General features: G+C 73.6%; 53 protein-coding genes, 3 tRNA genes and 3 pseudogenes (2 of these 59 only partly in view). 40 read left to right on the top strand and 19 right to left on the bottom strand.

Annotation, left to right across the window (positions count from 1 at the left end; genetic code table 11):
• The 6 genes in view from ACY34I_RS07150 to ACY34I_RS07125 are tightly spaced (at most 24 nt apart) and all read left to right on the top strand, a layout consistent with a single transcriptional unit that may run on beyond the window.
• On the top strand, positions 1-368 hold the end of the coding sequence (locus ACY34I_RS07150; RefSeq protein ID WP_462753853.1) for a type II secretion system F family protein. The gene continues 493 nt to the left of window position 1, outside the view; the window shows 368 of its 861 coding nt (coding positions 494-861); its start codon lies off the left edge, out of view; it ends in the stop codon at positions 366-368.
• A gap of 24 nt (positions 369-392) precedes the next feature.
• Positions 393-587: a DUF2970 domain-containing protein gene (locus tag ACY34I_RS07145; RefSeq protein WP_148793978.1), complete on the top strand. Its 195-nt coding sequence runs from the start codon at positions 393-395 to the stop codon at positions 585-587.
• An 8-nt stretch (positions 588-595) separates the two neighbouring features.
• Positions 596-1,138 (top strand): TadE/TadG family type IV pilus assembly protein, encoded by a 543-nt coding sequence (locus tag ACY34I_RS07140; protein WP_462753631.1) that lies wholly within the window; start codon positions 596-598, stop codon positions 1,136-1,138.
• 5 nt (positions 1,139-1,143) lie between these two features.
• Positions 1,144-1,602: a TadE/TadG family type IV pilus assembly protein gene (locus ACY34I_RS07135; RefSeq protein ID WP_462753629.1), complete on the top strand. Its 459-nt coding sequence runs from the start codon at positions 1,144-1,146 to the stop codon at positions 1,600-1,602.
• Entirely contained in the window at positions 1,599-2,030 is a 432-nt protein-coding gene (locus tag ACY34I_RS07130; protein WP_462753627.1) for a hypothetical protein, read from the top strand. The genes ACY34I_RS07135 and ACY34I_RS07130 overlap by 4 nt, the downstream gene beginning before the upstream one ends.
• Before the next feature lie 19 nt (positions 2,031-2,049).
• Positions 2,050-3,300, top strand: coding sequence for a LysM peptidoglycan-binding domain-containing protein (locus tag ACY34I_RS07125; protein WP_462753625.1), 1,251 nt, complete (start codon positions 2,050-2,052; stop codon positions 3,298-3,300).
• Between the two features lie 114 nt (positions 3,301-3,414).
• Here ACY34I_RS07125 and ACY34I_RS07120 read toward each other — a convergent pair whose 3' ends face one another.
• Positions 3,415-4,266 carry a Rieske (2Fe-2S) protein gene (locus ACY34I_RS07120; protein WP_462753623.1) on the bottom strand — a complete coding sequence of 284 codons (852 nt, stop codon included), beginning with the start codon at positions 4,264-4,266 and terminating at the stop codon, positions 3,415-3,417.
• 232 nt (positions 4,267-4,498) lie between these two features.
• On the opposite strand from ACY34I_RS07120, the gene ACY34I_RS07115 reads away from it, so the two are divergent.
• From ACY34I_RS07115 to ACY34I_RS07105, 3 genes are read left to right on the top strand one after another with little or no spacing between them, the layout of a single operon-like run.
• Entirely contained in the window at positions 4,499-5,398 is a 900-nt protein-coding gene (locus ACY34I_RS07115; RefSeq protein ID WP_462753621.1) for an EamA family transporter, read from the top strand.
• A 32-nt stretch (positions 5,399-5,430) separates the two neighbouring features.
• A complete protein-coding gene (locus ACY34I_RS07110) occupies positions 5,431-5,568 on the top strand; it encodes a hypothetical protein (protein ID WP_462753619.1) in 138 nt (45 codons plus the stop codon).
• On the top strand, positions 5,535-6,347 hold the full coding sequence (locus ACY34I_RS07105) for a crotonase/enoyl-CoA hydratase family protein (protein WP_462753617.1): 813 nt from the start codon (positions 5,535-5,537) through the stop codon (positions 6,345-6,347). Before ACY34I_RS07110 ends, ACY34I_RS07105 begins: the two co-directional genes overlap by 34 nt.
• On the opposite strand, the gene ACY34I_RS07100 is transcribed toward ACY34I_RS07105, so the two are convergent.
• Genes ACY34I_RS07100 through ACY34I_RS07090 form a run of 3 tightly spaced genes read right to left on the bottom strand, consistent with a single transcriptional unit; the run spans position 6,340 to position 9,286 of the window.
• Positions 6,340-7,233, bottom strand: a complete 894-nt coding sequence (locus ACY34I_RS07100) for a hypothetical protein (RefSeq protein ID WP_462753615.1) — start codon at positions 7,231-7,233, stop codon at positions 6,340-6,342. The genes ACY34I_RS07105 and ACY34I_RS07100 overlap by 8 nt on opposite strands.
• Positions 7,234-7,239: 6 nt before the next feature.
• Complete coding sequence (locus tag ACY34I_RS07095; protein WP_462753613.1) at positions 7,240-7,758, bottom strand: SigE family RNA polymerase sigma factor; 519 nt, start codon at positions 7,756-7,758, stop codon at positions 7,240-7,242.
• 52 nt (positions 7,759-7,810) lie between these two features.
• The gene (locus ACY34I_RS07090; RefSeq protein WP_148793969.1) at positions 7,811-9,286 is read right to left on the bottom strand and encodes a dihydrolipoyl dehydrogenase family protein; all 1,476 of its coding nucleotides are present in this window, start codon (positions 9,284-9,286) and stop codon (positions 7,811-7,813) included.
• 91 nt (positions 9,287-9,377) lie between these two features.
• On the opposite strand from ACY34I_RS07090, the gene ACY34I_RS07085 reads away from it, so the two are divergent.
• Entirely contained in the window at positions 9,378-10,481 is a 1,104-nt protein-coding gene (locus ACY34I_RS07085) for a serine hydrolase domain-containing protein (RefSeq protein WP_462753611.1), read from the top strand.
• Between the two features lies 1 nt (position 10,482).
• Here ACY34I_RS07085 and ACY34I_RS07080 read toward each other — a convergent pair whose 3' ends face one another.
• Positions 10,483-11,409 (bottom strand): phytoene/squalene synthase family protein, encoded by a 927-nt coding sequence (locus ACY34I_RS07080; protein ID WP_462753609.1) that lies wholly within the window; start codon positions 11,407-11,409, stop codon positions 10,483-10,485.
• A 151-nt stretch (positions 11,410-11,560) separates the two neighbouring features.
• On the opposite strand from ACY34I_RS07080, the gene crtI reads away from it, so the two are divergent.
• From crtI to ACY34I_RS06985, 19 genes are all read left to right on the top strand, one after another.
• Positions 11,561-13,042, top strand: coding sequence for a phytoene desaturase family protein (crtI, locus tag ACY34I_RS07075; protein ID WP_462753607.1), 1,482 nt, complete (start codon positions 11,561-11,563; stop codon positions 13,040-13,042).
• Between the two features lie 27 nt (positions 13,043-13,069).
• Positions 13,070-13,684 carry an isopentenyl-diphosphate Delta-isomerase gene (gene idi / locus ACY34I_RS07070; RefSeq protein ID WP_462753605.1) on the top strand — a complete coding sequence of 205 codons (615 nt, stop codon included), beginning with the start codon at positions 13,070-13,072 and terminating at the stop codon, positions 13,682-13,684.
• Positions 13,674-14,672: a MerR family transcriptional regulator gene (locus ACY34I_RS07065; RefSeq protein WP_462753603.1), complete on the top strand. Its 999-nt coding sequence runs from the start codon at positions 13,674-13,676 to the stop codon at positions 14,670-14,672. Before idi ends, ACY34I_RS07065 begins: the two co-directional genes overlap by 11 nt.
• A gap of 77 nt (positions 14,673-14,749) precedes the next feature.
• Positions 14,750-15,550 (top strand): polysaccharide deacetylase family protein, encoded by an 801-nt coding sequence (locus ACY34I_RS07060; protein ID WP_462753601.1) that lies wholly within the window; start codon positions 14,750-14,752, stop codon positions 15,548-15,550.
• 143 nt (positions 15,551-15,693) lie between these two features.
• Positions 15,694-15,766, top strand: a tRNA-Glu gene (locus ACY34I_RS07055).
• A gap of 33 nt (positions 15,767-15,799) precedes the next feature.
• Positions 15,800-15,873, top strand: a tRNA-Asp gene (locus tag ACY34I_RS07050).
• A 74-nt stretch (positions 15,874-15,947) separates the two neighbouring features.
• A tRNA-Phe gene (locus ACY34I_RS07045) sits at positions 15,948-16,021 on the top strand.
• A 340-nt stretch (positions 16,022-16,361) separates the two neighbouring features.
• Positions 16,362-16,910 (top strand): hypothetical protein, encoded by a 549-nt coding sequence (locus tag ACY34I_RS07040; protein WP_462753599.1) that lies wholly within the window; start codon positions 16,362-16,364, stop codon positions 16,908-16,910.
• A 493-nt stretch (positions 16,911-17,403) separates the two neighbouring features.
• Positions 17,404-18,249 (top strand): helix-turn-helix domain-containing protein, encoded by an 846-nt coding sequence (locus ACY34I_RS07035; RefSeq protein WP_462753597.1) that lies wholly within the window; start codon positions 17,404-17,406, stop codon positions 18,247-18,249.
• Complete coding sequence (locus ACY34I_RS07030) at positions 18,249-18,464, top strand: DUF397 domain-containing protein (protein ID WP_462753595.1); 216 nt, start codon at positions 18,249-18,251, stop codon at positions 18,462-18,464. The genes ACY34I_RS07035 and ACY34I_RS07030 overlap by 1 nt, the downstream gene beginning before the upstream one ends.
• An 11-nt stretch (positions 18,465-18,475) precedes the next feature.
• On the top strand, positions 18,476-19,690 hold the full coding sequence (locus ACY34I_RS07025; RefSeq protein WP_462753593.1) for an MFS transporter: 1,215 nt from the start codon (positions 18,476-18,478) through the stop codon (positions 19,688-19,690).
• Positions 19,691-19,828: 138 nt separating this feature from the next.
• The gene (locus ACY34I_RS07020) at positions 19,829-20,254 is read left to right on the top strand and encodes a hypothetical protein (protein WP_462753591.1); all 426 of its coding nucleotides are present in this window, start codon (positions 19,829-19,831) and stop codon (positions 20,252-20,254) included.
• A gap of 89 nt (positions 20,255-20,343) precedes the next feature.
• Positions 20,344-20,799 (top strand): hypothetical protein, encoded by a 456-nt coding sequence (locus ACY34I_RS07015; protein ID WP_462753589.1) that lies wholly within the window; start codon positions 20,344-20,346, stop codon positions 20,797-20,799.
• Between the two features lie 3 nt (positions 20,800-20,802).
• Positions 20,803-22,233 carry an FtsK/SpoIIIE domain-containing protein gene (locus tag ACY34I_RS07010; protein ID WP_462753587.1) on the top strand — a complete coding sequence of 477 codons (1,431 nt, stop codon included), beginning with the start codon at positions 20,803-20,805 and terminating at the stop codon, positions 22,231-22,233.
• Positions 22,230-22,880, top strand: coding sequence for a DUF2637 domain-containing protein (locus ACY34I_RS07005; protein ID WP_462753585.1), 651 nt, complete (start codon positions 22,230-22,232; stop codon positions 22,878-22,880). Before ACY34I_RS07010 ends, ACY34I_RS07005 begins: the two co-directional genes overlap by 4 nt.
• Complete coding sequence (locus ACY34I_RS07000) at positions 22,877-23,527, top strand: GGDEF domain-containing protein (RefSeq protein ID WP_462753584.1); 651 nt, start codon at positions 22,877-22,879, stop codon at positions 23,525-23,527. Before ACY34I_RS07005 ends, ACY34I_RS07000 begins: the two co-directional genes overlap by 4 nt.
• Positions 23,524-25,272: a replication initiator gene (locus tag ACY34I_RS06995; RefSeq protein ID WP_462753582.1), complete on the top strand. Its 1,749-nt coding sequence runs from the start codon at positions 23,524-23,526 to the stop codon at positions 25,270-25,272. Before ACY34I_RS07000 ends, ACY34I_RS06995 begins: the two co-directional genes overlap by 4 nt.
• Complete coding sequence (locus ACY34I_RS06990) at positions 25,257-25,469, top strand: excisionase family DNA-binding protein (RefSeq protein ID WP_462753580.1); 213 nt, start codon at positions 25,257-25,259, stop codon at positions 25,467-25,469. The genes ACY34I_RS06995 and ACY34I_RS06990 overlap by 16 nt, the downstream gene beginning before the upstream one ends.
• Entirely contained in the window at positions 25,469-26,602 is a 1,134-nt protein-coding gene (locus tag ACY34I_RS06985; protein ID WP_462753578.1) for a tyrosine-type recombinase/integrase, read from the top strand. The genes ACY34I_RS06990 and ACY34I_RS06985 overlap by 1 nt, the downstream gene beginning before the upstream one ends.
• 7 nt (positions 26,603-26,609) lie before the next feature.
• Here the strand turns inward: ACY34I_RS06985 and ACY34I_RS06980 are convergent, their stop codons facing one another.
• The gene (locus tag ACY34I_RS06980) at positions 26,610-26,924 is read right to left on the bottom strand and encodes a hypothetical protein (RefSeq protein ID WP_462753576.1); all 315 of its coding nucleotides are present in this window, start codon (positions 26,922-26,924) and stop codon (positions 26,610-26,612) included.
• Between the two features lie 107 nt (positions 26,925-27,031).
• On the opposite strand from ACY34I_RS06980, the pseudogene ACY34I_RS06975 reads away from it, so the two are divergent.
• The 4 genes and pseudogenes from ACY34I_RS06975 to ACY34I_RS06960 all read left to right on the top strand — a co-directional run.
• Positions 27,032-28,111 (top strand): annotated as a pseudogene (locus ACY34I_RS06975) (MFS transporter); the annotation flags it as partial.
• A gap of 5 nt (positions 28,112-28,116) precedes the next feature.
• Entirely contained in the window at positions 28,117-28,665 is a 549-nt protein-coding gene (locus tag ACY34I_RS06970) for a hypothetical protein (RefSeq protein WP_462753574.1), read from the top strand.
• On the top strand, positions 28,662-29,837 hold the full coding sequence (locus ACY34I_RS06965) for a M23 family metallopeptidase (RefSeq protein ID WP_462753572.1): 1,176 nt from the start codon (positions 28,662-28,664) through the stop codon (positions 29,835-29,837). Before ACY34I_RS06970 ends, ACY34I_RS06965 begins: the two co-directional genes overlap by 4 nt.
• 13 nt (positions 29,838-29,850) lie before the next feature.
• Entirely contained in the window at positions 29,851-30,450 is a 600-nt protein-coding gene (locus ACY34I_RS06960; protein WP_462753570.1) for a hypothetical protein, read from the top strand.
• Positions 30,451-30,454: 4 nt separating this feature from the next.
• Here ACY34I_RS06960 and ACY34I_RS06955 read toward each other — a convergent pair whose 3' ends face one another.
• Positions 30,455-31,006: a hypothetical protein gene (locus ACY34I_RS06955; RefSeq protein ID WP_462753851.1), complete on the bottom strand. Its 552-nt coding sequence runs from the start codon at positions 31,004-31,006 to the stop codon at positions 30,455-30,457.
• Between the two features lie 236 nt (positions 31,007-31,242).
• On the opposite strand from ACY34I_RS06955, the gene ACY34I_RS06950 reads away from it, so the two are divergent.
• Both ACY34I_RS06950 and ACY34I_RS06945 read left to right on the top strand, forming a co-directional pair.
• Positions 31,243-33,792, top strand: a complete 2,550-nt coding sequence (locus tag ACY34I_RS06950; RefSeq protein WP_462753568.1) for an FtsK/SpoIIIE domain-containing protein — start codon at positions 31,243-31,245, stop codon at positions 33,790-33,792.
• 46 nt (positions 33,793-33,838) lie between these two features.
• Positions 33,839-34,540, top strand: a complete 702-nt coding sequence (locus ACY34I_RS06945) for a hypothetical protein (RefSeq protein WP_462753566.1) — start codon at positions 33,839-33,841, stop codon at positions 34,538-34,540.
• 68 nt (positions 34,541-34,608) lie between these two features.
• On the opposite strand, the gene folE is transcribed toward ACY34I_RS06945, so the two are convergent.
• From folE to ACY34I_RS06925, 4 genes are all read right to left on the bottom strand, one after another.
• Entirely contained in the window at positions 34,609-35,274 is a 666-nt protein-coding gene (gene folE / locus ACY34I_RS06940) for a GTP cyclohydrolase I FolE (protein ID WP_462753849.1), read from the bottom strand.
• Between the two features lie 35 nt (positions 35,275-35,309).
• Positions 35,310-37,316 carry an ATP-dependent zinc metalloprotease FtsH gene (ftsH, locus tag ACY34I_RS06935; protein ID WP_148793683.1) on the bottom strand — a complete coding sequence of 669 codons (2,007 nt, stop codon included), beginning with the start codon at positions 37,314-37,316 and terminating at the stop codon, positions 35,310-35,312.
• Positions 37,317-37,712: 396 nt separating this feature from the next.
• Positions 37,713-38,288 carry a hypoxanthine phosphoribosyltransferase gene (hpt, locus tag ACY34I_RS06930; RefSeq protein ID WP_148793121.1) on the bottom strand — a complete coding sequence of 192 codons (576 nt, stop codon included), beginning with the start codon at positions 38,286-38,288 and terminating at the stop codon, positions 37,713-37,715.
• A 99-nt stretch (positions 38,289-38,387) separates the two neighbouring features.
• Positions 38,388-38,525, bottom strand: a complete 138-nt coding sequence (locus ACY34I_RS06925; RefSeq protein WP_462753564.1) for a hypothetical protein — start codon at positions 38,523-38,525, stop codon at positions 38,388-38,390.
• A gap of 150 nt (positions 38,526-38,675) precedes the next feature.
• Here ACY34I_RS06925 and ACY34I_RS06920 point away from each other — a divergent pair, with 150 nt between their 5' ends.
• Positions 38,676-39,635 (top strand): GlxA family transcriptional regulator, encoded by a 960-nt coding sequence (locus tag ACY34I_RS06920; protein ID WP_462753562.1) that lies wholly within the window; start codon positions 38,676-38,678, stop codon positions 39,633-39,635.
• A 184-nt stretch (positions 39,636-39,819) separates the two neighbouring features.
• Here the strand turns inward: ACY34I_RS06920 and tilS are convergent, their stop codons facing one another.
• The 3 genes from tilS to dacB form a co-directional block, all read right to left on the bottom strand.
• Positions 39,820-40,950, bottom strand: a complete 1,131-nt coding sequence (tilS, locus tag ACY34I_RS06915; RefSeq protein WP_462753560.1) for a tRNA lysidine(34) synthetase TilS — start codon at positions 40,948-40,950, stop codon at positions 39,820-39,822.
• 4 nt (positions 40,951-40,954) lie between these two features.
• Positions 40,955-42,022, bottom strand: a complete 1,068-nt coding sequence (locus ACY34I_RS06910; RefSeq protein WP_148793118.1) for a zinc-dependent metalloprotease — start codon at positions 42,020-42,022, stop codon at positions 40,955-40,957.
• Positions 42,023-42,101: 79 nt separating this feature from the next.
• Positions 42,102-43,610 carry a D-alanyl-D-alanine carboxypeptidase/D-alanyl-D-alanine endopeptidase gene (gene dacB / locus ACY34I_RS06905; protein WP_462753847.1) on the bottom strand — a complete coding sequence of 503 codons (1,509 nt, stop codon included), beginning with the start codon at positions 43,608-43,610 and terminating at the stop codon, positions 42,102-42,104.
• Between the two features lie 445 nt (positions 43,611-44,055).
• On the opposite strand from dacB, the gene ACY34I_RS06900 reads away from it, so the two are divergent.
• Positions 44,056-44,556 carry an inorganic diphosphatase gene (locus tag ACY34I_RS06900; RefSeq protein ID WP_462753558.1) on the top strand — a complete coding sequence of 167 codons (501 nt, stop codon included), beginning with the start codon at positions 44,056-44,058 and terminating at the stop codon, positions 44,554-44,556.
• Positions 44,557-44,628: 72 nt separating this feature from the next.
• Here ACY34I_RS06900 and eccD read toward each other — a convergent pair.
• Positions 44,629-46,046: pseudogene (gene eccD / locus ACY34I_RS06895) on the bottom strand (type VII secretion integral membrane protein EccD).
• A 99-nt stretch (positions 46,047-46,145) separates the two neighbouring features.
• On the opposite strand from eccD, the pseudogene eccCa reads away from it, so the two are divergent.
• From eccCa to ACY34I_RS06880, 3 genes and pseudogenes are all read left to right on the top strand, one after another.
• A pseudogene (gene eccCa, locus ACY34I_RS06890) lies at positions 46,146-50,191 on the top strand (type VII secretion protein EccCa).
• 107 nt (positions 50,192-50,298) lie between these two features.
• The gene (gene mycP, locus ACY34I_RS06885) at positions 50,299-51,591 is read left to right on the top strand and encodes a type VII secretion-associated serine protease mycosin (protein ID WP_462753556.1); all 1,293 of its coding nucleotides are present in this window, start codon (positions 50,299-50,301) and stop codon (positions 51,589-51,591) included.
• 40 nt (positions 51,592-51,631) lie between these two features.
• Positions 51,632-52,435 carry a phosphatase PAP2 family protein gene (locus ACY34I_RS06880; protein ID WP_462753554.1) on the top strand — a complete coding sequence of 268 codons (804 nt, stop codon included), beginning with the start codon at positions 51,632-51,634 and terminating at the stop codon, positions 52,433-52,435.
• 3 nt (positions 52,436-52,438) lie between these two features.
• Here the strand turns inward: ACY34I_RS06880 and ACY34I_RS06875 are convergent, their stop codons facing one another.
• From ACY34I_RS06875 to nth, 4 genes are all read right to left on the bottom strand, one after another.
• Positions 52,439-53,617 carry a MarP family serine protease gene (locus tag ACY34I_RS06875; protein WP_148793112.1) on the bottom strand — a complete coding sequence of 393 codons (1,179 nt, stop codon included), beginning with the start codon at positions 53,615-53,617 and terminating at the stop codon, positions 52,439-52,441.
• Positions 53,618-53,703: 86 nt separating this feature from the next.
• Positions 53,704-54,423: an NUDIX hydrolase gene (locus tag ACY34I_RS06870; RefSeq protein ID WP_462753552.1), complete on the bottom strand. Its 720-nt coding sequence runs from the start codon at positions 54,421-54,423 to the stop codon at positions 53,704-53,706.
• Positions 54,420-55,028 carry a TlpA family protein disulfide reductase gene (locus tag ACY34I_RS06865; protein WP_462753550.1) on the bottom strand — a complete coding sequence of 203 codons (609 nt, stop codon included), beginning with the start codon at positions 55,026-55,028 and terminating at the stop codon, positions 54,420-54,422. Before ACY34I_RS06865 ends, ACY34I_RS06870 begins: the two co-directional genes overlap by 4 nt.
• Positions 55,025-55,508, bottom strand: the 3' portion of a protein-coding gene (gene nth / locus ACY34I_RS06860; protein ID WP_148793109.1) for an endonuclease III. 296 nt of this gene lie beyond the right edge of the window; the window shows 484 of its 780 coding nt (coding positions 297-780); the start codon falls outside the window, past its right edge — the gene reads right to left on this strand; the stop codon is at positions 55,025-55,027. The genes ACY34I_RS06865 and nth overlap by 4 nt, the downstream gene beginning before the upstream one ends.

Here is a 55,508-nt window from a genome sequence, read left to right as displayed (position 1 = left end):
ACGGCCCGGTGCAGTCGCTGGAACGCGCGGCGACGGTCTGCGACGGCTGGGTCTTCGACCGGATCCGGGAGGCGCTGCGGATCGCCCAGCTCCAGATGCACTCGCCCTGGGACGAGCTGCAGGAACTCGCCGACCGGATCGGCATCCCGGAGCTGGGCGACGTGGGCGCCATCATGCGCTCCTCCGGCAGCGAGGGCGCCCAGGTGCACGAGACCCTGCGCAGCCGCGCGGACTCGCTGCGCGACCAGATCCGTACCGACAACCTGGCCCGGGCCGAGGGGGTGACCAGCCGGCTGGACATCCCGGGCTCGTTGCTGGTCTTCGTGCTGCTCGGCTTCGCCGTCTATCCGTTCCTCGCCCGCCTGTGACATCCACCCCGAGAAGGAGTTCCCATGCAGCTCATCGCCTACCTGCACGCCGCGCTGACCACGCGCCTGGCCGACCTGCGCCGGGAACCGGAGCGGGGAGACAGCCCGGTCCCCACCGCAGTGATCATTTTTGGCCTGGTGGCCGCGGCCCTCTTCGTCACCGGCCTGGTCATGGCCCGAGCACGGAACTGGATGAACGCCGTCCCGACCGCACCCTGACGGATCCGATGCGACGACCGGTGGCGAACGGCACCGGCCTGGCGGCGGACACCGCCCGGCCGCGCCGACCCGTGCCCGAACTGCGGCGGGCTGCCGGCTCGGCGGGCCGCCCGCCGGCCGCGCCCGGCGTCCTCCGCCGGGCGGTCGCGGCCGTCCGGCGACGGCTCGCCCCGGACGGTACGGACCGGGGGGCGAACCCCGTCGAACTGGCCGTGGTGATGCCGGCCATCCTGGTGCTGCTCTTCGGATCGATCCAGGTCGCGGCCTGGTTCGTCGCCCGCTCCACCGCGCTGCACGCGGCGCAGAGCGGCGTCAACGCGCAGCGGGTCCTCGAGGCGCCAGCGGGAGCCGGCGAGGCCCGGGCCGCCCGCTTCCTGCGGACCGCCGGGGACTGGCTGGTCGGCTGGGACGAGACCGGCCCCACCTGCGTCACCGGCGCCACCGAGGTGACCTGCACGGTCACCGGCCGGTCCCTGTCGGTCGTCCCGGGAGTCAGCTTCCCGGTCCGGCAGACCGCGCACGGCACCGTCGAACGCTGGACGACGGGGTGAGGCCGATGCGCGAACGGGGTTCCGTCTCGATCGAGGTGGCGGTGCTCGCCCCCGCCTTCATCGGGCTGCTGGTGCTGGCCGGAGTGGCCGGGCGTACGGCGGTGGCGGACGAGGCGGTGGAGTCGGCCGCGCATGACGCCGCCCGGGCCGCCTCGATCGCCCGGGACGCTCGGTCCGGGCAGTCCGCGGCCGTCAACGCGGCCCGCCAGCAGCTCGACTGGCGGGGGCTGAACTGCGCCGGAGCCCCGGCGTTGCAGTTCAGCGGCTCGGTCCGGGGCCGGTCGACCACCTTCGCGGCGGCGTACCGGAGCGCACCCGGGGTGCCCGCCACCGTCACGGTCACGGTCACCTGCCGGGTCTCCTTCACCGACCTGCGCGCGCCGGGCGTGCCCGGGGTGCCGGGTGAGCATCGCGTCTCGGCGACCTTCACGTCTCCGCTGGACAGCTACCGGAGCCGGCGATGATCCCGCGGACCGGCCGGGAGAGCGGCCGGGTCAGCCTCTTCCTCGCCGCCGCGCTGGCCGGCGTCCTCGTGATCATCGGGCTGGCGTACGACACGGCCGGCCAGTTGCGGTCGTTGCAGCGCGCCGACGACCTCGCCGCCGAGGCGGCTCGCAGCGGCGGCCAGATGATCGACCGGGCCCGGGCGATCGACGGCGGCCCGAAGGAGATCGACGAGGCGGCCGCCCGGGACGCCGTCGCGGACTACCTGCGCGCCGCCGGCGGGGTCCGCGGGCACGACGTCGGCTTCCCGGTGGTCGACGGCGAGAAGCAGATCCAGGTACGCGTCCGCATCACCTACCGCCGGGATCTGCTCGCCCTCTTCGGCTTGGACGACTCCGTCACCGTCACCGGTGAGGCCACCGCGCGGGCGCTCACCGGGGCACCGTAAGGAAGGGAAGGCAGCAGCCATGGCCGCACCGCAACGCTCCGCCGTACGGCAGACCGGCCAGGTCCTCACCGGGCTGGGCGCCCTCGTCGTGCTCTGCGCGGTGCTGGCCGGCGGGCCGATCGCGCTCCTCGCCCTCGCCGGCAATCCTCTCCCCGACCACCTGCCCACCCTCGCCGCGGTGGGTACGGCGCTGACCAGCCGCGACGACGGGCAACTGTTCCTGCGGGCGCTCGCGGTGGTGGGCTGGTTCGGCTGGGCGACGTTCGCGTTCTCCGTACTGGTGGAGTTGCTGGCGGCGGCGGTGCGCCGGCCGGCGCCCCGGCTGCCCGGAATGCGCCGGCAGCAGCGGGCGGCGGCCGCGCTGGTCGGCTCGGTGGCGCTGATCCTGACGGCGAGCCCGGCCGCGGCGAGCGCCGCCGCCCTGGCCGCCCCGCAACCGGCCACCGCCGCGCCGGCCGTCGCCGCTCCGCAGCCGATCGTGGCCGGGCCGGCGGTCGCTGCTCCACCGCAGGCCGCGGCGCCGGTCGCCCAACTGGCCACGCCGCCGGAGCAGGCCGCCCGGGGGCTCGCCGCCCCGCCGGTGCGGGCGACGTCCGACGCAGGCGAGCCGGCCGTCTACCGGGTGGCGAAGGGCGACTACCTGGGCACGGTGGCCGAGCGGTACCTGGACGACTTCGACCGCTACCGCGAGGTGGCCCGGCTGAACCGGATCGCCGACCCAGACCGGATCCGCCCCGGCCAACTGCTGAAACTGCCGGAGGGGGCGGCGGACGAGGGAGCTCGCCGGCATGCCACCGGTCGGCTGGTCACCCCGGCCCCGCCGGTTCCCGGACCGCGCACGCCGGCCGCCGCTCCGGACGGACCGGCGGCGAAGCCCGACTCGTCAGCGACACCCGGATCATCAGCGACGCACGGCCCGTCGGCGACGCCCGGCTCGTCGGCGACCCCCCACAACGGACGGGGCCCGACGGCGGACACGGGCGGTGCCGGGGCGGCCGGCCAGGCGCCGAAAGCGAAGCCGTCCCCGGGGCGCACCGGGACGCCGGGGTCCACGGTGGCGGAACCGGTGGGCCAGCCGCCGGCGATGGCGGCGGGGGCTTCGCGGGTCACGGCCGACGACGGGATCAACCGGCCGCTGGCGATCTCGGCGGTGCTGGCGGTGGCGAGCATCGTCGGCGCGCAGATCGGGGCGGTGCTCGGCCTGCGCCGGCGACCGGTCCCCCGAGCGGCCGGCCGGGCACTCCTGCCCGGCCGCCACCGCAAAGACTGACCACCACCCACCACGCCGCGCCGCGCCGCGCCGGCATCTTGGCAGATTTCGGCCCCTCCAGGGGCCATTTCCTACCAAGATCTGGCCCGAACGGCGTGCCGCGGCCAACTCGGGTCAGGGCAGGCGGGCCTCGATGCGGCCGTTGACCACCCGGGCCGGCAGGGTGACCTGGTCGTTCGCGGACGGCCCGTGCACTACCTCGCCGCCGTTGAGCCGGAACGTGCTGCCGTGCCACGGGCACACGACGCAGTCGTGGCCGTCGATATCCTGCACCTGGCCCTGGCCGAGCGGGCCGCTCTGGTGCGGGCAGCGCTCCAGCATCACGGTGATGTCGTCCCCGTGCCGGTAGAGGATCACCGACACATCGTCGATCTCCCGCGTGACGAGCTGCCGCTGCGGCACGCTGGACAGGTCACCCAGCGGGTGCCAGCCTTCGCTCACCAGGTGCAGCTCGGAGATGCTCTGGCTGACCTGCGCCCCCTGCTTGTACGCCAGGTGCCCGCCCAGGTACGCCCCGCCGCTCGCCGCCGACAGCCCGAGGTACGCCAGCGCCTTGCCCATCCCGTACCGGCCGTTGCGCCGGGCGATCAGGGAGCCGGCGTAGCAGGCCAGCCCGATGGCGTTCGCGGTGGCGTGCACCAGGCCGATCCGGCGCTGGTCGCGGGAGAGAGCGGCCCAGTCGTTGAGCCCGGCGACGGCGGCCGGCACCGCGCTGGCCGTGCCGATCCCGATCAGGGTGGTCGCCGCACGGCGCTGCCCGGGCATCAGGTCCAGCACCGCGGCGCTGATCCAGGCGCCGACCGGCACCTGCACCATCGCCGGGTGCAGCGGGTGCCCCAGCCAGACACCGTGCAGGAAGTCCCGGATCCGCTGGCCACGCAGGGTGCCCTGGACGGCCCGCTGGAGCCGGTCGCCGATCCCGTCGAGTCGGGAGGCCTGTTCGAGGTTGTTCACTAGTCCGCGCACGTGGTCCGACTTCCCGGCAGGCGCGGCCCCAAACCGGGCGGGCCTGGCGAATCACCCCATCGGGTGCCTCCGGCCATGCCGACGCACACCAGCCGAGCGCGACCACGCGGAGGTCGTCGCTGACAGCGAGCGGCGGCTTCCGCTGGCGGCTCCGGCTGCTCCTTCGCCACTGTCTGGGCCCAGGCCGGGAAATCCCTCGCGTCCCGCGCCGTCGCCGAGCATCGTGACCGGAATGTACGCGCACGCCTCCCGTACCCCGTCGTCTCTGCCGCCGGCTCGGCTCCTCACGGCGCTGAGCCGCCCTGAGGCCGTACCCCCGCCGCTGCTGATGCTGCTCGGGATGGTCTCCACCCAGGTCGGCGCGGCGGTGGCCAAGCAGCTCTTCACCGCCACCAGCGCCGGGGGCACCACCACGTTGCGGCTCGGCCTCGGCGCGCTGGTCCTGCTCGCCGTCACCCGCCCGACGAGGTGGCCCGGCTGGCGGGCGGCCGGCCTGGTCGGGGCGTTCGGGGTGGCCATGGCCGCGATGAACCTCGCCTTCTACGCCGCCCTGCAGCGGGTGCCGCTCGGGGTGGCGGTCACGGTCGGGTTCGCCGGCCCGCTGCTGGTGTCGCTGCTCGGCAGCCGCCGGGTGGTCGACGTGCTCTGGGCGCTGCTGGCCGGGGCGGGCGTCCTGCTCTTGGCCGGGCTCGGCGGGATCGGGGTGGACCCGCTGGGCCTGCTGCTCTGCGCGCTGATCGCGGTCGGCTGGGCCGGGTACGTGCTGCTCGGCAAGGCGCTGAGCGGGCACCTGCCGGGCAGCCGGGGGCTGGCGCTGGGCATGGCGGTGGGCGCGCTCTGCGTACTCCCGTTCGGGGTGGCGTCCGGCGGCGCCGAGCTGCTCGATCCTCGCATCGTGGCGCTCGGGCTGGGGGTGGCGCTGCTGTCGTCGGTGCTGCCGTACTCGGCGGAGCTGGCCGCGCTGCGCCGGATGCCGGCGCGGGTCTTCGCGGTGCTGCTCAGCCTGGAACCGGCGGTGGCGGCGCTGGTGGGTGCGCTGCTGCTCGGCGAGCTGCTGGCCGGGCCACAACTGCTCGGCGTGGCCTGTGTGGTGGGTGCCGCCCTCGGTGCCACCCTGGCCCGGCGTAGCTGAGCCTTTATCAACTCCAGTTACGCGACATCGTGGTGTCGGAGTCACTCGGATACCGCGATGTCGGCGACCTGGAGTCGATCAACGTGCCCGCACCGATGCCTGGCGCGCCGGCCGCCGTCGAGGGCATGCTGACCCGATGGGGGTACGCGTCGAGCACGCCGGGTCGGTGACCACGGTGATCCTGGACCGGCCGGAGGCGCGCAACGCCGTCGACGGCCCGACCGCCCGGGCGCTGGCGGACGCGTTCCGCGCGTTCGAGGCTGACCCGGACGCGGCGGTCGCCGTGCTCTGGGGCGCCGGCGGCACGTTCTGCGCCGGCGCCGACCTGAAGGCCATCGGTACGCCCCGGGGCAACCGCGTCGAACCGGAGGGCGACGGCCCGATGGGCCCCACCCGGATGCGCCTGTCCAAGCCGGTGCTCGCCGCGATCTCCGGGTACGCCGTGGCCGGCGGGCTGGAGTTGGCGCTCTGGTGCGACCTGCGGATCGCCGAGTCGGACGCGGTGCTCGGGGTGTTCTGCCGGCGCTGGGGCGTACCGCTGATCGACGGCGGGACGGTCCGGCTGCCCCGGCTGATCGGGGAGAGCCGGGCCATGGACCTGATCCTCACCGGCCGCCCGGTTCCCGCCGAGGAGGCGTACGCGATGGGCCTGGTGAACCGGCTGGTCGCGCCGGGTGCGGCCCGCGCGGAGGCGGAGCGGCTGGCCGCCGAGATCGCCCGGCATCCGCAGACCTGCCTGCGCAACGACCGGGCGGCGCTGCTCGCCAACGGCGGCCTGCCCGAGCCGGAGGCGATGGCCACCGAGCTGGCCTTCGGCATGGAGTCGCTGATCACCGACGCGATGAAGGGCGCCGCCCGGTTCACGGCCGGCGCGGGCCGGCACGGTGCCGCCCCGGAGGACGACACCGTGCCTGGCCCGAGCGTCGATGCGGCGGAAGGGTCTACCTGACGACCTCGGCGGGGGCCGGCGGCTCCACCTTCACCGGCAGGCCGTAGTCGGAGAACGCCATGGTCACCTGGACGGTGGTCGGCGGACCGACCTTTCCGTTCTTCTTCCAGACGTAGGTGACTTCGTAGTCGAGCTTGGCGATCCGGTTGTCGGCGTCGAGCGTCACGTCGCCGACGACCTTCTCGCTCGCCAGCGGGGCGCCGGCATCGAAGCCGGTGGCCTTGCCGGTGGGCTCGACGGTGAAGTGGTAGGCCCGTTCGCCGGTCTTGGTGACCGTCGCCCCGGTCTTCTTCAGCACCTGGAGCAGCCCTTCCTGGTCCGAGGAGGCGCCCAGGGCGCCGCCCATCGCGACGTCGAAGGGGAGGAAGTTCCGCTTGCCCGGGTACCGCTTCCAGGGCATCTTCCGGCCGCCGTCGGCGCCGCCGAGGTAGTACACCCCGTCGACCAGCCGGTCCTCCTGGAAGCTCAGCCCATCGGGAAACGGGGTGCGCAGGTAGCCGCTGGCCGTTGCCGGGTCGAATGCGCCCGACGTGGTTTCCGACCACTTCGGATCGACCCGGGTGGTCCTGCGCACCGTGACCCGGTAGCTCGTGTTCTCGCTCGCGGCGACGGCGGCGGCCAGCTCCATCTGCGGAGACGCGACGGCTGGCGAGGATGCCTCGGCGACGACGGCCGGACGGTCCGGCGCCGGCCGGTGGACCAGCGTGGCCGCACCGACCGCGCCGAGCGCGAGCACCGCGAGGCTGCCGCTGACGAGGCTGCCGGTCCGGCGCCGGCGGGCCTGGCGCCCCCGCTCCAGCAGCACGCCGGTCGGTGCGGCCGAGTCCGGCTCGCCGTCGACGAGGGCGTGCAGCTGGCTGGCGAGTCGCTCATCGATGTTGGTCATGCGAGGTCACCTGCTTCCCGTGTAGGAGGGTTCGTGCAAGAGGTGGCGGAGCTTTTCCAGGGCGCGGGAGTGCTGGCTCTTGACCGTGCCGACGGAGCAGCCCAGCACCCGGGCCACCTCCCGCTCCGGCAGGTCCTCGTAGTGGCGCAGCACCACCACCGCGCGCTGCTTCGGTGGCAGCGCACGGAGCGCCCGACGCAGTGCGACGGCGTCGTGGTCGGGCGCGGTGTCCGGCGCGGCCCGGTCGGGCACCTCCGCGACGAGGTTCTCCCGGCGGCGCCGGCGCCAGAACGAGGTCTGGTTGTTCACCAGGGCACGGCGGAGGTAGGCGTGCAGGTCGTCGCTCCGGGACAATCTGCGCCACCGCTCGTACATCCGGACCAGGCTGTCCTGGAGCAGCTCCTCGGCCCGCCACCGGTCGCCGGCCAGCAGCATGGCCAGCCGGATGTGGCGCTGCCAGGCCTCTTCGACGAAGGCCGCGTACGAGGCGTCCGCCGTCGACAGTCGCTTGTTCTGGTCGGTCACGCCCCTACCACGCACCGGCCTCCGGAAAGGTTGTCCGGCCCGGATCGGGCGGTCACTTCAAATTGCGCAGCGCGTCCTCGATGGCGCGGTGGAAGGTCGGGTACGCGTAGATCATGTGCCGGAGGTGGCTGAGCGGGACCGCCGCGTGCACCGCCACCACCAGCGCGGACAGCACCTCGCCCCCGGCCGGGCCGACCGAGGTCGCGCCGACCAGCACGCCCTGGTCGGCGTCGGCGACCAGCTTGATGAAGCCCTCGTTGCCGGCCTTGTGGATCCAGCCCCGGGCCGAGGCGGTCAGGTCGGCGTACCCGATCTGGACGTTGATGCCGCGCTCGCGGGCCTGCCGCTCGGTGAGGCCGACCGCGCCTACCTCGGGGTCGGTGAAGGTGACCCGGGGCAGCGCACGGTAGTCGGCGCTGCCGGGTGCGGCGGTCGACCCGCCGGCGCTCGTCGCCCCGCCGACCGCGCTGGCCACCCCGGCCGCGCCGCCGACCACGCTGGCGGTGCCGCTGGCGTCCGGGCCGCCCTTGGTACGCCGCATGTGGTCGAGCACGTCGGCCACCACGATGCCCGCCTGGTACATGGCGATGTGGGTGAACGCGCCCTCGCCGGTGAGGTCGCCGACCGCCCAGATGCCCTCGGTGACGTGCATCCGCTCGTTCACCGGCAGGTAGCGCTGCGTGGCGTCCACGCCGACGGTGTCCAGGCCCAACTCCTCCAGGTGCGCCTTACGGCCGGTCACCACCAGCAGCTTCTCGCCGGTGAACCCGGTGCCGTCCGCGTGCACGGTGAAGGTGGTGCCGTCGTGGCTGACCCGCCCGGCCCGCACCCCGGTCTCGATGCGTACGCCGTCGGCGCGCAGCGCCCCGGCGGCCACGTCGGACGCCTCCGGCTCCTCGATGGCGAGCACCCGGTCGGCCGCTTCGATCACGGTCACCTGGACGCCGAACCGCGCGAAGACCTGGGCCAGCTCCAGCCCGATGGCGCCTCCGCCCAGCACCAGCAGCGACTCCGGCAGCTCCTCGACCTCGATGGCCTGGTGGTTCGTCCAGTACGGGGTGTCGGCCAGGCCGTCGATCGGCGGGATCGAGGGGCGGGTGCCGGTGCCCAGCACGATGCCGTACCGGGCGTGAAAGACCTGCTCGCCGACGCGTACCCGGCCAGGGCCGTCGAGCCGGCCGCTGCCCCGGACGAACCGGCCGCCCTTGCCGGTGAACCGCTCGACGGCCACCTTGTCGTCCCAGGTGTCGGTGGCCTCCTCGCGGATCCGCTTCGCCACCGGCGCCCAGTCGGGTCGGACCTGCGCCGAACCGGCCAGCTCGTTGACCCGGTGCGCCTCGGCCAGCGCGTTCGCCGCGCGGATCATCATCTTGCTCGGGATGCAGCCCCAGTACGGGCACTCGCCGCCGACCAGGTTCCGCTCGATCCCGACGACGGTGAGGCCGGCCTCGGCGAGCCGCCCGGCCACCTCCTCGCCGCCGACCCCGAGCCCGACCACGACCACGTCCACCAGTTCCGGCTCCGCCATCCCGCCAGCATCCCGTACGGGCGGGCCGGCGGCCACCACAGCGGGCGGAATTGGCGCGGCCGTTCCGACGTGGACGGCCTACCGTGACCGGATGCATGCGCGCTTCGCCCCCGTCCGGGACTGCTTCCACGACCTGTTCGCCAGCGGACGGGAGACCGGCGCCGGCCTGAGCATCTGGTGCGACGGGCAACCGGTGGTCGACCTGACGGGCGGGCACCGCGCGGGTGTCCTGGCTGGCCCGGCCGCCGCCGATCGCACCGCCGCCGGTGACCCGTGGCGGCCGGACACGCTGGTCAACGTCTACTCGGTCGGCAAGCCGGTGGCCGCGCTCTGCCTGCTCATGCTGGTCGACCGGGGCCGGGTCGAGCTGGACCGGCCGGTGTCCGCGTACTGGCCGGAGTTCCGCGCCCCGGCGAGCGTGCGGCAGGTGCTCAGCCACACCGCCGGGCTGCCGGCCTTTCCGGTGCCGCGGCCCGCCGGGGCGGTCGCCGACTGGGCGCTGCTCTGCGCCGACCTCGCCGCGGCCGAGCCCGAATGGGTGCCGGGCAGCGTCGCGGGCGAGCACGCCTGGACGTACGGGCACCTGGTGGGCGAGCTGGTCCGCCGGGTGGACGGGCGGCCGGTGGGGCGGTTCCTGGCCGAGGAGATCGCCGGACCGTGGCGCCTCGACCTGGGCTTCGGCCTGAGCCCGGCCGACCAGCGGCGCTGCGCCGACCTGTCGTACGCCGATCCGGGCTGGCCCACCCGGACGCTGGGCGAGCCGGGGTCGCTGCGGGCCAGAGCGCTCGGCAACCCGGAAGGCGGCCTGGACCTGGCGGTGGTGAACCACTCACTGTGGCGATCCGCCGAGGTCCCGGCGGTGAACCTGCACGCCACCGCGGCCAGCCTGGCGCGGCTCTACGCGGGCCTGCTCGCCGGCGGCACCCTCGACGGGGTGCGCCTGTTCAGCCCGGAGCTGGTCGCCGAGGCCACCCGGGTGCAGTACGACGGGCCGGACCTGGTGCTGGACCGGCGGGCGTACTGGACCTTGGGCATGCAGTGGGAGCCGGACGGGAGCTGGGGCATGGGCGGCATCGGCGGGAGCAGCGCCTGGGCGGACCCGGAGCGCGGCTACACATTCGCGTACGCGACGTCCCGCCTCGGCGAGCACGACCGGGTGGACGAGCTGGTCGAGGCGCTGCACTCCTGCCTGTGATTCATGCCACCAGTACGGGCTGGAGTGCCGGACCGGGGACCGCCACCGGCGTGCCGGGCGGGGTGAGCAGCGCCCGCGCGGCCACCGCCAGCCGCCGCTGCACGGGTACCCGGGCCCGCCGGGCGAAGACGTCGTAGTCCTGCGCGGCCACCTCGTCGAGGATCCCGCCGTAGAGCTCGTACGCGGTGCGCATGCAGGCCTGCGAGGCGGCGGTCAGCAGCGGGATGCCCGGCGCGGCGGCCGCGTAGTGGGCCTGGGCCCGGGTCACCTCGTACCGGATCAGCTCGCGGAGCTGCGGCGTGCCGTGGCCGACCGCCCGGGCGGCGAGCAGGTCGTCGCGGGTGACGTCGAACATGGCCAGGTGCTCGTCCGGCAGGTAGGTCCGGCCCCGGTCCAGGTCCTCCGCGACGTCCCGGATGAAGTTGGTGAGCTGGAACGCCAGCCCGAGCTGGCGGGCCGGTTCCCGGGCGGCGGCCGGGTCGGAGCTGCCCAGGATCGGCAGCATCATGGTGCCGATGACGGCGGCCGAGCCGTCCATGTAGCCGAGCAGGTCGTCGTAGGTCCGGTACGACGTGACCGTCAGGTCCATCGCCATGCTGCGCAGGAACGCGGCGAAGTCGGCGGGCGCCAGGTCGAAGACGGCGATGGTGTGCAGCACCGCGGGGAGCAGCGGGTCGTCGACCGGCTCCCCGCGCAGACCGGCGAGGAAGCGGTCGGACCAGTCCGCCAGCTGGGCGGCGCGCTCGGCCGGCGGCAGGTCCCCGGTCGAGTCGACGATCTCGTCGGCGTACCGGGTGAATCCGTAGAGGGCGTGCACGTGCCGCCGTTTCCATGCGGGCAGCAGGCGGGTGGCGAGATAGTAGGTCCGACCGTGGCGTCGGTGCAGCCCACGACAACGCTCGTAGGCGGCAGCGAGATCGGCGTCCACCGGCCCTCCTCATATCGACGCATCAATCGACGCAACTCGTAGCCTAGGGTACGCTCGCCGACATGGCCAACGACGCGGTGGCGGCTGACGGGCTCCTGGTGGTGCCGACACAGCCGGCGGCGACGGACGATCCGGTGAGGGAGGTGGTCACGTGCGGACCGTGACCGGACGGACCGACCGGGTGGTGGTCGTCGGCGCCGGCCTGGGCGGGCTGGCCTGCGCGCTGCACCTGGCCGGAGACGGCCGGCAGGTGACCGTCCTGGAACGCGAGGCGGTGCCGGGCGGGCGGGCCGGCCGGCTCAGCGTCGACGGGTACGAGTTCGACACCGGCCCGACCGTGCTCACCATGCCGGACCTGATCGCCGAGGCGCTCGGCGCGGTCGGCGAGGAGCTGACCGACTGGCTCGATCTCACCCCGCTGGACCCGGCCTACCGGGCGTACTACCCGGACGGGTCGACCCTCGACGTGATCAGCGACAGCACCCGGATGGCCACCGAGATCGCCCGGGTCTGCGGCCCCCATGAGGCGGACGGCTACCTGCGGTTCGTCGACTACGCCCGGAACCTGTGGCGGTGGGAGCGGGCCGACTTCATCGAACGCAACCTGGACGCGCCGACCGACCTGCTCACCGCCAACCTGGTGAAGCTGCTGGCCAACGGGGCGTTCCGGCGGCTCCAGACGAAGATCAACCAGTTCTTCCGCGACCCGCGTACCCAGCGGATCTTCTCCTTCCAGGCGATGTACGCGGGCCTCGCGCCGCACGACGCGCTCGCCATCTACGCGGTCATCGCGTACCTCGACTCGGTGGCCGGGGTGTGCTTCCCGCGCGGCGGCGTCCACGCGGTCTCCCGGGCGATGGCCGGCGCGGCGGAGAAGCACGGCGTGCAGATCCGGTACGCGACCACGGTGACCCGGGTGGCGACCGCCAACGGCCGGGCCACCGGGGTGGTGACCGCCGACGGCGAGTTCGTCCCCGCGGACGTCGTGGTGCTCAACCCCGACTTGCCGGTGGCCTACCGGGACCTGCTGCCCGCCGGCCGGCAGCGCCGGCTCACCTACTCGCCCTCCTGCGTCGTGCTGCACGTCGGGTCGCGGCAGGGCTATGCGAAGATCGCCCACCACAACATCCACTTCGGACGGTCCTGGAAGGGCACGTTCGACGAGGTGATCCGGCGAGGTGAGCTGATGACGGACCCCTCGCTGCTGGTGACGAACCCGAGCCGGACCGACCCGGCGGTGGCCCCGGCCGGTCGGCACACCTACTACGTGCTCGCCCCGGTGCCGAACCTCGATCGGGCGCCCCTCGACTGGCGCGGCGACCTGACCCGCCGCTACGCCGACCAGCTCGTCGAGACCCTGGAGCAACGGGGCTACGTCGGCTTCGGTGACGGGATCGAGGTGCTGCAGACCGTCACCCCGGCCGACTGGGCGGAGCAGGGCATGGCCGCCGGCACCCCGTTCGCCGCCGCGCACAGCCTCTTCCAGACCGGCCCGTTCCGCCCGGCCAACCTGCACCGGACGCTCGGCAACGTGGTCTTCGTCGGCTCCGGCACGCAGCCCGGGGTGGGCGTGCCCATGGTCCTGATCAGCGGCAAGCTCGCCGCCGCGCGCATCACCGGAGCCGGTCGGTGAGCGCGGCCCCGAACGAAAGGCCGTCCCGTGACGTCCCGTGAAGAACACCTGGTCGAGCTGGTCGACGACGCCGGGCACGTGCTCGGCGAGGCCACCGTGGCCGCCGCCCACGAGGCGCCCGGACGGCTGCACCGGGCGTTCTCGGTGCTGCTCGTCGACCCCGACGGGCGGATCCTGCTCCAGCAGCGGGCGGCCGTGAAGACGCGATTCCCGCTGCGCTGGGCCAACTCCTGCTGCGGTCATCCGCTGCCCGGCCAGTCGCTGGCCGAGGCCGCCAACCGGCGGCTGGCCGAGGAGCTCGGCGTCGGCCCCGTCGACCTCACCGAAGTCGGGGTGTACGTCTACTACGCCGAGGACCCGGCCACCGGCCGCGTCGAGTTCGAGTACGACCACGTGCTGCGCGCCGACGTGCCGGCCGACCTGCCCACCCGCCCCGATCCGGACGAGGTGGCCAGCCTGCGCTGGGTCGACCCGGGCGAGCTGACGGCCGACCTCGACGTCGACCCCCGCGCGTATTCGCCGTGGCTGGGCGGAGTGGTGAGCCGGCTGCTGCGACCGGCGCCGACCGCCGCCGACCCGGCCGGCATGGCGCCGTCCGGTGGGCCGGCCGAGCAGGCACCGGAGCGGCCGGGTGGCCGATGAGGCGCTGAGCGCGGGGGCGGCCGCCCGCCGCCTGGGGGTGGCGGTCACCACCCTGCGCACCTGGCACCAGCGCTACGGTCTCGGTCCCAGCGAGCACGTGCCGGGACACCACCGGCGCTACACGCCGGCCGACCTCGCCCGCCTGGAGATCATGCGACGGCTGACCGTCGACGGGGTGGCCCCGGCCGAGGCGGCCCGCTGGGCCCGGCAGGCACCCGGCAGCGTCCCGCCCGAGCCCGGCGCGCGGCTCCGGCGGCAACCCCAGCGCGGCGCGGCCACCGTCGCGCAGCGAGGCGCGACCGTCGCTCCCCGGGCCGCCCGGGACGGCGGCGGGGCGGCCATCCCGGTCGGCCGGGCCGGGCCGGTCGCCCGCGGGCTGGCCCGCGCCGCCATGCGGCTGGACTCGGTCGCGATCGGCGAGACGATCGCGCAGGCCATCGCCACCGACGGCGTCGTGGCGACCTGGGACGGGCTGCTCCGGCCGGTGCTCGCCGGGATCGGCGAACGGCACGCCGCCACCGCCGCGCTGATCGAGGTGGAGCACCTGGCGTCCCGGTGCGTCTCCGAGGCGCTCGCCGCGGCGGCTCGATCGCACCCGACCGCCGGCCCGGCCCGGATCCTGCTCTCCTGCGCCGACGAGGAACAGCACACCCTGCCGCTGGAGGCCCTGGGCGCCGCCCTGGCCGAGACGGGGGTGGGCTACCGGATGCTCGGCGCCCGGGTGCCCGTGGCGGCCCTGCTCGAGGCGGTAAACCGGACCGGGCCGGCCGCCGTGGTGCTCTGGTCGCACACCCCGGCCACCGCCGATCCGGACCAGCTCACCGCGCTGCTCGCCGCCCCCCGCCGGCCGCTGCTGCTGCTCGCCGCCGGGCCGGGGTGGCAGGCCGACACGCTGCCGGCCGGCGTGGTGCGGCCAGCGGACCTGACCGAGGCGGTCTCGCTGGCGGTGGCCGTACGGGACTCGCTGGATCCGTCGACCATCGGCTGACGACCCCTGTCCGATCGGCCCGGCGTCCACTACCGTCGTTGGGTCCGCGTACCCCGACCCCCTCTTCGGGAGCGACGATGCGTCCACGCGCCGCACTGGTGCTCGCCCTCAGCCTGGTCCTGCTGGCGGCCGGCTGTGGCAGTGCCGACAAGCCCCCCGCCCAGGCCGGCGGCCGGCCGACGGCGTCGGCCACCCCGGCGCCGCCGGAGCCGCCGAAGCCGACCCCCACGCCGCGGCCCACCCGGACCGCCCCGCCGAAGCCGAAGCTGCGTCCGCTGCCCAAGACCCTGCCCGCCGGGCTGCAGCGCAGGAGCGGCACCCGGGCGGTCGCGCTGACCTTCGACGACGGGCCGGACCCCCGGTGGACGCCACAGATCCTGGACCAGTTGCGGGCGGCCCACATCACGGCGACCTTCTGCCTGATCGGCACACAGGCCCGGCGCTACCCGGAGCTGGTGGCACGGATCGCCCGGGAGGGCCACCAGCTCTGCAACCACAGCTGGCGGCACGACCTGAACCTCGGCCGGCGGACCGTCGCGCAGATCCGGGCGGATCTGGCACGCACCAACCAGGCCATCCGGGCCGCCGTACCGGACGCCGAGATCAAGTGGTTCCGCCAGCCCGGCGGCCGGTGGACGGCGGAGGAGGTGACCGTCGCGCGCCAGCTCGGCATGCACGCCCTGCACTGGACCGTCGACCCGCAGGACTGGGACCACCCACCCGCGAAGACGATCACCAAGCGGGTGGAGGCGGCGGCGCGCCCCGGCTCGATCGTGCTGATGCACGACGGAGGCGGTGATCGGCGGCAGACCATGGCGGCCTGCCGGCACCTGATTCCCGACCTCAAGCGCCGGTACGGTATCTCCCCACCTCGCTGACCTGCGCTTTCACCCGCCGTTGTGCCGGGGGGCATACCGGTTTGGTCGACCGACGGGGCATGGCATATGCTTCTCATGCCTCCGGCGGGGCCGGATGGGAGCAAGTCCGCTTGAAGTTGCGAGTGTGCAATGATGGCGGGGCCGCCCTCATCGTCTAGCGGCCCAGGACGCCGCCCTTTCAAGGCGGTAGCACGGGTTCGAATCCCGTTGGGGGCACGGTCCGGCTCAGGCCGGATGCAACACCAGCCAGGTCCTGTGGAGCAGTCGGAGTGCTCGCCGCCCTGTCAAGGCGGAGGTCGCGGGTTCAAGTCCCGTCAGGACCGCAAGCGCTGACGCCGCGCCCATCATGCGCGGCGTTCTGCGTATCGGCCGTGCGGTAGCATGAGCCGAGCAGCACGGCCAGGTAGCTCAGTTGGTACGAGCGTCCGACTGAAAATCGGAAGGTCGGCGGTTCGACCCCGCCCCTGGCCACATAGCCTTTCGCCGGGCTACAGGAGCGCCGACCAGCGGAAACGCCGGTCGGCGTTCTGCTTTTCGCCCCGAGGTCCCGCCTGTCCGGTCTGCCCCTCCTTGACCCCGGGATCCCTCTGTTGGCCGCTCCTTGTTGCACGGGGATTGCACGGCCCCGGCATGCCGGTCGGCCGGGAGAGCGTCGCCGACCCCTGCCTTGCAAAGATCAGAACTGCTGTCAGCCGGTGTCGAATACTGCCGCTAGCCTGGGGCACCGACGCCGACCGGCGACTCGGTGCAGTAGCGGACCTCGCCCGTATCCAGGTGGAGCGGTCAGCGGGCCTGGTGGGGAGTTGAGGCCATGATCCGGCGGAATGACCCGCTCGCCCTGTTGGGGATCGCCGCGGGCACGGCGACCGGCATTTTCGCCTGCGTAGCGCCCACCCACATCCCCTACACCCCCCTGATGCGGCTGCTGCTGTTTGTTGTGCCGATGGGCACGCTTGTGCTGCTCATGTATCTCGCGGGGCCGGCTGCCTTCGTGGCGGTGACCCGCACGCATGTCGTCGTGGGCAACCCGCTCGTCAGGTACAGCGTTCCACGGTCGCTGGTCGACGGCGTCGGAGGGAGTGTTCGGCTCAGCATCGAGCTGCGGGTCTCTGGGCACTCGCCCATTCCGATTGCGGCCCTGATTCCCGGCGTAGGCGGTCCCAACCGGTTGACCCTGGCCGGGTACCGCAGACGCTTCAACGGGATCGCGGCGCTCTTGGACGACACGCCGGCGACACTCATGGCCGGCACGATGGTGCGCCGGTACCGGTATGTACACCTCGTCCTCTTGGCGGTGGACGTGCTGGCTCTGGTCGCGATGGTGCTCTACGTCAGCACCGACCCCCTCACCGGTACGTAGGACCGAACCGGCCGGGTACATCCGAAAACATCAGCTCTGGACGGGCTGGTGAGGCGGATCTCCTCGTCGGGCAGTCGTAGACCGTCCAGCCTCCCCGGACGGGGACAAGGTGGAGCGCCCTACCGGACGAACGACCTTGGCCCCGTCCGGGGAGGCTGGTAGCCCTTGTGGTGTCCGGCGAGGTGATCCGCAGGCGGCATCTCTGAGGAGGGCCGGGGTTCGGGGCGGAGCCCCGAGGTCTTCAAAGGCTGTCGTCCCTTAGCGTGGCCGGCCGGCCCGGCCGATGCCGGCCGGAGGTCGCCAGCAGGCCGGGGCCGGGCCGGCGCGGCCCGCTTTGCGGGCCGCCTTGATCCTGTAGAGCGCAATTCGGCAACGTCTTCGGTTCTCACTTCGGTTCTCGCTCCTGGCACGTGCAACACCTAGACTCGGCCTGTCGGTATGCATGCCTGCATGGTGGAGGTGCTTCATGGCGGGGACTGCCCACCGGGCGCGGGTGGCGGCCGAACTGAAGCGCATCCGTGAGGGCTTGGGCGTCTCCGGTGAGGAGGTGGCGGCGGCCCTCGGGTGGTCGCAGCCCAAGGTGTCTCGGATCGAGAACGCGCGGATCGCGGTGAGCACGCGAGACCTAGCCACGCTGCTTCACTACTACGGGGTGCCCGAGGAAATCCGCGCCGAACTGCTGGCCATGAATGCTGACGACGAGGGCATCGGGGGAGCGTGGCTCGTGCGGGCCGGCGGTGTGACTCGCCGCCAAGGTGAGGTTGCGGCGATCGAGACGCGGGTTCGGTCGATCCAGCAGTACTACCCGTTGATGGTGCCCGGCCAGTTGCAGTCGCCGGAGTACGCGCTCGCCTATACCCGCAGCGGCGGTTGGCCTAACCCGGAGGCGATCGTCGCCCGGCGGATGAGCCGGCAAGCCCTACTCCGCTCGGATGATGCCCCGGCTTACTCCGCGCTTCTGGACGCTCGCGCCTTTCTCGCCTGGCCCGGAAGTCGTGAGGTGATCCTCTCGCAGGTGGCGTATCTACGTACTCGCGCCAAGCTGCCCAACGTGACTGTGCGGATCATTCCACTCGGCGTGGACCGGACAGCCTCGGCGATGGTGCCGTTCACGCTGTACGACTTCCGTGCCGAGTCCAGCCCCCGGGTCGTGTATGTGGAGTCCCAGACAGCCGATCTCTACCTGTCGGCACCCGCCGACGTGGAGGTCTACTCCGGCGTCTTCGATGCGCTCGCCGCCGATGCCCTGTCGCCGGACGATTCCATAGAGCACCTTGCGTTACTGGCTCGTCACATTGAGGATCTAGGGGATCCTCGATCAACTGACGGGAGGCCGTAGTGAGTCCTGACTTCAGCCGGGCCAAGTGGCGCAAGAGTTCCAACAGCGACAGCGGCGGGTGTGTTGAGGTCGCGTACGCCGACGGTGTGATCGGCGTCCGGGACACGAAGCAGGCGGGAACCGGGCCGATGCTGACCTTCACCGAGCGGGAGTGGTCGGCGTTCCTGGAAGGTGCCGCCCTTGGCGAGTTCACGCTCGATGAGCTGAAGCGCTGAGAGTTGGTCGTATGTCTGCGGTGACCGAGCGCCCGGTAGAGGCGTCGCCCAAGCGAGGCTTGGGCCTGCTGCTTGCCTCAACTGGCGTCTCGGTCACCGGGGACGGCATGCTCTTGGCCGCCGCTCCCCTGATGGCGGCGGCGTTGTCCCGTGATCCGTTGGCGGTGGCCTCGGTGTCGGCGGCCGGCTACGCCGCATGGCTTCTCGTTGGCCTGCCTGCTGGTGCGCTGGTCGACCGATGGAACAGGCGAACCGTTATGGTTGCCTCCGACCTCGGCCGGGCGGCGGTGCTGCTTGCCTTCGTCCTCCTGGTCGTGAGCGACAGCGCCACCATTGCCGGCCTCGCCGTGGCGGTCTTCCTCGTCGGGATCGGTTCCTGCTTCTTCGATCCGGCGGCCCAAGCTGTGATCCCGATGATCGTTGGCCGTGACAAAGAACGTCTCTCCCGGGCCAACGGCCGGCTGTGGGCGATTGACACCTTCGGGCGTTCGCTCGCTGGCCCGCCCGCCGGAGCGGCGGCGTTTGCAGCCGCCCGGGTTCTGCCCTTCGGTCTCGATGCTGGCTCGTTCCTGCTGTCGGCGGCCCTCGTGAGTCGGCTACCCGCGCCCCCGGCGAAGCCTGCTATCCAGCACGCGCCGATGCTTCCCGCCATCAAAGCGGGCATGGCTCACCTGGTCCGGCACCCTGAACTGCGCACCGTGACGCTGGGGATGGCGTCCTACAACCTCGGCTACAACGTCGCCTTCGCGACGCTGGTCCTCTACGCCCAGGACGTGCTGAACCTCGGCACGGTCGGGTTCGGTTTGCTGATCGCGACCGGCGCCCTCGGCGGCATCGCCGGCGGCTGGCTCGCTCCTCGCATTGCCGCCGCACTCTCGGCGCGTTCCGCCTACGCGGTCACTCTCGGGGTGCAAGCCGCGGCTTGGCTCGCCGTGCTGCTGGCGGGCAACCCATGGGTTACTGGTGTTGCGTTGCTGTTCGTTGGCATCGCCTCGACAACAGGCAGCGTCGTCGGCGGCTCCACCCGCCAGCTGCACACCCCGGACGAAATGCTCGGCCGCGTCGTGTCCTCCACCCGCCTCTTCGGCATCGGCTCCGCGGCTCTCGGGTCCGTCCTCGGCGGCGTCGTCGCAGACGTCGGCGGCCTCGGCGCTCCCTTCATCGCCGCAGCAGGCTTGCTCGCTCTCGCCTCGCTGGCCTTCGTGGCGGTGCGCCCCACTCGCTAGGCAACTCCCTGTCGTATCGACAGAAACGCTTGCCCTCGTCTATGCACGCGTGCATACTGTCCTCAGTGGTCTTATGCAGATGTGCATAAGGCAGGCGGGCGGCAGGTCGCCGGTCGCGAGAATGAAGGAGGCAGGGGCATGGCTGTCCCAAACACGATCAAGGTTCCGGTTCCGTTCGACTACGTGTTCCCGCAGGGCGCGCTGTGCCTGGGTGTGGAGCCGGTGACGGACTTCGACAAGCGCGGCCAGGGTGATGACCAGGCGCGGGACAAGGACACGGGCGAGCGCCTGTGGGTGGTGAAGGTGCTGGACCTGGACCCGGAGGCCGGGAAGTTCGGCGGCTCCAAGGAAGTCAAGGTGAAGATCGCCGCCCCGGTTCAGCCGGTGCCGCCGGCCTCGAAGATCCCGGGCTACCCGCCAGCGGTGCAGTTCACCGACGTGACCCTCACCCCGTACGTCGACTCGCAGCGGTGCAAGGGGTCGGGGAAGTGCCGGGCGCGGCAGGCGTGGTCGATCCGCGCCGGGGCGATGACCGAAGCCGCCGCGATCAAGCAGGCGGCCTGACCAGATCTGAACGCGCGGGGCGGGCCTCTTCCGCCAAGTCGACTCCCGCCCCGCGCCTTCACCTCTTCTCCCTGAAAGGAGTTGGGCTGATGCCCACGCTAGCTGACGCCGCCCGCATCGCCGGGAACCCGCGCCCCGCCCCGCACCGCCGCACCCACCGCCGCACAGTGATGCGCCTCGCCGGCCCCGGCATCCGGGCGGCCCGCGAGGTCTACACCACCGTCCCGGCCGACGCGGTCCGGGTGGCCGCGCTGGTGGAGATCTCCGCCGCCGCTGCGGCTCTGGCGCGGACGGTGGTGAAGCTGCGCCATCTGGACCCGGACCTGATCGCCCCGCACGTGGGCGACCGCGTCGACCTGCGCGCCGTGCTCGGTCGTGGCCGGTGGCTGCCGACCATGACCCGCCACGTTCCCGCCCCGGAGTCGGGGCTGGTCGACCTGGCCGCGCTCGTCCCGGCCCGCCCGGTGCGCCGTCGGGTGGTCCGTCGTCGCCCTGGCGCTCCGGGGCAGGGCTCTCTGTTCGCCGCCGCTGTCGGGGAGGGCTGAGTCATGCCGCTGGTGAACGTGATCCGGGGTGACCGGATCGACCCGGCCCCGATCAACATCCGGACCCCGATCATCCGCATCCCGACGTGGCTGGCCCTGACCTGGTGGACCATCAAGGGCTTCTGCCGGCTCGTCTGGCTGCTGTTCCGCTTCTGGTACGTCACCGCCCCGGTCGTGGTGTTCGGCTGGCTGTACCTGCGGTTCGGCTGGGCGGGTCCGGTCGGGCTCGTCGCCTCGGTGGCCGCCGTCGCCGCCGGGTGGGGCTTCGGTCACCGGCCCTCGTTCCTGCGGTTCGGGTGGTGGCCGATCCTGTCCTGCTACCGGCGCTGGGTCTACCGCCGTAAGTGGCTGGCGGCGATGGTCACGGCCAAGCTGGCGATCTCCTTCGACCGACACACCGTCCTGCCGGTGCTCAAGTCCGTCCGCTGCGGGTCCGGCGTGGACGTGGTGACGGTGCGGATGGTCACCGGGCAGATCCCCGACGACTTCGCCCGCGTCTCCGAGAGGCTGGCGCACACCTTCGGCGTCCGCCAGGTCAAAGCGTCCCCCGGCAAGCGCACCGACCTCGTGCTCCTCACGCTGTTCCGCGGTGACCCCCTCGCCCGCGTCGTCCGGCCCCTGCCCGTGCCTGCGGTGCCGGAGTTCACCGCCCTCCCGGTCGGCCGCCAGGAGGACGGCGACGGCTACGGCCTGCGGCTGTTCGGCACTCAGGTCCTGGTCGTGGGCGCCACCGGATCGGGCAAGGGCTCGGTCATCTGGTCCGTGGTCCGCTCCCTCGCCGCCGGCACCACCTCCGGCCTCGTCCAACTCTGGGGCCTCGACCCGAAAGGCGGCATGGAACTGGGCATTGGTGCGCCGATGTTCGCCCGGTTCGCCTGCAAGGACTACGCGGCCATGTGCGAGCTGATCGAGGACGCCGCCGCTCTGGCCCGCAACCGGGCGAGGAACCTGCACGGCCGGACCCGCCAGCACGTCCCGACTCCGGATGAGCCGCTGATCGTCCTCGTGATCGATGAGCTGGCGAACCTGACCGCCTACCTGACCGACCGCCAGCTGAAGGACCGCATCAAGGCCGCCCTGTCCATCCTGCTGTCCCAGGGCCGCGCCGTCGGCGTGCATGTCGTCGCCGCGATTCAGGACCCCCGCAAGGAAGTGCTGCCGTTCCGGGACCTGTTCCCCACCCGCATCGGCCTCCGACTCGCGGAAGCCGCGCAGGTGGACCTGGTCCTCGGGGACGGGATGCGCGACCGGGGAGCCCTGTGCGACCGCATCCCGCAGTCCCTGCCGGGTGTCGGGTTCGTGGTCATCGACGGTGACCCCACCCCGATGCGGGTCCGCTTCTCCTACCTGACCGACGACGAGATCCGCGACATGGCCCACACCTACGGCCGGCTGCGCGTGATCGACGGCGAGATTCTGGACGGTGCCGCATGAAACCCCACCCCACCCACACCCGCGCCGAACGCATCGAGGGCCTGGTCCTCGTCGTCATCCTCCTGCTCGTCGCCGGCTTCGCCGGGGCCGCCTCGTTCACCCACGTCAAGGACTGGACCCTCGACAACAGCCCGCCCGGCACCGGGGCCTGGTTCGGCTGGGCCAACGCCGTCATCTCCGAACTCGTCCCCATCGCCGCCCTACTCACCATCCGCCGCCGCAAGCGCACCGGCGGCCCGATCGGCTACCCGATGTTCCTGCTCGTCGCCGCCGTCGCCCTCTCCCTCGCCGCGCAGCTCGCCGTCGCCAAGCCCGGCCTGTCCGGCTGGCTGCTGTCCGCCGTCCCCGCCCTGGCCTTCATGGGCCTGTCCAAGCTCATCCTCGCCACCACACCCACCCCGGCCCCCGCCGACGAACCCGTCCACGCCCCGGCTGCGCCGGCCGTCAACCCGCCGGCCCGGCCGGTCGAGCCGGCTGCGCCGCCCCTCAACCCGCCGGCCACTGCTGCGCCGGAACCGGTCGCCCTGGTCCCGGTCGAGCCGCCGGCCCGCCCCGCGCCGGTCGCTCCGGCCCCGGTCGTGCCGGTGCCGTCGACCGCGTTCGTCCGCCGTAACGGCACCCCGCTGACTCGGGAGGTGACCCGATGAAAGAGCACTTCTTCTCCACCCTGTTCCTGGTCGGCGGCCTCATCCTGTTCTGCTGGGACCAGTACCGGCTCTCCGCCGCCCGCTATGAAGTCGCCGCCCTCCAACGCGCCATCCAGCGCGACCCGGTCACCGGCATCGCCAACCGCGCCGGCCTCGCCGCCGGCTGGGAACAACTCGCCCCGGCTCGCCCGTGGGTGGCGGTGGTCGACCTGGACGGCTTCAAGCCCGTCAACGACACCCACGGCCACGCCGCCGGAGACGCGGTGCTCACCGCCGTCGCCCACCGGCTCCGCACCGTTCACGGCGTGCCCGCCAGACTCGGCGGAGACGAGTTCGCCGCCTTGATCCTCGACCCGAACCCGGCCGCCGCCGTGCGCCAGCTGGCCGCTGCGATCGCCGCCCCGGTCCGGCTGCCCTCCGGTGCCGTGGTGTCGGTGACGGCCAGCATCGGGCTCGCCCCCGCCAGTCCGGCCGGCCTCGCCGTGGCCCTGGCGGATGCTGACGCCGCGATGTACCGGGCGAAGACCACCCGGACCGGCGTGGCGGTGTTCGACCCGCGCCGGGACGACCACACCACCCCGGCCGCAGACCGGCGTCCGCTGGTCCGGGTGCGCGACCTGGCCCCGTGCCGGGAGGTGAGCCAATGACGACCGTCCCGACCCTGCCCACCCTCACCCCGGCCGCGCCTGCCTCCCGTCGGGAGGACCCGCGGCCGGGTTCCCGGGCCGCCCGGATGCTCATGCCTCGCTCCGTCGACGTCGTCGCCGACCTGGCCGCCGACTACGGCGTCTGCACCCGCCCCGTCAGCCTCCGCCGCACCGACCTGGACTCGGGGCAGACCGAGGTGATCGACATGCCGTGCGGGGCCACCCAAGAGGCGAAGTGCCCGGCGTGTGCGAAGCGTGCCCGCCGGCTGCGACAGCAGCAGATCCGGGACGGCTGGCACCGCGATGACGAACCCGACCCCGGCCCCCTGCCGGCCACCGACGCGCAACGCGGGCTGATCGTGGCTCGGGCTCATCTCGAGTTCGCCCGCGACGAAGCCGCCCGCGCCTCGCAGTGGGATCAAGTAGCCGACCTGGACGACGCCATCGGAGAACTCGAAGGCCAGATCACCACCGAAGGACTCCGGGGCAGACCCGCGCCGCCGCACGCCAGCGACGACCCGGAGGACGGCGACGGCAAGCGGCGGGTGCGGTCGACCAAGCGTCGGCAGGACGCCCCGGACCTGCCCCGCCTGCCCGTCGAGAACCGCACCATCGGGCGGACCTTCGAGGGCAACTCCGGGCAGGTATTCCGGCCGTCGATGTTCCTCACCCTCACCCTCGACTCCTACGGCCGCGTGCACTCCGACGGTACGCCCGTCGACCCGGACAGCTACGACTACCGGCGGGCCGCCTGGGATGCCGTGCACTTCCCTCGGCTGCTCGATCGGTTCTGGCAGAACCTGCGCCGGGCGGTCGGATGGAACGTCCAATACGCGGGCGCAGTAGAGCCGCAACGCCGGCTTGCCCCTCACGCGCACTTCGCCATGCGCGGCACCATCCCCCGCGCCCTCGTCCGCCAAGTCGCCGCCGCCACCTACCACCAGGTGTGGTGGCCCCCGGTGGACGAGCTGGTCTACGAACCGGGAAGGGCGCCGCAGTGGGACGCCAACGCGGGCGGCTACACCGACCCGACCACCGGCGAGCTGCTGCCGTCGTGGGATGAGGCCCTGGACCTGGTCGACGCCGACCCCGACGCCGAACCCGTGCACGTGGTCCGGTTCGGCTCGCAGGTCGACGCCAAGGGCGTCCTCGCCGGCACCAAAGACGCGGACCGGTGCGTCGGCTACATCACCAAGTACCTCACCAAGCAGGCCGCCGACTGCCACGACGTGACCACAGGGCGGCAACGTGCCCACCTGGAACGGCTCTGGGCCGAGCTGCGGCACACCCCGTGTTCCGAGCGGTGCGCCAACTGGCTGCTCTACGGCATCCAACCCAAGAAAGCCCGACCCGGGCTCAAGCCGGGGAACTGCAAGAACAAGGTCCACAAGCGGGAAACCCTCGGCATCGGCGGCCGACGCGTCCTCATCTCCCGGCAGTGGTCCGGCAAAACCCTCACCGACCACCGGGCCGACCGCAGGGAGTGGGTCAAGGCGCTGCTCGGCGTCACCACCGACGCAGACACCGCCCCGGCCAGCGAACAACGGCACGCCTGGGAACTCGCCAAACCCACCGACCCCGACGTGCCACCCCTCGGCCACCGGGTCCTCCGCGCCATCTCCGAACGCATCCAATGGCGCGCCCAGCTCGACGCCGCCAGACGGGCCGCCGACCCGCCTAACGTTTCGGCAACCGCAGCCATCGATCCGACCGGGAAGGAGGCCACCGAGTGGAGAAGCTGCTGACCGTCAAGGAAGCCGCGGCCCGCCTCGGCACCACCGAGCGATTCCCCCGCCGGCTCATCGCCGAGCGACGCATCCGCTACGTCAAGCTCGGCGGCCACCATGTCCGCATCCCAGAAGCCGCGCTCGCAGAATTCATCGCCGCCGGCACTGTCGAGCCGGTCACCGTGGCGTGGTCGGGCGGAAGGGCGGTGGCCTGATGGGGAAGCGCCGTCAGTTCGGCATGGTTCGCAAACTGCCCTCGGGCCGCTTCCAAGCCTCGTTCCTGCCGCCTGGTGGTGTCGCTCGGCAGAACGCGCCGCACACGTTCAAGACCAAGACCGATGCTCACCGCTGGCTGACGTTGGTGGAGGCGGACATCTCGCGTGGCACCTGGTTGGACGACCGCGCGGCGGCGGAAACGTTCGGCAACTACGCGCGGGCCATCCTGCGGGACAGCCCGAAGATCGGTGTCCGCTGGCGGGAGACGTGCGAGCGGAACCTACGGCTTCACCTGGCACCGCTGGTAGACCTGCCCCTTCGGCAGGTGACCGCGAGCAGGGTCCGGGAGTGGCATGCCGCCGCCCTGCGCGGCACCGGTGGCCGCACCTCTATATCTCAGTCCTATCGGTTCCTGCGCATGGTCATGAACACCGCCGTCCGTGAGGGCATCATCGCCCGGAACCCGTGCCAGATCCCGGGTGCCGGTACGGTCCACGCCGCTGAGCGTCCAGTCGCCACCCCGGCTCAGGTTGTCGCCCTGGTCGACGCCATCAACCCGCGATACCGCACGGCGGTTCTCATCGCTGCATGGTGCGGCCTGCGGCGTGGAGAGATCGCGGGTCTGCGCGTCTCTGATGTTGACCTGACCGAGCACACGATCACCGTCCGTAAGGCACGTGTTGAGCCGCTGCACGACCGGGGAAAGGCGTTCGACAAAGATCCCAAGTCCGAGGCCGGCAAACGAACCATCGCCATCCCGCCGCACGTCGTACCGGTGATCCGCCTGCATCTGGATGAGTACGCGGGCAAAGAACGGCTGTTCATCAGCCGCGACGGATCGCCACTGCGGGGGGACACCTTGTATCAGGCATTCGTTCGGGCGAGGAAAGCGGTGGGCCTGGATGACCTGACGTTCCATGACCTGCGGCACACCGGTCAGACCCTCGCCGCGCAGACTGGCGCGACCCTGGCGGACCTGATGAAGCGGCTGGGTCACTCGTCCATGGCTGCGGCCCGTCGGTACTTGCACGCCGTCGACGGGCGCGACCGGGAGATCGCCAAAGCCCTGTCCGAGCTGGCCGCGCATGGCGATGTTGCACGGCTGCCCCGGCACATCACGATGCGTGGCTGAGTGATGGTTAGCCCCGTTGGGGCAGGAACAAGCCTGCCGCAGCGAGGAAAGTGAGCAGCGCTACCCCGATGAGAACGTTCTGAATTGGAGAGGGCATGTTCATAGCCACGACGACTTGCCCTGCAAGGAGACTCGCGCCAGCCAGGGCGACACCGCTACCGATACGAAACGCTCGGGTAGACGTCTGCCCGGAGCCGGACCCGATCTTGTACAACCGTCGCGTCACGGCGATGCGGAGGCCGGCTACGAGCAGTAGGCAGCCGATCGCCATGAGCGCCAGTTGGGTGACAACAAAAACGCCGTTCGTGTCACGCAGGCTCATCTGGTCATCGTCCCATGGTGCAGGGCAGTTCGAGGACAACACGGTGCGCTGCCAACTGCACGACCATTGCACGGCGGGCCACCGCGAGTCTCTGACCTGCGGAAATGCGGGTGCCTGCTGTGCGGGCGAGCGATACCGCCACCGAGACAATGCTTTACCGGAACTGGTTGCGGGGCGTGCTCGGCTCGGCCGACAGCGAGACCGCCAAGAAGTACGGTCCGGCGCTCTACGACGCCAAGTCGCTGACCTGGGGTGAGGCGCAGTCAATCCGCGCCAACCCGGCCACTCGCGAGACGGTCATCAAGGCCAAGCAGCAGCAGTGGATGACGGTCGCCGAGCAGATCAAGACGGAGGACCCGGAGGCGTACGAATACCTTCAGGGCGTCCGTGACATGGACCGGATCGGGGCCGGCTTCATCGCGGTGCTGGCCTCGCTGCTCTTCGCGATGTTCGACCTGACCGCCTCGCTGCTGGTGCTGCTCGGCTTCCTGATCTTCCGCTGGGCGGTGATCGCCGCGCCGATCCTCGGCACGGTCGGTCTGCTGCGGCCGGCGAGCGCCGGCCTCCGCCGGCTGGCGAACGCGGTGGTCGCGGCGGTCTTCAACATCGCCATCTTCGGCACCGGCGCGGCCATCTACCTGTTCGCGGTCGATCTCATCATGAACACGCCCACCCTGCCCGGCTGGCTCCAGGTGGTCCTGGTCTGGCTCTGCGGCGTGGTGGGTTGGCTGCTGCTCCGCCCGTACCGGCGGATCACCCAGCTCGGCGGCAAGGACAGCAGCGAGGCGATCAGCTCGGCCGGCTCCTGGCACCGCCGGTTCTTCCGCGACATCCGGGTGGCGGCCCGGCTGGACGTGGCCGAGCCCGGCGGCACGGCCGAGCCGGCGGTCGGCCGCCGACGCGGCGTCGTGCCCGACCAGAGCAGCCTCCGGCCGGAGGCCCGGCACGAGGACCCGTCGCACGGCGAGCGCCAGCGGCCGGACGGGCGGGAGCGGACCGAAGTGGCCCCGGGACCGGAACCGCAGGGCGGGCGTCGCCCCACCGCGCCGCGCCCCCGCCGGCAGCCGGCGAGCTGGACGGAGCCCGACGTGCCCGAGGAAGCTCCCTCCTTCGCCATCTACCGGCCAGGCTCGACCGACCGCGCGCCGGCCAAGCCGGCACCTCGGGTGCGCTCCGAGGCGCGGTGAGGCCGATGCGTCGGGCGCTGGAATTCCTGGTCACCCGGGTGCTGCGGTCCCGGCTCGGCATCGCGCTCGTGATCGCCGCCCTGGTCTTCGGCGTGATCGGCGTGGCCCGGCTGGTCTCCGGTCCGGTCGACCGGACCGTCGGCCTGAGCAACCGGCCACGCGAGCCGATCAGCACGGCCGACCCGGAGGCCGGTGACGACGGGGTGCTGGCGAGCTCCACGGCGCCCTCGCCGAAGACCCGGCCGGGCGAACTGACCCCCGAGCAGACCGCCGGCCGCTTCACCACCGCCTGGCTGACCGGCCCTGGCAGCAGCGGGGAGGACTGGCAGGGCCGGCTGCGACCGCTGTCCACGGCGGCGCTGACGGAGAAGCTGACCGGCGCCGACCCGGAGAGCGTGCCGGCCCGGCGGATGGCCGGCCAGGTGACCCTCCGGCCCCGGACGGAGTCGTTCGTGGAGGCCATGGTGCCGCTCGACAACGGCCGGCTCCGGCTGGAACTGGTGGCCTCGGACGGGCGGTGGCTGGTGGACGTGGTCGACTGGGAGCGGCAATGAGCGCCGTGGCGGAGGGGGCGATCCCGCGCCGACGCAAGCTGCGGCTCGGCGTGCTGGTCGCCGCACTGGCCACGGTGCTCACCCTGCTCTGCTGCGTCGGCGGCGCCGGCGCATTCTTCCTCACCGAACTGGGCGGCGACGAGAAGGACGGCTTGACCGCCGGCCTGGACTGCGACGCGGCCTACCAGGTCGACGTCACCGGGGACATGCCGCGCTTCAGCGAGTACGGCGAGGGCCAGTTGCGCAACGCCGCCGTCATCATCAAGGTCGGCCAGGACATGAAGGTGCCCGCCCGGGGCTGGGTCGTCGCGCTGGCCACCGCCATGCAGGAGTCCGCGCTGCGCAACCTCGCCAACAGCACCGTGCCGGCGTCGCTGGCGCTGCCGCACGAGGGCGTCGGCTCCGACCACGACTCGCTGGGCCTCTTCCAGCAGCGCCCGGGCTGGGGCAGCGTCCAGCAGCGGATGACGCCGTCGTACGCCGCCGGGAAGTTCTACGAGAAACTGCTGAAGGTGCCGGACTGGCAGCGGCGCCCGCTGACCGTGGTGGCGCAGCGGGTGCAGGTCAGCGCCTTCCCGGACGCGTACGCGAAGCACGAGGACCTGGCCGCCCGCATCGTCGACGCGCTCGCCGGGGGCGCGGCCCGCACGGTGGAGATCGCCGGAAAGGCAGTGTGCGACGCCGCCGCCGGCACCCGGATCGCCGCCTCCGGCTGGACGGCGCCGCTCCCGGGCGGCATCGTCTCCGGCTTCCGCACCGCCGAGCGCAGCAGCCACAACGGGGTCGACCTGGCGGCGGACAAGGAGACGCCGATCCACGCCGCGTCCGCGGGCCGGGTCCTGGTGGCCCGCTGCGACCCCGACCATTCGGGCCGGCGGGACTGCGACCGGGACGGCTGGCCGGACAAGGGCGGCTGCGGCTGGTTCGTGGACATCCTGCACGCGGGCGGGTACATCACCCGGTACTGCCACCTGGTCCAGCGGCCCAAGGTGGCGCCGGGACAGACGGTGGAGGCCGGCGAGGTGATCGGTTACTCCGGCAGCAGCGGGAACTCCTCCGGCCCGCACCTGCACTTCGAGGTGCACGTCAACAGCGACCGGTCGAGCCGTGGCGCGATCAACCCGGTGCCGTTCATGCGAAAGCGCGGTGCACCGCTGGCCGGCACCGCATGAGGGTTGTCGGCCCATGAGCAATCCCCTGCCCGACCCCTTCGCGGACCAGCCCGACTGGGCGCCGCTGCCGCCCCGACCGGTCGAGATCGTCCCCGCCGCCGGGCGCGTCGACCTGCGCGGCCGTCGGGTGCTGGTGGGCCTGCCCGGCCTCGGCTGGCGCGGCGATCTGCGCGCCGACGAGCGGGTGGTGCAGGGCAGCCGGACGTACGTGCCGGTCATCCCGGAGCACGAGTGGTACCGCGCCGAGGCGGAACAGGTGGAGGTCTTCGCGCCGCTGGTGCCAGTGGAGCGGGTGTGGGTGGAGACCGTTGGCGAGCGGGGGCCGGCCGCCCGGCCGGCCGGGTCGGGGTTCCGGCTGGTCTCCCTCGACGCGCCCACCCGTCGTCCACCCACCCCGGTGGTCGAGGCGGACTCGGTCACCGGCCGGCGCGTGGTGCACGTGACCGGGGCGACCGAGCAGCGCGACCTTCGCGCGGTGACCGAGACCTACGCCGGCGCGGACGGGGACATCTGCGTCCGGGTTGCTCCGGAATTGGAGTGGTACCGGTGGGCGTGGCGCGGCCAGGCACCGGTCACATTGGAGGTCCCGGTCCACCTGCTCTGGCTCGAATGAGCCCTCACAAGGGCTGGGCAGAGCAGACGAGCCAACCATTCTGATCTCTGAGCCCGAAACGCCATGTGTCCGTGAGGCTCTGTTGCACTCCGTCCACCACGGCACTTCGCCTGATCACGGCGATGACGGTGGCCTTCGAGGAATCTGTTTTCGAGGCGGCGACGTTCTCGATGTTGATCGAGAACGTGACACCCAACTCCTGTTGCCGCCTGTCGATCTGGCCTCGAAAGCTGTCAATGGAAGGGATCGGACCGTCGCAGGTGAAAAGCTTCGCCCTGTTGTCGTCGCGCCGCACCAGCATGGCTTGGAGGTAATTGACTACCACGACCTCGGGGGCGCTGCGGTCGGGCGCGGTGGCGCGGTCGTACAGCACGAAACCGACGACGGCACCGCCGGCACAGAGCAGCGCCAGCACCCCGGCGACGACCGCGAGGACGGTACGCAGCGGCCGCCGCGGACATTCCGGCGCCGGGGCCGGCGCGGGAGGCGCCAACTGCTCGGGCGGGGTCCGCTGCGCCGGTACGCGGGAGACCTGGGAACCGGCGGGGGGCTGCACTGATTCCACCTCCTGAGGCTATCGGCTGCGTGCCGCGTACCCAATGCCCCAGATCCCCGGATCGTGGCGAACCGCCGGGCGGACGCCGCCCGGCGCGGGCCCGCCGGACGGGATCCGGGTGAGCCGGCTCACCACCGGGGCAAACACCGGCGCAGCGCCGACCGACATCCCGGGGGACGGCCCTCGGCTGGGATACCGTCACAGCTCGGGAGGAGATGTCGGCCTCGGGAAGAGAGGTGGACGCGGTGGCGAGTCCGAAGGCGCGAGCCGGTCGGGCGGCCGCGCTGCACCGGCGGGCCGAGGCCACCGCGACCGCGGCCGCCGGCATCCTCGACGAGATCCGGCCCGCGCCCGCCGACCACCATCGGCAGTACGAGCTGGCGGAGCGGCTCCGGGCGGCGGCGGCGCTCGCCGCACCCGGCTGGGCCGGCGATCCGCTGGAAGCGCTGGCGGTGACCACCCCGCCCGGGGACGGCCCGCCGCCCGTCGTCCGGGTCGGCACCGCCGCGCCCCTGGACGATGCCCGGTTCCCCGCGCTGGTGCCGCTGGTCGGCAGTGGACACCTGAGCATCGACGCCGACGCCGGCGATCCGCGGGTGGCCGGTCTGCTGCGGGCCCTCCTGCTCCGGCTGTTCGCCGCCACCCCGGCCGGCGCCCTGCTGGCCCGCGCGGTCGACGGCACCGGCACCGGCACCGGCACCGGCACCGGCACCGGGGCCACCTTCGCCGGGTTCGCGGCGCTGGCCGACGCGGGGCTGCTACCGCCGCCGGCGACCGACGTGGCGGGGCTCCGGGCGGTGCTGACCGAGGCCGAGCAGTGGGTGGCCGCGGGTACGGCCCGGCAGCGCGGGCACGACCGTACGCTGCTGCTGGTGGTGGCCGCCCTGCCCGATGGCACGGCCTCCGCCGACCTCGCCCGGCTCGGGGCACTGGCCGCCGGGGGGCATCGGGCGGGGTTGCACCTGGTGGTGGCCGGCTGGCCGGACGAGGAGCCGTTGCCGCAGGCCACCCCGCTGGCGGTGCGCACCGCGTACGCGCTGGTGGGCGATCCGCCTGGCGCGGGCTTCAGCAGCCCGGGCGCGGAGCCGCCGGGCGGGCTCAACTGCCCGGTGTTCGTGGCGGAGGACCCGCCGGAGGAACTGGTCGTCGGGGTCTGCCGCCGGCTGGCCCGGCAGATCGAAGACGGCTCCCGGCTCGCCCTGACCGACCTGCTGCCGCCCGACGAACTATGGGTCGACAGCGCGGTCGACGGGCTGTCCACCATGGTCGGTGACGCCGCCGGCCGGCCGGTCAGCCTCGGCTTCACCGAGCTGACCCCGCACTGGTTGGTCAGCGGCCGGTCCGGGGCGGGTCGGGCGGCGTTCCTCACCAACGTGCTGTTCGGGCTAACCACCCGGTACGGCCCCGACGAGCTGGCCCTCTACCTGGCCGATCTGGGCGAGGGTGAGTCCTTCGTGGAGTTCCTCCAGGTCGAGCGGGATCGCACCTGGGTGCCACAGGTCCGGGCCGCCGGGATGGCAGCCGACCGGGAGTACGTGGCGGATCTGCTCGGCGAGCTGACGGCGGAGCTGCGCCGCCGGGAGGAGGCCGGCCGGCGGGCCGGCGGGCAGCGCTACCCGGAGCTGCGCCAGCATCAAGCGCTGCCCCGGATCGTCTGCGTGATCGACAACTTTCCGCTGCTGCTGCGGGAGCGGGACCGGCTGGCCACCGACACGCTGGCCCGACTGGACGCGCTGGCCCGCGCCGCCCGGGCGTACGGGATCCACCTGGTCCTGGCCGGAGAGGGAGACCTCGGCATCGGCGGCCCGCGCGACCCGCTGCTCGGCCAGTTCCCGGTCCGGGTGGCGCTGGCCGGCGGCTCGGCGGTGCTGGAGCCGACCAACGACGCGGCCGCCGGCCTGCCGGTGGGCAGCGCGGTGGTGAACACCGCCGGCGGGCTGGGTGGGCCGCGCGGGGCGACCCGGGGCCACGAGCGGATGATCCGGTTCCCGGACCCGCACGCCGATCCGGAGCTCCTCGCCGGGCTTCGGCACCGGCTCTGGTCGGCCCGACCCGCGGACGCCAGCCCGCCGGTGGTCTTCGCCGGGTACGCGCGCCCGCTGCTCGCCAACGACCCGCGCTACCGGGCCGCGCTGGCCGGGCGGGCGCACACGCCGGCCGCACTGCTCGGCCGGGCGGTGGACCTCCGCCGCTCCACGGTGGCCGTCCCGCTCGGGCCGGCCGCCGGCCGGAACCTCGCCGTGCTGGGCCGCGACGAGGAGGCGGCACGGCTGCTGCTGACCGCTGCCCGGAGCGTGGCGGCACACCACACCGCGGCCCGGTTCGTGCTGGCGCCGCTGGCGAACGGGTCGGCCGAGCCGGCCGCGGCGCTCGCCGCCGAGCTCGCCGAGCGGCACGAGGTCGACACGGTCGACGTGGCCGGCCTGCGGGCGGCGATCGAGACGGACGAGCCGGGCTACCTGGTGGTGTTCGGGTTGGACGTGCCGGACGCGGCCGAACTGCCGCCCGACCGGCTGCGGTCGCTGCTGTTGGAGGGGCCGCCGGCCGGGCGGCACCTGCTCGGCTGGTGGCGCTCCATGGGGCCGTTGGCCGGGCTGCTCGGCCCGGAGGGCGAGGTGGACAAGCTCACCGCCGTGGTGGTGACCGACGTGCCGGGCAGCCGGCTGGAGCAGCTCTTCGACCGGCCGGTGCTGTGGCGGCCCCGGCCGGAGCGGGCGATGCTCTGGGACGGTCCGGGCGAGCAGGGAACGGTGCTGGTGCCGTTCGGGGAGGGGGCGGTGCCGTGAGCGAGCGGAGCGAGCGAACCATTCGGCTCAGCAGCGAGGCGGCGGCGTGAGCGAGACCGGCGCGCCCGTGCCCGCGCCCCGGTCCGGTGGCCCCACCGCGGACATCGACCCGGCCGAGGCGGCCTGGGCGGACTATGTGGCCGCCGCCCGCCAGCTCGACGGGGTACGTCGCGCCGCGGCGACCGCCGCCAGCGAGCAGGCCCGGTCGGTGGCGGCGGCCCGGGAGGAGTTGACGGCCGTCCGGGAGCGGCTGGCCCCGCAGCAGTCACGGCTGCGGGAGCTGGGCGTTCCGGCGATCTCGCTGGTGCCGACGCCGCCGGAGGTGACCGAGGCGGCCCGGTCGATGGCGGCCGGTCCGGCGGCGGTGCTGGCCTGCCTGCGCACCGCCGGCGGCTGGGCGGACGCCGCCGACGACACGCTCGCCGCGCGCGGGCTGCCCCGCCTGGCGCGCTGGCCGGCGCGCCCCCGCAACCTGCTGGTGTACGGGCCGCTGGCGCTGGTGCTCCCGCTGATCCAGGTGGTGCTCTTCCTCACCACCGGCACCAGTCCGGCGACGGTGGTGGCGCTGGTGGTCGGGCTGCCGATGCCGGCGGTCGCGTTCATGCTGGGCTGGCTGACGGTCGGGCGGCTGTTCCGGCCCCGCCCGACGGACCGGGTGGACCGGACGCCCCGGTTCGGCGCGCTGGTGTGCCTGGTCCCGGCGGTGCTGGCCACCGCCGGGATCGTCCTGGCGATGCTGGCCGGCTGACCACGGCTCCACCCGGCCGGCCTCGCGCGAGAAGGGACCCCTGTCAAGAAGGGCCCCTCCTTACCGCTTCAGCGGGGGATGATCAGGGCCATCGCCTCGGCACGCGACTTGGCGTCGTGCTGGAGGGTGCCCCGCACCGCCGAGGTGATCGTCTTGGCGCCGGACTTCTGGATCCCGCGCATCGCCATGCACATGTGCTCGCACTCGAGCACCACCACGACGCCGCGCGGGGCCAGCCGGCTCATCAGCAGGTCGGCGATCTGCGAGGTGAGCCGCTCCTGCACCTGGGGGCGGCGGGCGAAGACCTCGACCAGCCGGGCCAGCTTGGACAGGCCGGTGATCCGGCCGTCCGGCCCGGGGATGTAGCCGATGTGCGCGCTGCCCCGGAACGGGAGCAGGTGGTGCTCGCAGAGGCTCATCACGTCGATGTCCCGGACGAGCACCAGTTCCTCGTGGTTGGCCTCGAACGTGGTGGTGAGCACCTGCGCCGGATCGACCCGCAGGCCGGCGAAGAGCTCGGCGTACGCGCGGGCGACCCGGGCCGGCGTCTGCTGGAGACCGTCGCGGTCCGGATTCTCGCCAACGGCGATGAGGATCTCCCGGACGGCCTTCTCGATCCGGGCGAGGTCGATGGTCTCCTCGACCGGGCGCCCGGTCAGCTTGCCGCTGATCAGGCGCGCGGCGACGTAGTCCAGCCCGTCCTCGCCGTCGGGCTCGGTCGCGGAGACGGCCAGCTCCCCCGCAGGGGAGCTGGCCGTCGGGTCGGTGCTCAGTGGGTACCGTCCGAGTTGTTCGCGGACCCGCCGACCGAGGCGCCGTCGGCCTGGGCCTGCGCCTTGAGGGCCTCCTTCTCGGCGGGGGTGAGCACGGGCGGCTCGGTGGAGGGCTGGCGCTTGCCGAAGCCGTGGTACGGAGCCATCGGCGGGCGCTTCGCCACCCGGGCGCAGATCCGGGCCATGTCGGCCGTGGAGAGGGTCTCCTTCTCCATCAGCTCGAGCACGATGTTGTCCAGGACGTCCCGGTATTCGACCAGGATCTCCCAGGCCTCGTCGTGCGCCAGCTCGATCAGCGCCCGCATCTCGCCGTCGATCTCGGCGGCCACCGCGTCCGAGTAGTCCCGCTCGTGGCCCATGTTGCGGCCGAGGAACGGCTCGTCGCCGCTGGTGCCGTACTTGATCGCACCGAGCTTGGAGCTCATGCCGTACTGGGTGATCATCGCGCGGGCCAGCTGGGTGGCCTTCTCGATGTCGTTGCCGGCGCCGGTGGTGGGCTCGTGGAAGACCAGCTCCTCGGCGGCCCGGCCGCCCAGCGCGTACGCCAGGGTGTCGATCATCTCGGCCCGGGTCTGGGTGTACTTGTCCTCGGTCGGCAGGACCAGCGTGTGGCCCAGCGACCGGCCCCGGGACAGGATGGTCACCTTGTGCACCGGCGCGGCGTGCGGCAGCGCCCAGGCGACCAGCGCGTGCCCACCCTCGTGGTACGCGGTGATCTTCTTCTCCTGGTCGCTCATCACCCGGGTCCGGCGCTGCGGACCGGCGATCACCCGGTCGATCGACTCCTCCAGGGAGTCGTTGGTGATCGCCCGCTGGTTCTTGCGGGCGGTGAGCAGGGCGGCCTCGTTGATCACGTTGGCCAGGTCGGCACCGCTGAAGCCGGGGGTACGCCGGGCGACCGAGTCGAGGTCGACGTCGGGCGTGAACGGCTTGCCCTTGGCGTGCACCCGCAGGATGGCCTTGCGGCCCTCCATGTCGGGGGCGTCGACCGGGATCTGCCGGTCGAAGCGGCCCGGGCGCAGCAGCGCCGGGTCGAGGATGTCCGGCCGGTTGGTGGCGGCGATCAGGATGACCCCGCCCTTGGTGTCGAAACCGTCCATCTCGACCAGGAGCTGGTTGAGGGTCTGCTCCCGCTCGTCGTGGCCGCCGCCCATGCCGGCGCCACGGTGCCGGCCGACGGCGTCGATCTCGTCGACGAAGACGATCGCCGGCGCGTTCGACTTGGCCTGCTCGAAGAGGTCGCGGACGCGGCTGGCGCCGACACCCACGAACATCTCCACGAAGTCCGAGCCGGAGATGGAGTAGAAGGGCACCCCGGCCTCACCGGCGACCGCCCGGGCGAGCAGCGTCTTACCGGTACCGGGCGGGCCGAAGAGCAGCACACCCTTGGGGATCTTGGCGCCCAGGGCCTGGTATTTCGCCGGGTTCTGCAGGAAGTCCTTGATCTCGTGCAGTTCCTCGACGGCCTCGTCCGCCCCGGCCACGTCCGCGAAGGTGGTCTTCGGCGTGTCCTTGGTGATCATCTTGGCCTTGGACTTGCCGAAGTTGAGCACCCGGGAGCCGCCGCCCTGCATCTGCGACATGAAGAACAGCAGCAGGAGCACCAGCAGGGCGATCGGCAGCAGGTTGACCAACAGGCTCACCCAGATGCTGTCCGACGACACCTTGGTGTCGGCCGGACCGGTGATCTTGTTGTCCGCCTTGGCCTTGAGAACGTCGTTCCAGACCTGGTTGCCCACCTCGTACGGGAACTGTGCCTGGATCTTGTCGGTGGTGGTGTCGTCGAACTTGGCCTTGTCCTTCAGGTCAATCTGGAGCGTCTGCTCCTTGTCCTGGAAGACGACCTTCTCGATGCCGCCCTTGTTGAGCTGGTCAAGCGCGACCGACGTGTCCACCCGGTGGTAGCTGGGGCCAGCGGTGAACAGCTGACTGAGTACAACGGCGCCGAGGATGACCAGGATGATCCAGACCACCGGTCGGCGGAAGAAACGCGTACGTTCCATACTGTCGTCGGGCATCGAGACGCCCGCATCCTCCTGATCGACGTCCTGACCGTCTGATTGGTGTCGCCGCCTCGGGCGGCGGCCGCAGCCGCCGTGCGGGCCGGCCCCGACCCCGAGGCGCGCCTCCTGCGCGCCGCGGTCATTCGACGGTACACCGTTCGTGCCAGATGTGAGCTTGCGAGCCCGGCACTTACGCGTACGGCGAACCCGGGTTTGGGGCCGGCGTGGCGGGGAGCTCCCCACCCGGCCACCCGATCGCCCGGTCACGCGGTTCGAGGGGTCGGGCATGGAGGTTGCCTCCACGTCACCGGCATCTACCGTAGACCGGAAGGCTGAAAGCCCGCTGAACGTCCGCTTGACGTATCCGGAGCCCGGGCGGGTCGGGCCGGCGGGGCCTCAGGCCCGGGCGTAGACCTCGGGCTTCAGGACGCCGACGTAGGGCAGCTCCCGGTAGCGCTCGCCGAAGTCCAGACCGTAGCCGACGACGAACTCCGTCGGGATGTCGAAGCCGACGTACTTGACCGGAACCGGCACCTTGACCGCGTCCGGCTTGCGGAACAGGGCGACCACCTCGACGCTGGCGGCGGAGCGCGACTCCAGGTAGCGGAGCAGCCAGGAGAGGGTGAGGCCGCTGTCGACGATGTCCTCGACGACCACCACGTGCCGGCCGGCGATGTCCCGGTCCAGGTCCTTCAGGATCCGGACCACCCCGGAGGAGGTGGTGCCCTGGCCGTACGAGGAGACGGCCATGAACTCCAGTTCGGCGGGCGGGCCCTGGCGGCCCAGCGCCCGGGCGAAGTCGGCCATGAACATGACCGCGCCCTTGAGCACGCAGACGAGCAGGAGGCCGTCCTCGACGTGCGCGTAGTCCGCCGAGACCTGCTTGGCCAGTTCCGCCGTCTTCTCGCGGATCTGTTCCTCGGAAATGATCACGTGGTCGATGTCGGCGTCGTACCAGGAGCCGTCAGCCATGCTCCTAGCCTGCCGTACGCCGGATCTCCTCCGTCGGCGGGGCCGCCCCTTTTGGCGCGGTCCCGCCCGGGATTTTCGGCTCGCAACGGGCAAATCAGCTCAGCAGGTACGGGAGCTCCACCGCCGGCCGTCGTCGGTGGGCTTCCAGTCGGCCGAGTCCCGCGAGTCGGCGGTCAGCCCGACGGCGCTCGCGACGACGAGGAAGAGCAGAAGGAGCAGGAGCAGGAAGACGGTCATGGCGGCGCTCGCTTTCGCGTGGTTGATATCGATTTCGCCGCCGGTGCGCACCGGATGTCACTCAGTCTGCGCGCCGACTCCCCGCCCGGAAAGTGGCAGGAATGCCAGCGGGCATCGAATTTCTGCCACCTGCCGGGTTACCCTCGTCACATGCTCCGCTCCGTGGCCGTCATCGCGCTCGACCAGGTCGCCGCGTTCGAACTCGGCGTCCTCGCCGAGGTGTTCGGCACCGACCGCACGGCCGACGGCTTCCCCGGCTACCGCTTCGACGTCTGCACGGCGGACGGCCGGCCGGTCCGCAGCCGCTCCGGCTTCCTGCTCACCCCGCACGCCGACCTGACCCCGGTGGACGACGCGGACCTGGTGGCCGTGCCGGCGCACGCCGAGGGGGCGGCCGTCCCGGAGCCGGTCCTGGACGCGCTGCGCCGCGCCGCCGACCGCGGCGTTTGGGTGCTCAGCGTCTGCTCCGGCGCCTTCGTGCTGGGCGAGGCGGGGCTGCTCGACGGCCGGGACTGCACCACCCACTGGCGGCACGTGGACGACCTGCAACGGCGGTACCCGGCGGCCCGGGTGCGATGCAACTCTCTCTACGTCCAGGACGGACGGCTGCTGACCAGCGCCGGCACCGCCGCCGGCATCGACGCCTGCCTGCACCTGGTCCGGCAGGAACACGGGTCGGCGACCGCCACCCGGCTGGCCCGGCGGATGGTCGTCCCCCCGCACCGGGACGGCGGCCAGTCCCAGTACATCGAGGCACCCATCCCGAAGGCGCCGGAGGCACCCACCCTGGAGCCGGTGCTGGAGTGGCTGATGGGCCACCTGGACCGGGCGGTGACCGTGGACGAGCTGGCCGCCCGGGCCGGGATGGCGCCGCGTACCTTCGCCCGCCGGTTCCGCGCCGAGACCGGCACCACCCCGCACGACTGGCTGACCAACCAGCGGGTGCTGCTCGCCCGGCGGCTGCTCGAGGAGACCCGGTTGAGTGTGGAGACCGTCGCCGACCAGGCCGGCTTCGGCGACGCGGCGGCGCTGCGGCACCACTTCAGCCGCCGGGTCGGCACCACCCCGCACGCCTACCGGACCACGTTCCGGGAACGGATCGAGGCCTGATCACCAGCCCAGGATCGCGCCTCACCGGCCGCACCGAAGCCGAGGCCGGCTCGCCGATCTTGCGGCATCCCAGGCCGCAGTCCCGTTCGGACTCTTCGTCAGCGCCGCGGTCCTCGACCTGGCCGACAGCGCCACCTCGGCGACCTGGTGGCCCAAGCCCGCCGCCCATCCCGGCGACACCGGCTCAGGTGGTCAGGCGGCCGTCGCGGCGGATCACCGGCAGGTCGCCGGGCAGGTGTACCGGACCCTGGCCGTGCCAGTCGGTGACCAGGGCGTCCAGCGCGGCGACGTGCCGGTGCGACAGCGCGCCCGGCGAGGCGCCGAGACCCCGGGCCCAGGCGTGCAGCACCCGGGTGCGTACCGCGGCCGGCAACGCGGCCAGCGCCGCGACAGACAGGCCGCCTTCGGCCGCCCGCACCGGCCGGATCACCGTCACCCCGTCCGCCGAGGACGGCGCGGGCGACGAACCCCCGGCCGGGGTCGGAGCGGCGCCGGGCCGGACTTCCGCCCGCGCCGACCGCTTCTGACCGGATGCCGACGCGACTGCTGTCGGCTCGACGGGTGCCGGGGCGGCGAGCGCGGCGGCGGCGAGAGCGTCCAGGGCGGCGGTGTCGGCCGCCACCAGGCGGGCGGTCCGCGCCAGGTTGTCCACTACCCCGGGGCCGAGCGCGCGGACCAGCGCGGGCAGCACGTCGGCCCGAACCCGGGCGCGCGCGTACGCCGGGTCGGCGTTGTGCGGGTCGTCCCACGGGGTGAGCCCGAGCGCGGCGCAGGCCTTGCGGGTGTCCTCCCGGGAGACGTCGAGCAGCGGACGCAGCAACGGCACCCCGGCCAGCTCGCGGCGCTCCGGCATGCCGGCCAGGCCGCGCGGGCCGGCGCCCCGGGCCAGCGCGAGCAGCACCGTCTCGGCCTGGTCGTCGCGGGTGTGCCCGAGCAGCACCGCAGCGGCCGAGTGCCGGCGGCCGGCGGCGACCAGCGCCTCGTACCGGGCCTCGCGGGCGGCCGCCTCCGGGCCGCCGGTACGCCCGTCGACCCGCACCGACACCGCCTCCACGGGGTCCAGACCCCGCTCGCGGGCCCAGCCGGCGACCGCCTCAGCCCGCTCCGTCGAGCCGGGTTGCAGACCGTGGTCGACGGTCACCAGGCCGGCGCGCCGGCCGAGGCGGGACGCCACGAAGGCGGTGGCCTCCGCCAACGCGAGCGAGTCGGCGCCGCCGGAGCAGGCCACCAGCACCGGCCCGTCCCCGGGCAGCCCGGTCAACGCCCGGCGTACGGCGAGCCGGACGGCGGCGACCGGCGGGGCGAGCGCGGCCACGGGCTCAGTAGGCGGCCGGGGTGGCGCCGGTCGGCCCGTGCACCCGGGCCACCCAGGCGTCCGGGTCACCCAGCTCGTCCAGCCGGGGCAGGGTCAGCGGCGAGTCGAAGATCTTGTTGAAGCCGGCCATGCCGACCCGGTCGACCACGCCGTGCACGAACTTGCGGCCCTCGGCGTACTGGCGCATCTTGACCTCGATGCCGAGCAGCCGGCGGATCGCCTTCTCCAGCGGGTTGCCCGACTCCCGGCGCCGGTTGAACGCCGCGCGGATCGACTCGACGCTGGGGATGACCTGCGGCCCGACGCCGTCCATGACGAATTCGGCGTGCCCCTCCAGCAGGGTCATCAGCGCCGTGAGCCGGTCGAGCACGGCCCGCTGGGCCGGGGTCTGCACGATGTCCAGCACGCTGGCCCGGCTCTCCGGGTCCCGCACCGCGTCGGAGAGCGTGGCGACGCCCCGCCGCAGCCGTTCCAGCAGCTTTTCGCCCGCCTGCGCGGCGTCCACGAACGCCTGCACCTCGCTCAGGAAGTACGCGCGCATCCACGGCACGGCGGTGAACTGGGTCCGGTGGGTCACCTCGTGCAGGCAGACCCAGAGCCGGAAGTCCCGCGGGTCGGCGGCCAGCTTCCGCTCCACCTCGACGATGTTCGGCGCCACCAGCAGGAGCTGGCCGGGGTCGCCGGCGAAGACCTCGTACTGGCCGAGCACCCGGCCGGAGAGGTAGGCCAGCACGCTGCCGGCCTGCACCCCGGTGAGCCGGGACCCGATCGCCTCGGTCAGCGGCCCGGGCCGCTTGTCACCGGAGATGCGGTTCACCAGCGGAGTGATCACCTCGCGCAGCCCGGCGATGTTCGCGGCCGCCCAGTCCCGGCGGTCCACCACGCGTACGGGCGGGTGGGCGACCTGGGCGCGCAGGCCGGTGTAGTCGGCGACGTGCAACGCCGCGTCCTCGGTCAGCCGTCGCAGCTCGCTGACGACATCGGTGGCCTCGGCGTACGACACCCGGGGGCCCGACTTGCCCAGTGCCCCCGCGGTGGCGGCGGCCAGATCCCAGTCCACGAACTGCGCCATGAACCCACCGTACCCGCGCCGCGACACCCCGACCCGGGCTCGCGACCGCCGATCGACGCCGGTCGCACCGGCGGGGCGGTCAGCGGCAGCCGCAGCGAGCCAGCGTGGAGCTGATCCGGTCGAGGGCCTCCCGGGTGTCGTCGAGGCTGCCGGTCGTCCGGTCGGTGAGCACGGCGAAGGTGAGCAGCCGGTTGTCGGCGGTGGTGACCAGTCCGGCGATCGCGTTGACCCCGGTCAGCGTGCCGGTCTTGGCCCGGACCACGCCGGCCCCGGCCTTGGTCACCGACGCCTGGTAGCGGTCGCCCAGGGTCCCCGACCAGGCGCCGACCGGCAGGCCGCCGAAGATGGCCGCCAGCTCGGGATGGGTGCCGTTGCCGGCGAGGGTGATCAGGTCGGTGAGCAGCGAGGGGCTGATCCGGTTGGTCCGGGACAGGCCGCTGCCGTCGGCCAGGCTGATCTCGTCGGCCGGCAGGCCCAGCTCGCCGATCACCTGGTCGGTGGCGGCCGCGCCGCCGGTGAACGACGCCGGCTTGCCCTTGGCGAGGGCCACCTGCCGGGCCAGGTACTCGGCGATCACGTTGTCGCTGTCGCTGATCATGATGTCGACCAGCCGGACCAGCGGCAGCGACTCGACCTTGCCCAGCTCGGCGCCGGGCGCGGGCGTCGCCCCCGCCGAGGCGTCGGAGGCGGCGGGCGCGGTGCCGCGCTTGACCTGGGCGGCGTCGCCGGAGAGCCCGAGCAGCTTGGCGAACTGGCGGCCGGCGGTCAGGTCCGGCTGGGGCACCCGCTCGGCCGCGCCGTGGGTCTCGTCGAAGTTCTCCCGGGCTTCCGCCGGATCCTGCCGGGCGGCGTCGGTCGTCAGCGCGGTGATCGCCGCGCCGAACCCGCCGGTGGGGATGTCGGCATCCCAGCCGGGCTCGTAGACCGGGCCGCTGAACAGGGACGAGTCGACCGTGACCTTGGTCGGGGCGGTGCCGCCGAGCGCCTTGCGCACCTGGGCGGCGAGGTCGTCCAGCCGGGCCGCGTTCGGGTAGAAGCCGTCCTTGTTGACGGCGAGGGTCGGGTCGCCGCCGCCCACCAGGACCACCTCGCCGGGGGCCGCGCCGGCCACCGCCCGGGTGGGGATCCGGTACGCCGGACCCCGGGCGACCAGCACCGCGACGGCGGTCGCCAGCTTGGTCACCGACGCGGGCACCGTGGGGGTGTCCTGGCCGCGGCCGTAGAGCTCGCGGCCGGTGGTCACGTCGGCCACCGACACGTTCACCCGGTCACCGAGCGCCGCGGCGCCGACCAGCGGTTCGAGCGCGGCGCGTACCCCATCGGGGGTGGGCAGGGGTGCGTTGGCGTCGAGGCCGGCCAGCACGGCCGGCGGGTCGGGCTCGGGCGGCTGGGCGCTCGCCTGGGGCGTGCCGGCCTCGCCCAGCCAGCCGGCCAGCGGGCCGGGGCGGACCACGGCCAGCCCGGCGCCGGCCAGGGCGAGCACCAGCACAGCGGACAGCACGGCCAGCAGCCGGAGCCGACTCCGGCGGGGCGGCGGGGCCGGGACCGGAGCGGGGCCGTACGGCGGGGCGGGCGGACTCACCGGCATGCCGCCTGCCGGCGGGCTCACCGGTACCCCGCCCGGCAGGTCGGGCGCGGGCCAGCTCAGCGGGGCCGTCGGGTCCGGGCCGTACTGTCCCGGATCGGCCCGGCCCACCGGATTGGCGCCGTACCCGTCGGGATCGCGGCCGACGGAGGCGGACCCGGTCGCCCGGCCCGGGGTACGCGGAAGATGCGCGTCGGGGACCGGCACCCGGCCGGTGGCGCCGCCGGAACCGGAACGGCCGAACTTCCGCCCGTCAACCCCTTCGGGGCGGTAGTGTGAATCTTCCCTCCCCACGACCCCCTCCTCCCCCGCTCAAAAGCACCCTGGGTGACACTACTTCGGTCCGAACACTATGCGGCGGCCGGAGCCGGCGGGGGTCATTCGCCCGTCCGGGAGCGGCGCCACTGGTTTCCGTTAGCCAGCGTGGGCAAACGAGGGAGCGTGCGAGATGGATTTCGACGTCACGGTTGAGATCCCCAAGGGTCACCGCAACAAGTACGAGGTGGACCACGCGACCGGCCGGATCCGGCTGGACCGCACGCTCTTCACCTCCACGCAGTACCCCGCTGACTACGGCTTCATCGAGGGCACCCTGGGCGAGGACGGCGACCCGCTGGACGCGCTGGTGCTGGTCCCCGAGCCCACCTTCCCGGGTTGTCTGATCCGTTGCCGCACCATCGGCATGTTCCGGATGACCGACGAGAAGGGCGGCGACGACAAGGTCCTCTGCGTGCCCTACGAGGACCCGCGCCAGGAGCACCTGCGGGACATCCACCACCTGGGCGAGTTCGACCGGCTGGAGATCCAGCACTTCTTCGAGGTGTACAAGGACCTGGAGCCGGGCAAGTCGGTCGAGGGCGCGACCTGGGTGGGGCGTACCGAGGCCGAGGCCGAGATCCTGGCCTCGTTCCAGCGCGCCAAGGAGGCCGCCGAGCGCGGCGAGCACTGATCTTCGACGTCGACGGGCCCGGGCCGCTCAGCCGAGCGACCCGGGCCTGCGCGTAACGCCTGTTCCGCTGGGTCAGCCGAGCAGCCCGCGGGCCCGGTCGTAGAGGTCCAGCACCGCGCAGGCCACCGGGACCAGGGAGACCACCAGCGCGGTGTCGGTCAGGTCGGCCAGCCTCCCGAGGTACGGGGAGACCGGCCGCCGGGCGTACGTGGCGCCGGCCGCCACCGCGACCAGGGCCACGGCGAGCCCGCCGACGACCAGCGCGAGCCGGCCGGTCGCCCCGCCACGATCGGCGAGCACCGCGCCGAGCAGGGCGTACCCGGCCAGCCCGGCGGCCACCGCGGGCACCCGGTGGCGGACCGCCACGAAGAGCCGGGAGCGCAGCAGCAGCAGCAGCAGCAGCAGCACCGCGCAGCCGACCGCGACCAGCAGCCGACCCGCCAGCCCGCCGGCGGTGGCGAGCACCACCACGGCGGCGACCGCCAGCACGGCGTGCCCGAGCAGCATCCCGGTGAGCATCTCCTCGGTCCGGGTCACCGCGGCGTGCACCCGCCCCTGGTCCGGCAGGTCGCGTACCCCGTCGGGACCGCCGGCCGGGGTGGTGGCGGGCAGGGTGATCGGCGGCAGCGGCAGCTTGCCGAGCCGGATGGCCAGCAGCGGCAGCCCGCCCAGCGCGAAGACCAGCCCGCAGAGCAGCACGGCGGCGGTGCCCGCCGGGTCGAGGAAGAGCCCGCCGAGAGCGGCGAGCGCCCCGGCGGCGCCGGTGGTCGCGCCGGCCACGAAGACCCGGGACCGGCTGGCCACCCCGAGCAGGCCGAGCACCGACACCAGGAGCAGCGCCACCGAGCCGGCCAAAAGTTCGGGCGCGCCGACCCAGCGCAGCGGCCCGAACGGGCCGACCGGGTCGCCGGAGCCCACCGCGAGGGCACCGGACGCGGCGGCGTACGGCAGGGCGTACCCACCGAGGGTGGCACCGACCAGGCCGTCCCCGTACGCCCGGGAGCCGGCGGTGGCGGCGAGTACGAGGAGCAGGGCCACCGCGGCGGCCACCGGCCAACCGGTCCGGTGCCCGGGCCCGGCGGCGAGCACGGCGAGCAGGCCCACGGCGAGCGGCACGGCCGCCCCGGCCAGCGTGGCGGCCCGGGTGGCCGCCGGCGACCAGGCGGCGCCCCGGCGGCGGGCCCCCTCGGCGATCGCCTCGACCACGTCGTCGTACTCCAGCTCGGGCCACTCGGCGCGGGCCGGACGAGGTGCAGCACCTCACCGTCACGGACGCCCTGGGGCAGCAACGCCTGCGCGGTGGCCAGCACCGCCCCGTCGGTGCGGCGCAGCACCCAGCCGCCGTGCCGCTCCCCGTCGTCGGCCAGCCCCTCGCCGGCGTGCCGGAGCACCTCCGGCAGCAGCTCGGCCAGGGGAACCTGCTCCGGCAGGGCCACGTCCACCCGGCGCTGCGGGGCGCTGATCGTGACCCGGGCCAGCCCGCTTGTCATCGATATCTCTCCATGTTGAACGGCAACCGTGGCTGACGGACGACAGGACTTTACCTACGATGAGCCAGGCTCGGGTTACCGAGAGCCATGGGAGGCTCAGTGTCCACTGTCGTCATCAAGCGGCCGCCACGCCGCCCGGCGCCGGAGATTCCGGCCGGTGAGCTGCCCGTCGAGGCGCCGCCGGAGATCCCGGTGGCCACCGGTGGGCGCTGGCAGCAGGCGCTGATGGTGCTGCCCATGCTCGGCGGCACGGTGGCGATGGCGATGATGTTCGGCCGCGGCGGCGGGGCCTACTCGTACGTGGTGGGCGGCATGTTCGGGCTCTCCTCGGTGGCGATGCTGATGACCTCCTGGGGCAGCGCCGGCCCGAGGAAGTCGGAGCTGATGGCCGCCCGCCGGGACTACCTGCGGCACCTGGCCACACTGCGGCGCCGGGTCCGGGAGACCGCCGGGGCACAGCGGGCCGGGCTCTACTACCGGCACCCCGACCCCGGCCGTCTCTGGTCGACGGTGGACAGCCACCGGGTCTGGGAGCGGCGGCCGGACGACCCCGACTTCGCCGTGGTCCGGGTCGCCGTCGGGCCGCAGACGTTGGCCACCCCGCTGGTCCCGCCGGTCACCCGGCCGCTGGAGGAGCTGGAGCCGATGACCGCGGGGGCGCTGCGGCGCTTCCTCGACGCGTACGCGGTGGTGCCCGACCTGCCGGTGGCGCTGTCGCTGCGCAGCTTCGCCCGGGTCTTCGTACGCGGCCCCGCCCTGCGACAACTCCAGCTCGGCGCGTCTGACGCCGCGCAGCTACGACGACTTCAGCTCGGCGAGTCTGCCGCCGCGCCGCGACCTGAAGCCGTCGCTCGAGCCGTCGGCGACGCCGGTTCGCCGGCCGCGCAGGCGCTGGCCCGGGCCGTGCTCACCCAGCTCGCCGTCTTCCACGCCCCGGACGAACTGCAGATCGCGGTCTGCGCCGGCCCAGAGCGGCGGGCGTGCTGGGAGTGGGTCAAGTGGCTGCCGCACGCCCACCACCCGAGCCGCACCGACGCGCTGGGCCCGGTCCGGCTGGTCACCAGCTCCGCCGCCGAGCTGGAACGGCTCCTCGACGAGGTGCTGGCCAGCCGCTCCCGGTTCAGCCCGACGGGTCCGGCCACCGACGGCCCGCACGTGGTGGTGGTGCTCGACGGCGGTGACCTGACCGGGGCCACCGACCTCGCCGGGGACGGCGGCATCGACGCGGTCACCCTGCTCGACCTGGACACCCCGCCGCCCCGCCTGCTCGACCGGTACGCCCTCCTGCTCGACCTGGCCGACGGCCGGCTGCACTCGCACTCCGCCGAGGGGCACGCCGAGGTCGGCGCGGCCGACGGGCTGGCGCTCGCCGACGCCGAGGCCGTCGCCCGCCGGCTCGCCCCGCTGCGGCTCGCCGGCCCGGTACGCGGACCTGACGCCCCGCCCGGCGCCGAGCCCGGCCTGCCCGAACTGCTCGGCATCGGTGACCCGCAGAACTTCACCGCCGAGCAGGGCTGGGCCCCGCGGGCCGCCCGGGACCGGCTGCGAATACCGATCGGCGTGGGCGCCGACGGCGGCGCCGTCGAGCTGGACCTCAAGGAGTCCGCGCAGGACGGCATGGGCCCGCACGGCCTGCTCATCGGCGCCACCGGCTCCGGCAAGTCGGAGCTGCTCCGGACGCTGGTGCTGGGGCTGGCCGCCACGCACAGCTCGGAGCAGCTCAACTTCGTCCTGGTCGACTTCAAGGGCGGGGCCACCTTCGCGCCCTTCGAGCGGCTGCCGCACACCGCCGCGGTGATCACCAACCTGGCCGACGCGCTGCCCCTGGTCGACCGCATGGTCGACGCGATCAACGGCGAGCTGATGCGCCGGCAGAAGCTGCTCCGCCGGGCCGGCAACTTCGCCAGCGTGCGCGACTACGAGCGGGCCCGGGCGGCCGGCAGCCCGCTCGCCCCGCTGCCGTCGCTGCTGCTCATCTGCGACGAGTTCTCCGAGCTGCTCTCCGCCAAGCCGGACTTCATCGACCTCTTCGTCCAGATCGGCCGGGTGGGCCGGTCGCTCGGCGTACACCTGCTGCTGGCCTCCCAGCGGTTGGAGGAGGGGCGGCTGCGCGGGCTGGACACCCACCTGTCGTACCGGATCGGGTTGCGGACCTTCTCGGCGCTGGAGTCCCGGACGGTGCTCGGGGTGCCGGACGCGCACGAGCTGCCCCGCAGCCCCGGGCACGGCTACCTGCGCGCGGGCACCGACCCGCTGGTCCGGTTCAAGGCCGCGTACGTCTCCGGCGCGGTGCCCCGTCGGGGCGGCGCGGCGGGTACGCCGGCCGGCACCCCTCGGCTGCACGCCTTCTCCACCCATCCGGTGCCGCTGCCCGAGCCGCCCGCCCCGGCCGCGCCGCCCGCCACGGAGGAGGTGACCGAGTCCCTGCTCGACCTGCTGGTCGGGCGGCTGGCCGGGCAGGGCCCACCCGCGCACCAGGTGTGGCTGCCGCCGCTGGACGAGTCCCCCGCCCTGGACGAGCTGCTCGGCCCGGTGGGCCCCGACCCGGTACGCGGGCTCACCGTGGCCAACCCCGAGCTGCACGGCGCCCTCCAGGTGCCGGTGGCCGTGGTGGACAAGCCGTACGAGCAGCGCCGGGACCTTCACTGGCTGGCCCTGGACGGGGCGGCCGGGCACGTGGCCGTGGTCGGCACCACGCGCAGCGGCCGGTCGACCCTGTTGCGCACGCTGATCTGCGCGCTGGCCCTCACCCACACCCCAGCCGAGGCGCAGGTCTACTGCCTGGATTTCGGCGGCGCGCTGGCCGCGCTGCGCGACCTGCCGCATGTCGGCGGGGTCAGCGGGCGCGCCGACGCCACCGCCGTACGCCGGACGGTGGGCGAGATCGCCGCCCTGCTGGCCGAGCGGGAGCGGCGCTTCGCCGAGGCGGGCGTGGAGTCGATGGCGGCCTGGCGCCGGCGGCGGGCGGCGGCGCTGGCCGGCGGGCAGCCGGGCACCGACCCGTTCGGCGACGTGTTCCTGGTCGTGGACGGTTGGAACTCCCTGCGCACCGACTACGAGGAGCTGGAACCGCTGGTCACCGAGCTGGCCACGCGGGGCCTGGCGTACGGGGTGCACGTGGTGGCCAGCGCCCTGCGCTGGTCGGACTTCCGGCCGGCGATCCGGGACCTCTTCGGTTCGCGGCTGGAACTGCGCCTCGGCGACCCGGCCGACTCGGTGGTGGTCAAGCGCGCGGTCGCCGCGACCGTGCCGGAAACCAGCCGGGGCGGGGAATCACGGCCGCCGAACTGCACTTCCTCGCCGCGATGCCCCGCGTGGCCGGTCTGGGCGGGGAGACCACCGACCTGGTCAAGGCGGTCGCCGGGGCCTGGGCCGGGCCGTCGGCACCCCCGGTACGGCTGCTCCCGCCGGTGCTGCCGTACGCCGAGCTGGACCAGGCGGCGACCAGCGGGCTGGCCTTCCCGATCGGGGTGGCCGAGGCGGACCTGAGCCCGGTGGTGCTGGACTTCGCCACCGAGCCCAACTTCGTGGTCTTCGGCGACGCCGAGTGCGGCAAGTCGTCGTTCCTGCGGGCGCTGGCCACCTCGATCGTCAACCGGTTCACCCCGGACCAGGCCCGGGTGATGCTGGTGGACTACCGACGCAGCCTGATGGGCACGATCGAGACGCCGCACCTGATCGGGTACGGCACGGCGGCGCCGCACACCACCGAGCTGATCGAGTCGGCGGCCAGCTACCTCCAGGGGCGGCTCGCCGGTCCGGAGGTAACCCCGGCCGAGCTGCGCGACCGGTCGTGGTGGACCGGGCCGGAACTGTTCGTGCTGGTGGACGACTACGACCTGGTGGCCGGCGGGCCCAGCAGCCCGTTGCGGGCGCTGGAGGAGCACCTGCCGCACGCCCGGGACGTCGGCCTGCACGTGGTGCTGGCCCGCCGCTCCGGCGGCGCCGGCCGGACCTCGTACGAGCCGATCATCCAGCGGCTGCGGGAGCTCTCCACCCCCGGCCTGGTGATGTCCGGTGCCCCGGAGGAGGGGCCGCTGGTCGGCCAGGTAAAGGCCGCCCCGCTGCCGCCCGGCCGCGGCCGCCTGGTCACCCGCCGGGAGGGCGTACGCCTGGTGCAGCTGGCCCATCTTCCGCCAGGGTGACGGTCTCCGTGACCGGCTCCGTGGCGTGCGGGAAAACCGGTAATCTCCGAGCAGCGTGTTTCTGTCGCGATGAACGGCTGGGGAATGTGACCAGGGATCGGCGGTCAGTGAGTGCCGCCCGACGGCTCGTCGGGCGCGCGTTGCTCGGTGCGACGGCCACCCTCGTCACCGTGGCGGGCCCGCTGGCCCCGCCCGCGCAGGCCGCCCCGAACACCGCCGTCCGGAAACCCGCCGCGCTGGCGCCGCTGGACGAGCCCACCGGGGTGGACCAGGTCCGTGCGGAGCAGTGGCAGCTCGCGAAGTTGCAGGCCCAGACGGCCTGGCAGACTTCCACCGGCCGGGGCGTCATCGTCGCCGTGATCGACTCTGGCGTGGACGGTTCCCATCCCGACCTGACCGGCCAGGTGCTGCCCGGCGTCGACCTGGTGCCCGGCGGCGCTGACATGCCCGATCCGGTGGGGCACGGCACCACCGTCGCCGGTCTGATCGCCGGGCGCAGGGACGACGACCGGGGCGTGGTCGGGCTGGCGCCGGACGCCAAGATCCTCCCGGTCCGGGTGCTCGACCAGGAGAACCGGTACGACGACGCGATGACCGTCGCCAACGGGGTCCGCTGGGCGGTCGACCACGGCGCCCGCGTGATCAACCTCTCCCTCGGCGGCACCGAGACCAGTGAGCCCCTGGCCGCCGCCCTCGACTACGCCTTCGCCCGTAACGTGGTGGTGGTCGCCTGCACCGGCAACCTGGCCAGCTCGACCAGCCGGGACGTGTGGTACCCGGCCCGCGAGCCGGGCGTGCTCGCCGTGACGGGTCTGGACAGCAACGACAACCTCTGGTCCGGCTCGGTCACCGGCCACGAGACCGTGCTCAGCGCCCCGGCCACCGGGGTCTTCGGGGCCCGCCCGCCGGGCACGTACTGGCGGGTCCAGGGCACCAGTTTCGCGGCACCGCTGGTCGCGGCGACGGCCGCCCTCATCCGCGCCCGATACCCGCAGATGTCGGCTGCGGACGTGGTCAACCGGCTGATCAGCACGGCGCGGGACCTCGGCCCCACCGGCCGCGACGACCGGTTCGGCTACGGCATGGTGGATCCGGTGGCCGCGCTGAACGCCGACGTGCCGTCGGTGGGCGGGAACCCGCTCGACGACAACGACTCCCCCGGCGTGGCGGGCTTCGGCCCGGCGCCCGGCACCGGCCCGGACAGCCGGGCCGCCGGCCAGGGCGCGGACCCGTTCACCTTCACCGCACCCAGGCAGCAGGCCCAATGGTCGGCCCACCCGGCCGGCCAGGCCGACGACTCGGCGCCGCAGGAGCGGCTCTGGACCGGCCTCGCGCTGTGCGTCGCCCTGGTCACCGGCGCGGCGCTGGCGGTCCGTCGGTTCCGCCAGTCGCGTCGCTGACCCGGGTCTGGCCGGGGCCTGGGTGGGTAGGGGTGACCGCATGAACGCGTCGGGCACCGGCAGTCGGACCGCCAGCCACCAGCGGTCCTGGCGGAGCCGCCGGTTGGACCCGGACCATTCGCTGGGGCTCCGGCTCACCCTGGCCGCCGCCGCGGCCTTCCTGGTGCTGGTCCCGTTCACCCTGCTGGCGCTCCTGGTGCTGGCCGCCTGGCCGCCGCTGTTCCGGCTGGACGCCGCGGTGTCCGACGCACTGCACCGGTACGCCCTCGACCACCCCGCCTGGGTACGGGTGATGAGCGTCTGGACCGACGTCTTCGCGCCCAACCCGCTGCGGACCGCCGCGGTGGTCGTGGTGGCCTGGCTGCTGCTCCGTGGGGCCCCGCGATTGGCGCTCTGGGTGGTCACCACGATGGCCGTCGGCGGCCTGCTCGGCGGCCTGCTCAAGCTGCTGGTCGGGCGGCAGCGACCGAGCCTGCTCGACCCGGTGGCCCGGGCGACCGGGTACGCCTTCCCGTCCGGGCACGCGTTGAACGCGACCCTGGCCGCCGGGGTGCTGCTGCTGGTCTTCCTGCCGTTCACCCGGGGCCGGCGGCCGCTGCGCTGGGCGCTCTGGGTGGCGGCGGTGCTGATCGCGGTGGTGACCGGGCTCAGCCGGATCGCGCTCGGTGTGCACTGGACCAGCGACGTGGTGGGCGGCTGGCTGTTGGGCCTGGCGGTGCTCGCGGCGACCGCGGCGGCCTTCACCACCTGGCGGGCCCGGACCGGTCACCGGCCGGCCCGGACCGTACGGGAGGGTGTCGAGCCGGAACTCGCCGACACCCGCCCGGACGGCACCCCGCGGTAGCGCTCAGGTGCAGTCGCCGGTGGCGACGGCCCGGGTACGCTCCGCGCCGGCCAGCGCCACCGGCCGGGCCTCGGCGGCGGTCACCGCGAAGCCGGTGTTCGGGTCGTCGGCCGCCGCCGCGAAGATCACCCCGAGCACCAGCCCGTTCGAGGAGACGAGCGGGCCGCCCGAGTTGCCGCTGCGGACCAGCGCCCGGATCGTGTAGATCTCCCGGGTCACGTCCCCCGAGGAGTAGATGTCCGGCCCGGTGATCCGGTCGACGTCCCGGATCCGGGCCGGGCGGGCGTCGTACGGGCCGTCGAGGGGGAAGCCCAGCACGATGGCGTCCGCCCCGCTGCCGGCCGGCCCGGCGGCGAAGCGCAGCGACGGACCGGGCAGCCCCGGCACGTGCAGCACGGCCAGGTCCCGGGCCGGGTCATAGACGATCACCTCACCGTCGTACCGCTCGCCGCGCAGCTCCACGGCCACCGAGCGGGTGCCCGCCACCACGTGTGCGTTGGTCATCACCCGGTCGTCCGCGTACACGAAGCCGGAGCCCTCGATGCGGCGGGCGCAGCTCGGCGCGGAGCCCAACACCTTCACCACCGACCGCTGGCTGTTCGCGACGACCTGGGAGCCGGCCAGCGCCGGGTCCGGCGGGGCGACCTGGCGGGCGCGGGTTGGCGCGAGGTCACCGAACACGTCCGGGAAGCCGTTGGTGTCGACGGTGTCGCGCAGCGCCGTGGAGAGCTGCTGCGCCTTGTCCGGCAGGACCCGGTCGACCACGGTGAGCAGGGCGCTGTTGCGGACCGAGGAGGCCAGCCAGGGCAGCGACGAGGAGCCCAGCGGCACCGCGACCAGCCAGGCCACCAGCATGACCGCGAAGACCGAGATGAAGGCCCCGCCGATGTCGTCGATCTTGCGCCCGGCGGAGCCGGTGATCGCGGCCCGCAGGTTGGAGCCGATCCAGCCGGCGAGCGCCTGGCCGAGCACGGCGAGCCCGAAGATCGCGACCAGGGAGATCAGCACCCGGGTGCCGCCGTCGGCGAACTGCCGGGCCGCCAGCGGGCCGACCTGGAGCCCCAGCAGCGCGCCGAGGAAGAACCCGGAGAACGACAGCGCCCCGATGACGAAGCCCTGGCGGTATCCGCTGATCGCGAACACGAGCATGAGCAGAAGCAGGACGAGATCCACGGCGGACACCCGTCAAGGGTACGGGCAGCCGGCCCGGCAGGGGCCCACCGCTCGCGGAACGTGACCGTCAGATCGGCGGAGCTCACCGAGGCGAATCAGCGGACCGGGCTCTCGTCGACCTCGTCGGTGCCGGCCGAGGGCGCCGGGGCGGCCCCGGTCGGCGGCAGCTCCACCACCCGGGAACGCGGCCACGGGCGGGCCCAGCCCCCCATCTCCAGCAGGGTGTTCAGCACCCCGGCGGTGAAGCCCCAGACCAGCATCCCGCGCACCGAGAAGGCCGGGCCGATCCAGCCGCTCGGATGGCGTACCCGCATCCGGTTCTCCGGGTCGACCAGCTCGGCGACCGGCAGCCGGGCGACGTGCGCGACCTCGGCCGGCTCGCGGGGGTGCACCGGGTGCGGGGCGTGCCACCAGGCGAGCACCGGGGTGACCACGAAGTCGCTGACCGGGATCCAGAGCCGGGGCAGCTCGGCCAGGACGGTGACGCTGGCCGGGTCGAGCCCGACCTCCTCGTTCGCCTCGCGCAGCGCGGTGGCGCTGGCGTCGACGTCCTCCGGGTCGGCCGCGCCGCCGGGGAAGGCCGGCTGCCCAGCGTGGTTGCGCAGCGTGGCGGCGCGCTGGAGGATCAGCACGTCCGGGCCGGCCGCCGGCTCCTCGCCGAGCAGCACCAGCACCGCGCTCTCCCGGCCGCCGCTCTCCGGGGTGGTGAGCCGGGTGAAGTCCTCGGCGCGAGCGGTGCCGAGGCGGTCGAGCAGCGGGTCGAGCCACCCCGGCGGCCGCCGGGTCCTGCCCGTGGCCCCGCTGTTCGCGCTCACGTGACCTCCACGCCGAGGTGCTTCCGGACCAGCTCGGCGAGGCGGGCGTCGTCCAGCGCGCCGGTGGAGTCGGTGTGCCGGATCCGACCGTCCGCGTCGACGAAGACGGTCAGCGGGAAGGCGTTCCGGTGCAGCGCCCGCTCGAACGCGTCCCCCTGGTCGACGAGCATGGGGAAGCGGACGCCGAAGTCCTCGCCGATGGACTGCGCCCCGCCGCGGCTGTCCCGGCTGTTCACCCCGATCACCTGGAACCGGCCGGCGGCCCGCTCGCTGAGCCGCTGGAAGGCGGGCAGCTCCTTGCGGCAGGGCGGGCACCAGGACGCCCAGACGTTGATCACCGCTGGACCCTTGACGTCGCGCAGCGGCACCGGTGCGCCCCCGGTGAAGCAGGAGAGGGTCAGCTCGGGCAGCGGGTCACCCGGGCTGCCGGCCGGCGCCGGGGCGGCCGAGGGCGGCGTGGCGGTCAGCGGGGCGCAGTCGGCGAACGGCGAGGGACGCTCGGGCCGGGCCGCCGACGCCGGCCGCTCCGGCTCGGTCGCGGTGCCGGTGCAGCCGGCCACGGTCAGCAGCAACGGGACGAGCAGGTACGCGAGGCGGGCGGTCACGGCACCTCCGCCGCGACCGCCTGCTGCGGCACCAGGTCCGGGTCGATGCCGACGGCCGCCGCGAGGTCCCGAGCGCGGGGCCCCTTGAGCAGCTTGGCGGCGGCCACCGGATCGGTCGGCCCGGTGCCGTACGCCGGGCAGAGCTTCGCCAGCGTGCAGGCGCCGCAGGCCGGCTTGCGGGCGTGGCAGACCCGCCGCCCGTGGAAGATGATCCGGTGCGACAGCATCGTCCAGTCGCGCTTCGGGTACAGCGCGCCGATGGCGTGCTCGATCTTCACCGGGTCGGTCTCGGTGGTCAGTCGCCACCGCTGCACCAGCCGCTGGAAGTGGGTGTCCACGGTGATGCCGGGGACGTCGAAGGCGTTGCCGAGGATCACGTTGGCGGTCTTGCGGCCGATGCCGGGGAGGGTGACCAGGTCGGCCAGCCGGCCGGGGACCTCGCCGTCGTACCGCTCGCAGAGGGCGCGGCCGAGGTTGATC

It is taken from the genome of Micromonospora sp. RTBAU3-60 (assembly GCF_054963695.1).
The sequence above is the reverse complement of the archived record's forward strand: the minus strand, read 5'-3'. Positions and strand labels throughout refer to the sequence as shown.

Excerpts from the sequence above, each read along its gene's own strand:
- ACY34I_RS07145 (WP_148793978.1), top strand. The coding sequence starts at position 393 with ATGCAGCTCATCGCCTACCTGCACGCCGCGCTGACCACGCGCCTGGCC.
- ACY34I_RS07140 (WP_462753631.1), top strand. The coding sequence starts at position 596 with ATGCGACGACCGGTGGCGAACGGCACCGGCCTGGCGGCGGACACCGCC.
- ACY34I_RS07135 (WP_462753629.1), top strand. The coding sequence starts at position 1,144 with ATGCGCGAACGGGGTTCCGTCTCGATCGAGGTGGCGGTGCTCGCCCCC.
- ACY34I_RS07130 (WP_462753627.1), top strand. The coding sequence starts at position 1,599 with ATGATCCCGCGGACCGGCCGGGAGAGCGGCCGGGTCAGCCTCTTCCTC.
- ACY34I_RS07125 (WP_462753625.1), top strand. The coding sequence starts at position 2,050 with ATGGCCGCACCGCAACGCTCCGCCGTACGGCAGACCGGCCAGGTCCTC.
- ACY34I_RS07115 (WP_462753621.1), top strand. The coding sequence starts at position 4,499 with ATGTACGCGCACGCCTCCCGTACCCCGTCGTCTCTGCCGCCGGCTCGG.
- ACY34I_RS07105 (WP_462753617.1), top strand. The coding sequence starts at position 5,535 with ATGGGGGTACGCGTCGAGCACGCCGGGTCGGTGACCACGGTGATCCTG.
- ACY34I_RS07100 (WP_462753615.1), bottom strand. The coding sequence starts at position 7,233 with ATGACCAACATCGATGAGCGACTCGCCAGCCAGCTGCACGCCCTCGTC.
- ACY34I_RS07090 (WP_148793969.1), bottom strand. The coding sequence starts at position 9,286 with ATGGCGGAGCCGGAACTGGTGGACGTGGTCGTGGTCGGGCTCGGGGTC.
- ACY34I_RS07085 (WP_462753611.1), top strand. The coding sequence starts at position 9,378 with ATGCATGCGCGCTTCGCCCCCGTCCGGGACTGCTTCCACGACCTGTTC.
- ACY34I_RS07060 (WP_462753601.1), top strand. The coding sequence starts at position 14,750 with ATGCGTCCACGCGCCGCACTGGTGCTCGCCCTCAGCCTGGTCCTGCTG.
- ACY34I_RS07040 (WP_462753599.1), top strand. The coding sequence starts at position 16,362 with ATGATCCGGCGGAATGACCCGCTCGCCCTGTTGGGGATCGCCGCGGGC.
- ACY34I_RS07025 (WP_462753593.1), top strand. The coding sequence starts at position 18,476 with ATGTCTGCGGTGACCGAGCGCCCGGTAGAGGCGTCGCCCAAGCGAGGC.
- ACY34I_RS07020 (WP_462753591.1), top strand. The coding sequence starts at position 19,829 with ATGGCTGTCCCAAACACGATCAAGGTTCCGGTTCCGTTCGACTACGTG.
- ACY34I_RS07015 (WP_462753589.1), top strand. The coding sequence starts at position 20,344 with ATGCCCACGCTAGCTGACGCCGCCCGCATCGCCGGGAACCCGCGCCCC.
- ACY34I_RS07010 (WP_462753587.1), top strand. The coding sequence starts at position 20,803 with ATGCCGCTGGTGAACGTGATCCGGGGTGACCGGATCGACCCGGCCCCG.
- ACY34I_RS07005 (WP_462753585.1), top strand. The coding sequence starts at position 22,230 with ATGAAACCCCACCCCACCCACACCCGCGCCGAACGCATCGAGGGCCTG.
- ACY34I_RS07000 (WP_462753584.1), top strand. The coding sequence starts at position 22,877 with ATGAAAGAGCACTTCTTCTCCACCCTGTTCCTGGTCGGCGGCCTCATC.
- ACY34I_RS06995 (WP_462753582.1), top strand. The coding sequence starts at position 23,524 with ATGACGACCGTCCCGACCCTGCCCACCCTCACCCCGGCCGCGCCTGCC.
- ACY34I_RS06985 (WP_462753578.1), top strand. The coding sequence starts at position 25,469 with ATGGGGAAGCGCCGTCAGTTCGGCATGGTTCGCAAACTGCCCTCGGGC.
- ACY34I_RS06980 (WP_462753576.1), bottom strand. The coding sequence starts at position 26,924 with ATGAGCCTGCGTGACACGAACGGCGTTTTTGTTGTCACCCAACTGGCG.
- ACY34I_RS06970 (WP_462753574.1), top strand. The coding sequence starts at position 28,117 with ATGCGTCGGGCGCTGGAATTCCTGGTCACCCGGGTGCTGCGGTCCCGG.
- ACY34I_RS06965 (WP_462753572.1), top strand. The coding sequence starts at position 28,662 with ATGAGCGCCGTGGCGGAGGGGGCGATCCCGCGCCGACGCAAGCTGCGG.
- ACY34I_RS06960 (WP_462753570.1), top strand. The coding sequence starts at position 29,851 with ATGAGCAATCCCCTGCCCGACCCCTTCGCGGACCAGCCCGACTGGGCG.
- ftsH (WP_148793683.1), bottom strand. The coding sequence starts at position 37,316 with ATGGAACGTACGCGTTTCTTCCGCCGACCGGTGGTCTGGATCATCCTG.
- hpt (WP_148793121.1), bottom strand. The coding sequence starts at position 38,288 with ATGGCTGACGGCTCCTGGTACGACGCCGACATCGACCACGTGATCATT.
- ACY34I_RS06925 (WP_462753564.1), bottom strand. The coding sequence starts at position 38,525 with ATGACCGTCTTCCTGCTCCTGCTCCTTCTGCTCTTCCTCGTCGTCGCG.
- ACY34I_RS06920 (WP_462753562.1), top strand. The coding sequence starts at position 38,676 with ATGCTCCGCTCCGTGGCCGTCATCGCGCTCGACCAGGTCGCCGCGTTC.
- ACY34I_RS06910 (WP_148793118.1), bottom strand. The coding sequence starts at position 42,022 with ATGGCGCAGTTCGTGGACTGGGATCTGGCCGCCGCCACCGCGGGGGCA.
- dacB (WP_462753847.1), bottom strand. The coding sequence starts at position 43,610 with ATGCCGGTGAGTCCGCCCGCCCCGCCGTACGGCCCCGCTCCGGTCCCG.
- ACY34I_RS06900 (WP_462753558.1), top strand. The coding sequence starts at position 44,056 with ATGGATTTCGACGTCACGGTTGAGATCCCCAAGGGTCACCGCAACAAG.
- ACY34I_RS06880 (WP_462753554.1), top strand. The coding sequence starts at position 51,632 with ATGAACGCGTCGGGCACCGGCAGTCGGACCGCCAGCCACCAGCGGTCC.